Here is a 43169-nt window from a genome sequence, read left to right as displayed (position 1 = left end):
GACAGTTGCTGCCCCATGCCATGTCAAGGGGTATCGCCAACGTAAGCCATTTGTACAACGAGATGTGCCATGAGTCATTCTCCAGACATAAAAAAAGCGCCGACCAAAGGCCAGCGCGAGAAAGTGAATAAGCGGATCATTCGCCCCACACAGGGCGAACAACGATGGGCTAAGCGTTAGGTGCTAAAGGCGGATAGACGTCGCGGTAGGTGCAGCCGCAAGACAAGCATAACCATGGTGTCCCGCTACCTACTGGCAGCCACTGCTTAAACAATGAGGTGGCGATGCGCGAGCCGGTTTGGACCACCGGCCACGGCCCCCATCATGGCGGCAGGCAGTTTTGCCAATGGAAAGCGAGTCACAGTTGGCGGCGGTGGGCCGGTGATGGCTGTCGCTCTCCATGCGCCAATAGCACCGCCGATCAAGGTGCTGCCCACCACGCTCACGCGTTGGGCAGTCTCCAGGTTCAGCATGCGCGTTGATGCACAACGTTTACAGGGTGGGGGCATATTGAAGCTCCTATGCAGAGGAAAAAGTTTCCAGTGGGGTGGATGCATAGGAGTGATATAGGCCGAAATTTTTTGGCTTCTTCTTGGCACGTCAAATAGCTGCGGTATTTAATTAAGCGCAGTGCGACATTTTTTGTCGCATGGCAGATAGATAATCCTGTCCATTGTTTAAGCAGTTACTAGTTTCGGGCATGTGCCTACATCACAGGAGATTAGCACTTGTACAGTCGACTCTGTCTACTGATGAGAAATGTGTCGCCTTCATTTCAGGTTGAGCCCACATAGCCTAATAAACTTGAAATTTTCTTCAAGTATTGCTGAAATCGACCGACATTAAGTTATATTTGTCATATTGAGCAAGGAGATAAGTACAACCAGAGCAGCGGTTGAGCGCACAAGGGCAGTCTAATCACTTGGGCCGACTGTTTAGTTTTTTATATGGCACCTAGCTGAAAAAATAGGAACTGTATTGCAGTACACAGACTGCAATTTTCATAATTAATCATAAGGAAATTCTATGCCGCTTCCCTTCATTCTTGCTGGAGCAGCCTTGGCCAGCGCTGCCTATGGCGCAAAGAAAGGCTACGATGGTTATCAGAGTCACTCAGAAGCCGATAAGATCGTGACCGATGCCAAGCAGCGCTACGATGAAAAGCGAGAGGTGTTTGACGAGCACGAGCGCGCGACCACTATGGCACTTGAGGTGCTTGGCAAACAAGAGCTTGAGATTGGTCAGCGTATCGGTGAGTTCAAGGTTTTGGCTGATAAACTCCAGCAGCAAATAAATGCGGGCCGCGAGAAAAAGCTGAAGGTTAATATTCCCAAGCATAAGCTCCAAAGAAATTGAAGAGTACAGCTACACCGCTGTTGGTGTGCTGGGAACAGTTGGCAGGTGCAGGCTCCGCTGGTGTAGCAGCCGGATTTGCAGTCTACGGTGGAGTAATGGCTCTGGGGGCTGCTTCTACGGGCACCGCGATATGATCACTCGCTGGAGCCGCCGCGACAAACGCAACCTTGGCAGCCATAGGTGGTGGCTCTCTAGCCACAGGTGGGTTGGGCATGGCAGGTGGTACCGCCATTCTCGGAGCCGCTGTTGCTGGTCCGGTCTTGGCTATTGCAGGTTGGGCTTATAATAGCCATGGCGAAGAAGCTCTTAGGAATGCTCACAAAGCGAACAGAGAGGTCAATGAATCGATTGAGAAGTTAGAGCAGGCCGTTGCGCATCTTAGCCGCACAACGTTGTATGTAAGCAAGATCAGTGGCTCTTTGACTTCTATCAACAATCAGTTCAATTTATATTTCGATCAGCTCAAGGAAATTGACAGCCACCTTCAGGACATCAAAAACCAGAACCTCAATGTGTCTCAAGAGTTGGGCAAGCTCAATGACAATATTATGCGAACCATTGAAAATGGTTATGCGTTAGCAAGTATTCTGGTGGATCTTATTACCACACCGATATTCAAAGTGAAGGAAGTTGAAGGTGAGATGGTCATGGATGAGAACGGGGTGCCTGTGATGAAGACAGATGCAGAAGGTTCCATGATACTTAATGAAGGCGAATTGGATCATCAGCTTGAAAAAGCAACATCCAATGCGGGAGACATTTCAGCCGCTTAGTATATTACGATGGTGGGCGAGAGCTCCCCATCTTATATTTAAACTATCTTACATGAGCCTCCCTATGCATTCTTCATCGCAAGATTTTGACTGGACCAAAGAGCTTGAAAAAACTATTGTCAACAGTTTGGCGACAAGCTTCGGACTAGACTTTCTTCTTTTCGAGGACAAAGTCGGGGGAAACGTAGATACCATTAATAATGCTCGCCAGGGGATCTGGGCTACTGATGCAGAAAAGCAACGCTACGAGCAGCGCGAAAAATATGACTCACACCCCTACCATAAACATGAGAACTATATAAATACTGGTAAAAAAGATAAGTTATTACACCAGACTGGAAAACTTCACGACCCCTATCGCAACATTACCATGGGGGCAGCCGATGAACGCCATCTCGACCATGTAATCAGTGCCAAAGAAGTTCATAATGATGCAGGGCGTGTCTTGGCCGAGCTTGATGGCGTGAATTTAGCAAATCAGGACAGTAACCTCCAGTCTACACAAGGCACAATCAACAGATCCAAGAATGCAACATCTATTGATGCTTATCTAGAAAGACTTCCTGGAACAATAAATACCCACAAAAAAAATTTGGCTAGTAAACGCCATAAACTAGAAAACCACCCGCGCATCACTCCGCAGCAGCAGCATGAAGCGCGCAAGCTGGAAGATGAACTTCGAAATACTGAAAATAAGATTCAGCAGCTTAAAGACATCGATCCAGACAGCATGCGGAAGCGTGACAACGAGCCCAGAAAGCCCTATGAACAGCAGATTAATCACTCATACTACACCAGCAGTAAGTTCCTGAAACAGACTGGTAAGGCATCAGGCATAGCAGGCTTGAAGATGGGAACACGTCAGGTATTGGGGTTAATCATGGCTGAGGTCTGGTTCGAATTACGCGAGCAGATCCCTGAGTTGTTGGAAAAGAGCAAAGAGCAATTCGATTTTTCATCTTTTATCGACAGCATCAATAAGACGCTAAAAGGTATTTGGATACGAGTCAAGACACGTTTCCAGGATTTCCTTACGGCCTTCAAGGATGGTGTTTTTGGGGGAATATTTGCCAGTCTCACAACCACGCTTTTCAACATGTTTGCTACCACGCAGCGCATGGCGATCAAAATCATCCGCGAGGTCTGGGGTCAGTTGGTCCAAGGCGATCAAGCTGCTGATTTTTAACCCTGATCAGTTAGGTTTTGTCGATCTGTGTAAAGCCGTAGTTTCCGTGCTGTCCATTGGGGCCGCTACAACGGTGGGGACTATCGTCTATACCCAGCTATTGCCAATATTTAATTTTCCTTTGGGCGCCGAACTGGCAGCTTTTAGCAGTGCGTTAGTAACGGGCATTGTCACTTTAGGGCTAAACTATTTCATTCTCCATAGCAGCATAGCGAAAAAAATCTGGACATACACAGAATCTATTATGCCGCATGCTGAGACAGTGGCTAAATTCCAGGCGATCAACACAGAGCTTGACCGTTATCTTACTGAGCTAATTAAAATAGAGTTCGGTTTAAATCCGCAAGAACTTGAAGCGTTTTCGCAAGACCTAGTAGCTTGTAATAGCGAGATTCAACGCAGCATACACTTGCAGCGAGAAGTGGCGAAAAGGGGCATTGAGCTACCTTTTGAAATGGGAAACTCTGAGAGCACACGAAATTGGTTGGCATCATGCATCACCGGATAAAAGAATTCCCCTGTACTCAATGCGGGCTGTGTTGCCAAAATGTTAATTTGGCGGTTGAGACCAGTAGCCTTGACCGGTGAGACGGCACTTGTAAGCATTACAGAGATACTGATAAAAGCTGTACAATTTATACCGATAGACCTGACATTTGTCGGGTCGACCGGCAGTATGATTTGCACTATGCAGACAAATTTAGCTGGGATGAATTTATCGACTTGAATCTCAAAGTTTGTGATATTTTATTGCATGAATCCGAAACTCCATATCTAAATAAAGACAAACCCGGAGAAACGACACTGTTACCCGATAGAAATCTGTCAAAACCTGATCGCTGATAATCAAGCCACAAAAAGAAGCTCAGCATAACCTTTGAGCTTCAGTCTTCCACCTCATGAAAGCTGACTGCTAGGCAGAGTAAGAGTTGCCTGAAGACTACGCTTAGCCTTCTTTGAGGATTTTAGAGAACCCATACTTACTTTGTGTGTGCCGACCAACGTACCGGCAATGTTTCCAGGCTGGCAGACCGTATCGAGATTAAAGCTTAAAGACGCTCTGCAGTTCGCAGCGCAAGCAGGATAGGGACATATAGCCCCTCCAATAGATAGCCACTCATCAGCTTTCTTAACGTGTTTCGTAGTTTTCGTTGATAATCGGCTCAACCAGTTCTGTCACTCTACTCAAGGCACTTTTACGTTCCTCGTAATAGTCATATCGATCATAAACCCCTTCCACGCCTTTCAATTTGTGATTCAAGCAACGCTCAGCCAACATGGCCCGGTACACCTGCCCCAGCCAACAAGCTACGGCAGGTACGCCGCAAGTCATGCACCGTAAACTCGGGTAGATCACCCATTCTATTTTCAGGTTGCTGCTTCTTACCTGGCTCTTTACCAAATAGCTTGGCAATGGCTCGGTTCAGGGTATCCTTGCCCATATGGGGCTGCTTGCTGCTGCGACGGCTAGGAAATACGTAAGGCGAACCACAAGCACGAATGTGAAGCTCCTCTAACCAATCGACCGTCTGCGGTGGCAAAGGAATTGCAATCCCAACCCCTGACTTGCTGCGCTCTCCGGGTAAATTCCATTTCGCATTGTTCAAGTCAAATTCTGACCATGTGGCTTCTGTTAGCTCTGTTTTACGCACTCCAAGCACAACAAGCAGTGCGCATGCGAGATAGTTGTCACGCGTAAAGCTAGTGCGATTCTCTCTGAAAACCTCAAAGACAAACCTGAGCTCCTCAAGGCTAAGTGCTCTATCACGGCTTTTCTCAACCCCGCCCGCATCGTTGACGTTGAAAGCAGACGCAGGGTTATAGGTCAAAAGTCCTAGCTTGATGCCATGGTTAAATAGCTGCTTTAAATACATCAAAGCATCGTTTGCAATGGTTGGCCGACCGCTGCTCGTCACCTTTCTGACGATGGCACGTATATCCATAGGAGTAACGCTATCTAGCGATAACGAACCTATGGAGGGAGCAATATCCCTTTCAAATACACGCTTGGGGATATTGGGATGCTTGAGCCGCTTCTCTAGTTCCTGATACCAATCGTCGAACAAATCCTGCACCGTAGTACTGATGGTTATTTTTTCTTCACATCTGCGCTCTGTAAGAGGGTCCGTACCATTACGAATGGCTCTCTGAGTCTCAACCACCTGCTCACGAGCCTCAGCTAAGGAGAGGTGAGAGTATTTACCCAATGTCATGCCGCGACGCTTACCCGCGAAGGTATAGCGGCACATCCAATAGGCAGCGCCTGCCTTCGGAATCATCAAATACAATCCGTTGCCATCACCATAGCGCCCAGGCTTGGCTTCTCTGATCAATGATTGAATTTTCTTGGCGGTAAAGCTCCCCATCCCTCCCCCCTCTATTAACGCTTCAACACTTCCCCATTTTTCAAAATACTTTCAGTGAATTATGTAAAAATTGGGTAGTATTTTTAAAAATTCGGTCTAATTAGTGGGTAGCATGGCATTTCACTACCCACTTTACTACCCACTTAGCAGCGGCTTAAGCTGGGTACTGGAAGACAATCGTGTACAACGACTGATATAAAAATATAAAAAAAACAATGATTTATATAATCACCTAGACGAGAATGAATAATAATCAATATTCTGAATCTGCTCTCGCATCTGCTCAATCAGCACCTTCAGCTCCACCGCGCAGCGGGTTGTCTCTGCCACCACCGATTTTGACGAGAGCGTATTGGCTTCGCGGTTAAGCTCCTGCATTAGGAAATCCAGGCGGCGGCCTTTGGGGCCTTTTTGGGCGAGCGGGTGGCGCACTTCTTCAATGTGCGCCGTTAGGAGGTCTAGCTCTTCGTCTACGTCGGCTTGTTGGGCTGCCAGTACCAGCTCGGCTTCCAGGCGTTGGGGGTCGAGTTCGGTTTTGGCGATTTCTAAACGCTCTAGCAGCTGGGCGCGCTGGCGTTCCAGAATTTGCGGCAGCAGGCTGCGTACGGTGGCCACTTGCTCGCTCACTGCGTCTAGGCGGGTGGTGATCATCTCGGCCAGGTTTTCGCCTTCGCGGGCGCGGGCGTCGATCAGTTCATCCAGCGCTTGGTTAAACAGCGCTTTGGCGGCGGCTTTTAGGGCGTCTTGGGCGAGGTGCTGGGGTTCCATCACGCCGGGCTGGTTGAGCAGCGCCAGCGTGGTGGGCGGCACGGCGCTGCGCCCCTGCTGCTGAATGGCGGCCAGGGCGTCGGCAATCTCTTTTAGGCGCTGGGCGTTCACTGCCGGTGCTTGGGCGGTGTCGGCGCTCTCGAACCGCACGCTGCACTCTACTTTGCCACGGGCCAGGCGGGTACGCAGTGCTTCGCGCAGTGCCGGTTCTAAATCACGCAGGCTTTCGTGCAGGCGAAAATGTGGTTCTAGGTAGCGCTGGTTCACCGAGCGGATCTCAACTTGCAGGGTGCCAAACGGGGCGGCCTGCTCGGTGCGGGCGAAGGCGGTCATGCTGTGTACGCGGCGGGAAGCGGCCATAAGTCGATGCAACCTTTCCATCAATGTGATTCCGAACAGTCTAACCGATAGGCCCATCCGCGCACGCTCAGACGTGTACAATAGCGGGCTTTCCTACTTTAAACATGATGTGAGGTGCTATGCGTCCTGATGTAGTTCGCCCCAGCGGTCGCGAGGCCGACCAGCTCCGTGAAATTCGCTTAACCCGTGATTACACCCGCCATGCGGAAGGCTCCGTGCTGGTGGAGTTTGGCGATACCAAGGTGCTGTGCAACGCGAGCGTGGAAGCGGGCGTGCCGCGCTGGCTGCGCGGTAAAAATCAGGGCTGGATTACTGCCGAATACGGCATGCTGCCCCGCGCGACTCATACCCGCAGTGGCCGCGAAGCGACCCGTGGCAAACCGGGTGGCCGCACGCTGGAGATTCAGCGCCTGATTGGTCGCAGTCTGCGCGCAGCGGTGAATTTGAAGAAGCTGGGCGAGTTCACCATTACCGTGGATTGCGATGTTATCCAGGCCGATGGCGGCACGCGCACGACGGCCATTACCGGCGGCTGCGTGGCGCTGGTGGATGCGCTTCGCTACCTGCAGCGAGAAAAGAAGATCAAAGGAGACCCCTTCAAGCAGCTGGTCAGCGCGATCTCAGTCGGCATCTACAAAGGCGTGCCGGTGCTGGACCTGGCTTACCCCGAAGATAGCAAAGCCGACACCGACCTGAACGTGGTAATGACCGAAAGCGGCGAGCTGATTGAAGTACAGGGCACGGCGGAAGCGGGCGCGTTTAACCGTAAAGAGCTGAACGCGATGCTGGATTTGGCCGAGAAAGCCGGTGATGAATTGCGTGAGAAGCAGCGTGAAGCGCTGGGGATTCGCGGTTAAAGGAGCCCTGCGTTACGCGGGCCCTGAAACCCAACAGGCCAGCGGTAAGCTGGCCTGTTGGCGGTGCGACGCGGGAAGTAGCTAACGCTTAAAGCGCTAGATCATACTCAACGATCAGCGGTGCGAACTCTGAGAAGGTCGCATCGTAATCAATCCACGCGTCCACCACGTGACGACGGAAGTTGGGGCCGACCAGTTGGTAGTCGATCCGCCAGCCTTCTTGACGGGCACGGGGAACGTCTTGGTCAAGTCTGGGCGACCAGGTGTACTCGCCTGCATCGCGATTAATTTCGCGGAAGGTGTCGATAAAGCCGGTGGGGCCAAGCACCTGATCCATCCAGGCACGCTCTTCCGGGCGGAAACCGGAAGTGAGCTGGTTGTCCGACCAGTTGGCCAAATCGACGGTTTTGTGGGCAATGTGCCAAGTACCGCAGATGATGTATTCGCGGCGTTTGCGCGACATCTTCGTCAGGTACTCTTGGTACTGCTCCATAAATGCCTGTTTGGCTTTTTGGTCACTTCCATCAGGCATCAGGAAGGTGGCAATGCTGAAGCGGTCATAGTCCGCCTGCAGAAAGCGCCCTTCGTGGTCGCACTGAGGAAACCCCAGGCCGTACATAATGGCTTTGGGGATTTTGCGGCAATAGAGTGCCACACCGGAGAAACCATCCTCCTCGGCATCCAGGAAGTAGCCTTCGTAGCCTTCCGAATAGAGGATGTGGTCACCCAGTTCGAAACTTTTCGCCTTGATGTTCTGCACGCAGACCACGTCGGCATCCTGCTTAGCCAGCCAGTCCAGGAAGCCACGGTCGACGGCATCACGTATACCATTGACATTGATGCTGGCAATTTTCATAAATCGTCCCTTTTGCGTCGCTGCTGTATGATACCCGACGTTTAGACGTTTGGGTAAATAGACAAACCAAATCTTGCTATTTAGCCCCGTTTTATTGTTGCGTTTGACTTACATTCTTATCGACCACTCCTACCGACAAGAGAACACCGCCGTGGCCACCACTCTACAACCCTACCAACGCGATTTCATTGCCTTCGCTATTGAGCAAGGCGTGCTCAAGTTTGGCGAGTTCACGCTGAAGTCGGGGCGAGTAAGCCCTTACTGTTTTAACGCTGGGCTATTTCAGACGGGCCGTGCGCTGGCCAAGCTGGGCCGCTTTTACGCCCAGGCCATTGTCGATAGCGGCTTGAAGGCCGACGTGCTGTTTGGCCCTGCCTATAAGGGCATTCCACTGGCCGCCGACACCGCGGCGGCGCTGGCCGACCACCACGACCTGGATATGCCTTACTCCTTCAATCGCAAAGAGGCCAAAACCCACGGCGAAGGCGGCAACATTGTGGGCGCGCCGCTTTCAGGCGATATTTTGATCATCGATGACGTGATCACCGCAGGCACCGCGATCCGTGAAGTGATGAGCCTGATTGAGCAGAGCGGTGCTCGTGCTGGTGGGGTGATCATTGCCCTCGACCGTCAGGAGCGGGGCCAGGGCGAACAGAGCGCCATTCAAGAAGTACAGGCACAATACGGCATGCCGGTGGTTAGCATCGTCACCCTTGAGCAAGTGCTCACTTATCTTGAAGAGCACGCAGGCGGCGAGATGCTCGCCTACGCCGATGCGGTACGCGCTTACCGCGACCAATACGGCATTGCCGGGTAACTCTAAATCTCGAGGGGCAACAGCGAAATCCTGCTGGCGCCACGCTTCATAGCTCACCACCGCTACCGCGTTGGAGAGATTCAAACTACGGTTATTAGGTTGCATGGGGATGCGCAGTTTATGCTCAGCCGGGAGCATAGCGTGCACTTCTGGGGAGAGCCCGGCAGTTTCGGAGCCGAACAGCAGCACATCCCCCGGTGCGAAGTCGGCATCGCTGTGGGCGCGGGTGCCCTTGGTGGTAATCGCCCAGATGGTGCGCCCCTGCATGGCGGTGTAAAACGCCGTAAAATTCGCGTGGCGGGTCACGTTGGCAAGGTCGCGGTAGTCTAAACCAGCGCGGAGCAGCTTTTTCTCTTCGAGATCAAAGCCCAGCCGCCCAATCAAATGGAGACGGCAGCCGTTGTGCGCCACTAGGCGCATAATGTTGCCCGTATTGGGAGCCATGCGCGGCTCGAATAGCGCTACTTCAAACATCACCACCTGCCTATGAGTTACCTGCTGTATTTGCCTGCTGCGCCTTCGTCAGCGCCGCTGATTGTAATAGAAATTGCCCCGAAACACTTGTAGAGGTCACCCTTCGCCATGACGCCCCAACCGCCAAAGAGCATTCTTAGCCGTATCAAAGGGCTCAACCCACGCCAGCAGGAAGCGGTGCGCTACATCGATGGCCCCTGCCTGGTACTGGCGGGCGCGGGGTCGGGCAAAAACAGCGTGATCACCACCCAGATTGCCTCCCTCGTGCAAGAGTGTGGCATGAGCGCACGCAAAATTGCCGCAGTGACCTTTACCAAAAAGGCCGCCCGAGAGATGAAAGAGCGGGTGGGCCAAATGCTAAAGGGCAAAGAGGGCCACGGGCTGACAGTTTCGACGTTCCATAATTTGGGGCTCAATATCATTCGCGGCGAGCTGAAAACTCTGGGCTACAAGCCGGGGTTGTCGCTGTTCGACCCGGAGGATGCCAAGGCGCTGCTGCGGGACCTGATGAACAAGGATGCCCAGGTGGATGCCGAGCAGATCAACGCCGTGCAGGCCAAAATTTCGACCTGGAAAAACGACCTGGTGCTGCCAGGGGATGCGCTCTCGTTCGCGGCCGACGATGACGAGCACTTCGCCGCGCGCGTCTATGAAGCCTACGTTCGCCACCTGAAAGCCTACAACGCGGTGGATTTCGACGATCTGATTCTGCTGCCGGTGGTGCTCTTACAGCGCGACCCAGAGGCGCTGGCCCGCTGGCGGAGCAAAATCCACTACATGCTGGTGGATGAGTATCAGGACACCAACGTCTCCCAGTACCTGCTGGTAAAGCTGCTGATGGCGGAACGGGCCACCTTTACCGTGGTAGGCGACGACGACCAGTCGATTTACGCGTGGCGGGGCGCGCGGCCAGAAAACTTGGTTACGCTGGGGGAGGATTTCCCCCGTTTGAAAGTCATCAAGCTGGAGCAGAACTACCGCTCTACCGGCAACATCCTACGCGCCGCCAATACGCTGATTGCCAATAACCCCCACGTCTACGACAAAACTCTATGGTCGGATATGGGCGACGGTGCGCCGATTCGCGTGGTGGTGAATCGTCATGAAGGAGGCTGAAGCTGAACGGGTGGCGAGCGAAATGCTCACCCGGCGCATTAAAGAAAAAGCCGAATGGCGGGATTTTGCGGTGCTCTACCGGGGCAACTTCCAGGCGCGGCTGTTGGAGTTAAAGCTGCAAACACTACCAAATTCCGTACAAGCTCTCCGGCGGCACGTCGTTTTTCTCCCGTAACGAGATCAAAGACGCCATGGCGTACCTGCGCCTGCTGATTGATCCCGCCGACGACAACCCCTTTTTGCGCATCGTCAACGTGCCCCGCCGCGAAATTGGCCCCGGCACGCTGGAGAAGCTCGCCAACTATGCCACAGAGCGCTCGATATCGCTGTTCGCCGCCTGCCATGAATTAGGGCTCGAGCAAACCCTACCTACCCGCGCCGTGGAGCGGTTATCACGTTTTACCCACTTTATTGATGGCGTGCGCAAACGGATGGACCAGGGCGATGCCATTGCTGCGATACGCGACATGCTGCGGGATATGGATTACGAGGCGTGGCTCTACCAAAACGCCAGCGCCCCCACCATCGCCGAGCGCCGCATGGCCAACGTGTGGATTTTGATCGACGAGTTGGAGAAGTCGCTGAACCGCGACCCGGAAGACGCCACCGATTCCACCGCGACGGAAACCGACGGTGTGGAAGCGGCCATTTCACGCCTGGTGCTGCGGGATATTCTCGAACAGCAGGCGGAAGAGGATGACTCAGACCGAGTGCAGTTGCTCACCATGCACGCCTCCAAAGAGTTGGAGTTCCCCCATGTGTATCTGATGGGCCTGGAGGAGGATTTGCTGCCCCACCGCAACGCCATCGAGATGGATACCGTGGAGGGGGAGCGCCGCTTGGCTTATGTGCGCATTACCCGCGCACAGCGCACGCTAACGCTCACACTGGCCCGCCAGCGCAAGGCCTATGGCGAGCTGATGGACTGCCAACCCAGCCGCTTTTTGGATGAGCTGCCCGCTGATGATTTGGAGTGGGAGGGCCGCGCCGATAAAGAAGACCCGGAGAAAAAGCAGGCCGGCGGAAAAAAGGCGATGGCCGGGCTGCGCTCGCTGCGGGGATGAGGTCGTGAACGGTGTATCGCACAAAAAATATCCACGGGGGGTTTTGGGACCACCCGCCTGTGGATAGTTTATAACGCCTGGCTTACCCGCCCATGTGGGCGGGCCGCTCGCCTTTACTGTGCTTGCGAGACCATGTAATCCACCACGGCCATAATCTCTTCATCGGAAGCGCTGCTACCACCACGCGGCGGCATTACGCCCTTACCGTTGAAGACGCTTTGGTAGAGTGCGTCGGTACCCTGCTCAATACGCGGGCCCCAGGCTTCCGCATCGCCCAGCTTCGGTGCACCGGCAACACCAGCACCGTGGCACGCCGCACAGCCAACGCTGGCGTACAGCGCTTCACCGTCTAAACCGCTGTCGCCACCGGCAGCTTCTTCTTCATTAGCAGCAGCGGCTTCGCTCGCTGACTCTTCTGCTGCAGCGTCGTCGGCTGCTGCCATGTCGTCGCTCGCGCTCTCTTCAGAGGCTTCTGCTGCGGCTTCTTCTTCACCGCCACCTAGCTCAGGCACTTCCATGACGGGCTCAACCATATAGGCAACGGCCGCTTCCAGCTCTTCGTCAGAGAGGTTGGGGTTACCGCCACGGGCAGGCATCGCGCCAATACCGTTAATGGCGTGGTCTAGCAGTGTGGCAAAGCCTTGCTCGGTACGCTCGGCCCAAGCGGCTTCGTCACCGCGTACCGGTGCACCGGCCGCGCCGGTTTCGTGGCACGCCATACAGACGTTGTTGTAGATGCCCTCGCCATCTACTTCACCATCACCGCCACTGCTAGAAGCCGCGGGGGCTGCTGCCGTGCCGCAGTCTTGGCCTTGAAGGCAGAGTTGTCCTACCGGCGCTAGGCGCTCAGCGATTGCGTCACGCGCTGCATCTTGGGCATAAGCACCGGATGTGCCTGCCATGACGCCGAGGGCCGCCAGCCCGCTCATGATCAGCTTAGATTTCACTCTCACCACCTCTTAAGTTTTATTTAATAAAAGCTTAGTGCTTCAAAATTAGTGCTTATGCTTGATACCTAGCGCTTGGAGACGCCGCACTTGCCCCTGATGCGGCAGTACCACTATCTACTTTGGCAACCCAGACGCCAAGACATGCGTATGGAGTTAGTATACCGAGAACATAAAGGGTAAGAAAATGCTACTAAGCGCGGCAATTCAACCCATGACGTCCGTTATCTGAGTATTTCTCTGCTGATCGGCGTGGTTAGCACCATGCTAGCAATTGCTCCCGCCCTTCCCGTACCAACCCCGCTTGGGAATAAACCCGCTGTGCGGGGGTGTTTTGCGCATCCACCGTTAGGGCAAGGCACTGTGCCCCTGCCTGAGCTGCCAAGGCCTGGGCATGCTGAATGATGACTCCACCAAGCCTCTGACCGCGCCATTCAGGCACCAGCCCCATCAGCTGCAGGCTCCAGTGCTGAGCGGTGGTGGCGAGTAACAGTACCCCTATAGTGTCATCTTGATACTTCAGCCGATACCAGGGGGTGGGATTCGGCGCCTGAGCAGACACGGCCTGGGCGTAAAAACCCGCCAGCAGCGCTTCTACCGGCAGTACGTCACGAAGCGCTGGGCAATCCAGGGAGTCTTCACCCACCCGTTCAAGTAATGCTTGCTGTTCAGCCAACGCTAACTCCCCAAGAGGGCGCAGCGTCAGGGTATGCGGCGTATGAACTGCCTGGCACGGCCACACAAGATGCTCTAGGGTAGCCAATGTACGCATACCGCTCTTAACCAACGTTTCCTCCCAAGCTGCCCAAGGCGCGGGCAGGGCCACATGGCAAAGCACTATTGGCTGTTCGCTCACCCAAGCCTGCAATGCACACAGCAGTTGCCGGGCAACGGGGTTATTCCGCTTAGGCAGCCATAGCTGCGCCGTATGGTTTGCCAGCGGTTGCACCCAGGCGGCCGCGACTATTTGGTCGCCATCCATCGCCACCCACAGACCCTGCCAATCAAAGCTTGGCGTCGCTTGGGTCGCCGTTATGCATGTTGCAACGCAGGCTGCAGGGCAGGGTCGTGCACTGCAGCCAAGTGCAGCAGCGCCTCGCGTCGCCGGTTGGCGAGGCAAGGCATCATGCGGTGGTTCCGTTGCGATTCTGCTGTCACTGCGCGCTCCCGTGGCTTCCTATGCCTAATGGATGGACTGATTTTTTTAACGGCTTAAGTTTTCGTTAAGTAATGTCAACGAGAGTGTCGGGAAACACGATGGAGATCGCCCGATGGCTCACCTAACGTTCGTTGCCCTTAACACCTTTGCGCTGGCAGGAAGCTTATAGCCAGCATGACAGGATACAGCTTCAGCAGTTGATACAGGCGCGTTTCGCGCATCAACACAACGCCACGGTCTATCACTTTCTACCGCGTCTATTTGGCCTTTGGCAGGCAGAACAACCCTATGCCGCGGTTGGGCTCCGCGTGGCCGACAGCGAGCCGCTGTTTTTAGAACGCTACCTGGATACCCAAGCCGAACAGGTGCTCAACGAGCGCTTTGATCACTCCCTTCGCCGCCAGGATATCGCTGAAATTGGCAACTTAGCCACCCTTCGGCCCGGCTTGCAGCGCCAGCTATTCATCCATTTAGCCCACCAGCTAGCGTACGAAGGCATCGCCTGGCTGCTGTTTACGGCCACGCCAGAAGTTGCTAACGGGCTGCGCCGCTTAGGGCTTGAGCCTCAGCCGATCACTCCTGCCGACCCCAGCCGCCTGGGCGATGAACAGGCACTGTGGGGGCACTATTACGAGCATCGCCCGTGGGTAATGGCCGGAGACTTACGCAGCGCCATGCACACCCTGCAGGCCTCTGCTACGCCTGTCAGCCTCGTTAGCACAGAGGTGCTCCATGCGCGCTCAGCCTAATGCCTTATTGGCACGTATTGAGCGCTATGCCACCAGCGCTGCCCAGCATATTGCGCTGACTGACGGCAGCCGTTCCCTCTCCTATACCGACCTACTTGAACAGATTGCTCAGCGCCGCCAGCGGCTGCGCAACGCTCACGCTCGGCGGGTCGCGCTGGCGCTAGAGAACGGTTTGGAATGGGCGCTCTGGGACTTAGCGCTGATGATGGAAGCCTGCGTGGCCGTGCCTATTCCTGAGTTTTTCAGCGACCAGCAGCGCCGCCACATCGTTCAGCAAGCGGGGCTGGATAGTTGGATTGGCCACGGCAGCGAGACTTACGGCTTTCAGCCCACCGGTGATACGGCCATCACACAGCGTTGGGTTGAACAGCCGCCTGTACTACACGCAGGCACTACGCGCATCACCTTTACCTCTGGCACTAGCGGCGCGCCCAAAGGGGTGTGTTTGGATAATGCGGCGCTACTCACCGTGACCGAAAGCCTCGCCACCGTCGTCGCACCGCTCGATATACGCCGTCACCTTGCCCTGCTGCCGCTCTCCACGCTGTTGGAAAACATCGGTGGGCTGTATCTACCACTGTGGTTAGGCGCTTGTAGCGTGCTGCCAAGCATGGCGGCACTTGGCTGGCAGGGCGCCAGCGGCTTTCACGCGCCCCACGCTCTTGAAGCGATAGACCGCTATCAGCCCAACAGCCTGATTGTCGTACCGCAACTGCTTCAAACACTCGTCAATCACGCGCCCAATGCCCCCCGTAGCCTGCGCTTTGTGGCGGTGGGCGGGGCAACGGTGGCACCGACCCCGCTCGCCAACGCCCAGCAAAGCGGCTGGCCGGGGGATGAAGGCTACGGCTTATCAGAGTGCACCCCGGTGGTGGGTCTTAACCGCCCTGGCGAGCCAAGCGGCGGTGTGGGCCGCCCGCTGCCACACGCGCAAGTTCAGGTGGATGAAACCGGCCACCTGCGCGTATGCGGCGCGCTGATGCTGGGCTATCTCGGCGAAGCCCCAAGCGGCGAGTGGTATGCCACCGGCGATACCGGCCAGTGGCAAGGCGACGCGATCCGCCTCAACGGCCGCCAACGGGAGGTATTCATTACCGCCTATGGGCGCAATGTGAACCCACAGTGGGTAGAGGGTGAACTCTGCACGCAACCAGCCATTGCTCAAGCCATGGTCTACGGCGAAGCCCTGCACGCGAATAGAGCGCTGATTGTGCCCGCTTCTACCCACATCACCGATACCCAAATCGACGCGGCGATTGATGCCGTGAATCGCTCGCTGCCCGACTATGCCCGGCTGCACGCGTGGCAGCGCGCCGCCCCTTTTACCCCCCACAACCAACAGCTCACGGCCAATGGCCGCCTGCGCCGCGACACACTCCTGGCAGCCTATGGCCATGGGCTGCAGAGCGCGTCCCCCCACAACAGCAGGAGCAACATCATGACCGCTTACCAACAGCTACAAGACGCCACCCAAGAAGCACGTACCTGGCTACTGACAACGCCGATTGTTAACCGCGCTCTGGCAGGCAATGTCACCCTGGAAGAGTACCTTGCGTTCTCGGCCAGGCATATCACCACGTGCGTTTCACCGTGCCGCTCATGATGGCCTGCGGCGCGCGGCTGCCCGACCGGCTGAACTGGCTGCGTACCGCGCTGGTGGAGTACATCGAAGAGGAGCACGGCCACGAACAGTGGATTCTAGATGATATCCGTGCCGCAGGCGGTGACGCGGATGCCGCAGCGGCAGCCACGCCCGACACCGCCACCCGGCTGATGGTGGCCTGGATTCGAGATAGCGTAGAGCACGGCAACCCGGTGGCGTTTTTCGGCATGGTGCAAGTACTGGAAGGCACCAGCACGGCACTAGCGACCCAGGCCGCCGAGCGGCTACAGGCCAGCCTCTCGCTGCCCAATAGTGCCGTGCGTTATCTCACCTCCCACGGCAGCCTGGATATTGGCCATTTAGCCTTTTTCGAGCAGCAGATCAACCAACTTGGCGATGAAGACCTCGCCGTGGTGATTGATAGCGCCAATATGTTTTACCGCCTGTATGGCGCGATGTTCAGAGGCATTCAAGCGCGCAGTGCAGGACGCAGCGCGGTGGAGGAACTTAGCCATGCGTTGGCCTAGCAAGCAGGCACTGCCTGGCGGGTGGGCAGGCCAGCGGGTGCTCATCACTGGGGCGAGCGGCGGCATTGGCTATGCCCTAGCCGAAGCACTGGCCCAGCGTGGCGGACACCTCGTCATCAGTGGGCGAAAACCAGAGGTGCTCGCTCTGCTGGTTAACCGCTTTCCGGAGCAGATGGTGGCCGTTGCCGCAGACCTGACCCGTGCCGAGGAACGCCACCGTTTGGTCAGTGCGGCCCATCTGGCGGGCTGCAATATGCTGATCAATGCAGCTGGCAACACCCAGCAGGGATTTTTCGATCCCACCACGGATAGCGATATCGAGCAGTTGGTGGCGATTAATCTAACCGCCACGCTGCAGCTAACACAGGCACTGCTGCCTCTGCTGATGGCCTGCCCTCAGGCAACGATTATCACCATCGGCTCTACCTTTGGTCAGTTGGGCTATCCAGGCCAGGTGACCTACTGCGCGACCAAGTTTGCCCTGCGAGGTTTTAGCGAAGCACTACGGCGCGAGCTTGCCGACACCCGGGTACGCGTCATGTATATCGCCCCTCGCGCCACACGCACGGCCATGAACTCGCCGCAAACCGAAGCCCTCAACGCCGCGCTTGAAAACGCCGTTGACTCCCCCGGCGCTGTTGCCCTAGCCATTATCAACGCCGTGGAGCGGCAGCGCGAAGAGCTGCAAATTGGTCGGCCGGAACGCTTCTTCACTCGGCTGAATACGTTGTGGCGCGGTGCGGTAGATCGGGCGCTGTTACGCCAATTACCTATTATTCGTCGATTTGTGGCTACCAAGGAGTCAACACCATGAAAAGCGCTCTTAAAAGTACGGCTAAAGGTCGCCCCTCTCCTATGCTGCGTAGCGCGCTACTGACCAGTGCGTTAGGGCTATTCAGCCTGCAAGGCATGGCGAGCGAAGATGTCAGTGAGGAAGTGGCGGCATCGCTGGCTGAAGTACAGCAACGCTGGGCCGAGATTAAGTACTCCCTACCACAGGATCAGCAAGGCCCTGCCTTCAGCCAGTTGGGTGACCACGCAGAACAGTTGGTTGAGCGCCACCCTGAAGCCGCCGAGCTGCATATCTGGCGCGGGAATTATCCGGTCTACGGAAGCCGGGGTGGACGGTGGGCTTGGCGCGCTAGCGCTGGTGAAGGAGGCGAAACAGGAGCTTGAAACCGCCCTGGAACTTAACCCGCTGGCGCTGGAAGGCTCAGCCTATACCAGCTTAGGGGCGCTCTACTATCAGGTGCCGGGCTGGCCCATTGGCTTTGGCGATGAGGACAAGGCCGGATGGCATTTGCAGCGCGCCCTTGCGATTAATCCCGAAGGGATCGACAGTCTCTACTTCTGGGGCGACTATTTACATGAGCAGGGTCGTGATGACGAAGCGCGCCAAGCATTAGAAAACGCTCTACTGGCTCCACCCAGGGAAGGCCGCGAACTGGCAGACAGTGGCCGCCGTGGTGAAATACGTCAGCTACTCGCTGAGCTTGAGTAACGCAGCACAGACAGAACAAGGAGCCTTATGCGCATTTTGCTGGTAGAGGACGACCCCAGTTTAGCCTCGGGTATTCGGCTAGCTTTAAAGCCCGAACACTATACCGTGGATCATCTGAGTGACGGTGCTACCGCGCTCGATGCGCGCACCGAGGGCGAACCGTTTGACGCGGTGATTCTTGATTTAGGTTTACCGCGCCTGGATGGTATGGAAGTGTTGAATGCAGTCAGGCGACACGGCAGTCATGTACCCATTTTGGCACTCACCGCCCGCGATGCGGTGGATAACCGCATCGCGGGACTCGACGCTGGCGCTGACGACTACCTCACCAAACCTTTCGAGGTGGCCGAGCTAAAAGCCCGCCTGCGTGCCCTATTACGCCGTAGCCAGGGCCAAACCAGCAGCCTGCTTAGCTGTCGGGGCATTACCCTTGACCCGCCCACCCTCCACGTTCGCTATCAAGACGCGCCGGTAACGCTCTCCCGCCGCGAGCTAACGCTACTGCAGGAGTTTATGAGCCACCCCGGCCGAGTATTTACCCGGGATACCCTAACGCGGCTAGTTTACGGCTGGGAGGAGGATGTGGAGAGCAATGCCATTGAGGTGCACATCCACCACCTGCGACGAAAGCTGTTTTCCGATGTTATTCGTGCCGTACGCGGCATTGGCTACGTCATGGATAAACCCGCTAAGGAAGAGGCATGACATCGATTCGTCAACGCACTCTGGGGTTAACGCTCTTAGTATTTGGTGCCAGCATGTTCGTGATTGGCTTCATCAGCTACCGCTATGCGGCCCATGAGATCGAAGAGCTTTACGATGCCAGCTTGGCCCAGAATGCCCGCCTGCTAGAGGGTTTACTGCAAGCACCGCTGCCCGATGACGACCGCGATGTTCTACTAACCAGCTTGGAGAATGCGCTGCTACGCGCCGAGCAGTCGGACAAGCGCTTTGCAGGGCACCGCTATGAAAGCAAGCTGGCCTTTCAGCTATGGGAAGAGGACCGGTTGTTACTACACTCCGCCAGTGCCCCCGATGCTTCGCTAGCGCAGCAACCCGTTGGCTACTCCACGCTGACCGTTGGGGAGCACGACTGGCGAGTGTACGTGCTGGATGTGCCAGACTCCTTCAGCCGCGTGGTGGTCAGCGAACGCGAAGACGTGCGCGGCGAGCTAATCAGTGCCGTGGCGCTGCGCACCTTGCTGCCAGACCTAATCGGCTTACCCTTCTTAACGCTGCTGCTATGGTGGTCGATTGGTTGGCGGTTAGCCCTGCTATCCCGTATGGCAGCGCAGATCCGTAACCGCGACCCGCATAACCTAAAACCGTTACCACTCTACCCGCTACCTCAAGAGCTGGGCACCATTGCCGGGGCATTAAATCGACTATTAGAACGGCTACGCCAGCTGCGCGTACGCGAGAAGCGCTTTATTGCCGACGCTGCCCATGAACTGCGCACCCCGCTGGCCGTGCTGGACCTTCACGCCCAGAATGCCTTAACGGCTGATAACGCTGAGGACCGTGAAGAGTCGCTGCACCACCTGCGTAGCGGCGTTGCCCGCTCGACGCGGCTGGTCTCCCAACTACTAACCCTGGCTCGCCTGGACCCTGAAGAGGAGCCGCTGCCTGAGCTGCGCCATGTCAATGTTCTGCTGGAAACCCAAGAAACCCTAGCGAAGCTCTCATCGGTGGCGGCAGAGCGCCAGCAGCAGCTGTTCTTGAATGCCGATGATCAAGCCGACTGGACAATGGAAGAGGAACCCGGTGCGATTGAAACCCTGGTGCAAAATCTTGTCGGTAACGCAATCCAACACTCTCCCGAGCAGAGCACCATTACGATTACCCTTGAGGCTGCCGTGCTGAGCATTACGCGGATGGTGGATGACCAAGGGCCAGGCATACCGTTCACGAGCGCAGTCGGGTAGTAGAACGTTTTCAGCGCGCAGGCCCAGGGGCGGGAGCTGGGCTAGGGTTATCCATCGTCGAGCGCCTAGTAAAGCGCCATGAAGGCTTGCTACGACTCGAAGATGCCGCCGGTAATGGCCTACGCATCAGGGCAGTATTAGCAAGGGACGCGCTGACTCAGCGCCATGCAAAAGAATGAGAAAAAATGTAACACCGGCGGACTCTTAAGATTGTGATAAGAATTCCGTGCAAGTGTGAAGGTACAGAGCGGGCACGTTGTTAATGACCTGCTTCTTCACACCACGGAGGTACCCCTCGATGAACCAAACACTGCATTCTCATAAGCCGCTTGTTCAATTCGGTGCTACCCCGCTACTCACCACTCCGGCACCCAAGCAGCTCACCCCGGACGACCCGGCAATGCCAGTACTGACCGATTTTACCCAGGTCATGCCGCAGTCTATTGCCGGAGACACTCCGATTGATGACGCCCACCTTAAAATGCGTCACGGCGGTGTTCGTCTGCTGTTTTTCATGGACAAGCAGGCTCACTGCCTTTGCGTGCTCACCGCCAAAGAGGTGATTGGCACTCGGCGCATCAATTTGGCGATGCAGCAGCGCAATCTTGGGCGTTCGGAAGTCACCGCCGCGATGATCATGACGCCCTGGGAAAAACTCAGCGCCATGCCGCTGGCGCAGCTGGCATCGCTCACCATTGAAGATCTCGTGTTATCAATGGAAAGCTTTACCGAGCAGCACCTGTTAATTACCGAACGTAAGCCAAATCAGGAACTGAGCGTGCGCGGCATTATCTCTGCCACCGATATTCAAACGGTGATGGGTAGCCGCCTGAATACGCAACTTCCCGCCACGGTGGTTCCCATGGCGCGCAGCTTCGCGGACATTTGCCAGGTCATTACCGGACACGATTTATAAGCTTTTTTTACGCTTAAGGTAACGAGTTGGCTTTACCACGCTTATTAACCAAAGCGCCCCTTATCTTGAGATAAGGGGCGCTTTGTTTGCCTGCCCAGCAATAGAGTGCTAAGCAGGAAAGGACTCACCGGTGCAGGTTAGAACATGCCCGCATTTACCAACAAATGAGCCCCAATACTGGCCGCGTAGCCCAACAAAATGGCCGGAGCCCAACGCAGAGGAACCGCAAAGGTATAGATGCCACGAGCTTGGCCCATCAGCGCAACACCCGCTGCCGATCCCATAGATAGCAGGCTACCACCCACGCCAGCGGTGAGTGTAATCAGCAGCCAGTTACCTTCCGACATATCCGGCGCCATGGAGAGCACCGCAAACATTACCGGAATGTTATCCACCACCGCTGAAATCAAGCCCAAAACCACGTCGGCCCATACCGGGTCCCAGCCGCCGTAGAGTGTCTCGGAGAGCAGGCTCAGGTAGCCCATAAACCCAAGGCCACCCACACACATCACCACGCCGTAGAAAGAACAGCAGCGTATCCCACTCGGAGCGGGCAATTTTGCTGAAAATATCAAACGGCACCACGCTACCCAGTTGCTCCAGCTTTTGCCAATCGCCACGGCGAGAGTAGCGTTCACGCTTGCGCTCCAGAGAGCGGGGCAGGCTGCGGCGTAGGTAGTAGCCAAAAAACTGCAGTAAGCCCAGGCCAAACATCATGCCCATGGCGGGCGGTAGGTAAAGAATCGAGTGGCACAATACCGAAATGGCTACGGTAATTAAAAACAGCACAATGATCCGTTTAGCGCCACGCTTCATCCACACGTTCTCAGTGAGCGCAGCTGGCTGACGGTTAACCAGGAAGAAGTTCATGATCACCGCAGGCACCATGAAGTTTACTATCGCGGGGATTAATAACGCGAAGAAGCCTTCAAAGGGCACTTGCCCTGCCTGCCACACCATCAGCGTGGTGATATCACCAAACGGGCTAAACGCACCGCCTGCGTTAGACGCCACGACGACGTTAATGCAGCAAAGACAAATAAACTTGTTATCCCCTTCTGCCACCTTCAGTACGACCGCACACATCAACATGGCGGTGGTCATGTTATTGGCAATCGAGGAAATACCAAACGCCAGACAGCCGGTAATCCAGAACAGGCTGCGGTAGCTAAAGCCTTTACGTACCAACCAAGCCCGCAAGGCATCAAAAATACGCCGCTCTTCCATGGCATTGATATAGGTCATCGCCACCAGCAGGAATAACAGAAGCTCGGTGTACTCCAGTAGGGTTTCCTTGAAGGCACTTTCCGCCTCGTGGGGCATACCCGCTTGAACATAAACCCACGCCACAATTGCCCAGATAAGGCCAGCGGCCACCAGAACAGGTTTGGATTTACGCATGTGGATAATTTCTTCACTCATTACCAAGGCATAGGCAAGAATGAAAATGGTCACAGAGGCAATACCGGCAAGAGAGGCAGTGAGATCTAATGGGCCGGCAGCAGCATAGGAGAGCGAAGGAAAAGCAAAAAGGCAGAGCGCGGTCAACAACCAAGCAACACGGCAGGCTGGATGCCGAGTTGAAAGGGCGTTAGGTGGTTTCATAGCAGCGTGATCCTGGCAGGGTTAGAGAGTACCGCCACGATAATAAGCACACTAACTATGTGCTGCAACGCAGCGATTGCGCATAAGATGCGGCCTTTTGCCGCATCTTGTAAAGCGCTTTATGCTGACTAACTGTTATTAATTGTGACACGGCACTTATTCGACGGTCACACTCTTTGCAAGATTACGCGGTTGATCCACATCAGTGCCTTTTAATACCGCAACATGGTAGCTCAATAGCTGCAGCGGCAGAGTATAGAGCAACGGTGCCAGTGCTTCATGCACATAGGGCAGCTCCAGAACGCGGATGTCATCTTCGGGGCTAATGCCGACCTCCTTGTCGGCAAATACAAATAGCTGGCCGCCGCGGGCGCGGACTTCTTGGAGGTTGGATTTCAGTTTTTCGAGCAGATCATCATTCGGGGCAACTGAAATAACCGGCATCTCGCTATCCACCCAATGCCAGCGGGCCGTGCTTTAGCTCCCCGGCAGGATACGCTTCGGCATGAATGTAGGAGATTTCTTTTAACTTCAGCGCGCCTTCAAGGGCAATTGGATAGTGGGCACCACGGCCCAAAAAGAGCGCATGATTTTTTTCGGCAAACGCCTGGGAAAGCGTTTCGATTTGGCTGTCTAGCGCCAACACACGTTGGCATACATCAGGAAGCGTACGCAGTGCGGCGACGATATCTGGATAATCGGCCTGTCCTTTGGCTTTGCTCACAGCCAGCGTGAGCAGCATCAGCGCAATAAGCTGAGTGGTAAACGCTTTCGTCGAGGCCACGCCAATTTCGGGGCCTGCCCGGGTCATTAGCGACATATCCGACTCGCGCACCAGCGAGCTGCCAGGTACGTTACAAATAGCCAGCGAGCCAACATAGTTCAGCGTTTGTGCAAAGCGTAGCGCCGCTAGGGTGTCGGCGGTTTCCCCCGATTGGGAGAGCGTCACAAACAGCGTCCCTTCCGGTACGACCGGGTGGCGATAGCGGTACTCGGAGGCGACCTCTACCTGCACCGGTACCCCGGCGTAGCGCTCCAGCCAGTAGCGTGCCACCAAGCCCGCATGGTAGCTGGTGCCGCAGGCGATGATGTGCACTTGGCGTGTTTTCTGAAACAGCGCCTGGGCATCTGGCCCAAAGCTCTCTACCAACACGCTGCTGGCACTAAGCCGCCCCTCTAGTGCCGCCTCGATCACCTTAGGCTGCTCAAAGATCTCTTTGAGCATGTAGTGGCGGTACTCGCCTTTACTGGCCGCGCCATCGCCATGCTCAAAGGTATGGATGGGCCGCTCTACCCTGTTTCCTTTGCGATCGACAATACGGATATCGCCATGCTCCCGCAGCTCGACCAAATCCCCCTCTTCCAGGTAGATAAAGCGGTCGGTTACCTGCAGCAGCGCCAGCGGGTCGGAAGCTAAAAATGTCTCATCAATACCTACGCCTACCACAAGCGGGCTGCCCTGGCGTGCACCTACCACAACGCCGGGTTCAGCAGCGCTCATGACGCCAAGGGCATAGGCCCCTCCTAAACCACTGACAATCTCTTGAGTAGCATCAAACAGCGTAAGCCCAGCCGCCAGTTTTTCAGCCAGTAAGTGGGCGATCACTTCAGTATCGGTTTCTGACGTAATGGCATAGCCTCTGGCTTGCAGGGTCTCTTTAATCTTTTCGTAGTTTTCGATAATGCCGTTATGCACTACGGCAACGTTGTCGCTGCTGTGGTGTGGGTGAGCGTTAGCTTCGGAGGGTTTTCCATGGGTCGCCCAGCGGGTATGGGCAATTCCGCAGCTACCCGTTAGCGCCGCGGTCTCTAGCTGCGCTTCCAACGCAGCCACTTTCCCCAAAGCACGGCGCCGCGTGAGCGTTCCATCGTTAAGCACCGTCATGCCAGAGGAGTCATAACCGCGATATTCCAAGCGCTTAAGCCCTTCCAGCAAAATCCCCTGCACATTACGCTGCGCAACCGCCGCGACGATGCCAACACATAGTTCTTCTCCTAAGCTACTTAACCAGTCCGCGCAACGGTAAAACGGCGGCGCTGATAGATGAATACGGCTTTTTAATGATTCTTAGCACTAGGCTTTTTAACTTTACTATGGCGTGGCCAATCAACTTTTTCTAACTGGCGGCTACGATAGACGGCTAAGGCGTAATCGGTGACGTCTTTAGCAATCGTTGACCCCGCCCCGACAGTGGCCCCTTTACCAACCGAGACGGGCGCTACCAACGCCGTGTTAGAGCCGATAAAGGCATTATCACCAATCTCGGTATGGTGCTTGTTAGCGCCATCGTAATTACAGGTAATAGTGCCTGCGCCAACGTGGACATCGCGGCCATGGCGAGCATCGCCGACGTAGCTTAAGTGGTTAATCTTGCTGCCTTCACCAACGTCAGCATTTTTGGTTTCCACAAAGTTGCCCACTTTGGCTTTCACGGCTAAGCGCGTACCGGGGCGAAGCCGTGCAAAGGGTCCAATTTGGTTGAGGCCTGCCGCCACTGTCGTGTCGATAACACTATGGCTGTTAATTTCGCTCTCTGCGCCGATGGTGCTGTTTTTGATGACACAGTAAGGGCCTACCCGCACTCCTTCGCCAAGCTCTACATTGCCTTCAAATACGCAGCCCACATCGATGAATACATCATGGCCACAGGTAAGCTTACCGCGTACATCAATTCTTGTTGGGTCGGCCAAGGCAACACCTTGCGCCATCAATGTTTCAGCTATCTGCTGCTGGTAAGCGCGCTCTAAGCGGGCCATTTGCAAGCGGTTATTAACCCCTTCCACTTCAGTGGCGTTATGGGGCTGCGCCGTTGCTACCTTGACGCCTTCACTGGCCGCCATGGCGATCACATCGGTCAGGTATCACTCGCCCTGGGCGTTTTCTGCGGAAAGCTGGGGCAGCCAGCCCTTCAGTTGAGCACTGGTCATGGCCATAATGCCAGTGTTGCACTCAGTAATCGCTAACTGCTCGTCGTTGGCATCCTTCTGCTAACAATCGCCACGGCCTGACCATCACTGTCACGCACAATACGGCCGTAGCCGCTAGGGTCATCTAACGTGACGGTCAACAGGCCCATATGCTGTTCATCGACATGGGCCAGCAAGTTGGCCAGCGTATCGCGACGAATGAGAGGGACGTCGCCGTACAGCACCAATACGATGCCGCTACCTAACTGCGCCTGGGCTTGTGCTACTGCATGGCCGGTGCCCTTCTGCTCTTCCTGCAGCGCAAACGACACCTCGTGCTCTATCAACGCTTCTCGCAGTTGTTCCGCCCCATGGCCAATTACCACATGGGTTCGGCTGGGGTTCAGGCCGCTGGCCGTTTCCAGCACGTGCTGCACCATGGGTTTGCCCGCCAGCGTATGCAGCACTTTGGGCAGCTGTGAACGCATTCGTGTGCCTTTACCCGCCGCAAGAATGACGATATCGAGGTCGTGCATGTTATTCACCTGTCTCCGTTTGGCGATTCGCAGTGGACGTCGCCCAAGGCTCAATTCCCAGTTCATTCACCAGCGCTTCACCAAAATAGTTGACGAATGCCGGACTGGCGAGGCTGCGCCAGCTCTCCCCATCTTTCACTAGCATTAAAATATTCAGGTTATTCTCTACCGCGAGCTGCATACCTTTTTCACTGCCTACTACGGTGAGCGCCGTCGCCCAGGCATCTGCCCAGGCATTTGAGGGATGAAACACAGAGACCGAGGCGAGCTGGTGCTTAATGGGCCGGCCGGTGCGCGGGTCCAGAAGATGGGAAAAGCGCTCACCGTCGACTTCAAAGTAGTTACGGTAATCACCGGAGGTACCCACCGACATGCCCTCCAACGCAATCACATGTTGCGCTTCCGGTACCCCGCTTTGTGGTACTTCAATACCAATGCGCCAGGGTGTTTGCGCTTCAATGTCGCGGTAGCCACGGGCAACCAGCCCACCGCCAATATTGACCAAATAGTTTTCAATTTGTTGCTGGTCCAGGTAGGCGGCAACGCGGTCGGTAGCGCGGGGCCTTTGGCTACCCCAGAAAGATCAGCAAATACATCCCGGAGGCGCCGCGCCTGCGTCCGCTGGGTATCCACCTCGACTGCATCGAACCCAATCGTGGCCATGCGCTCGCTTAACTCGGCCTCGCTGGGCACCTCTTCTGGCCGCGCTTCAGGACCAAAGCTCCATAAATTCACTACGTCGCCAATGGTGATATCAAACGCCCCCTCGCTGGCTTCCGCCACCGAGCGGCTTATCGCCAGCACTTCGATCAGCTCGTTAGAGACCGGCTGCCACTCGTTGAGCGGCGCGTCGTTAAAGGCGACTAGTTCTGAATCGTCACGGTAGGTCGACATCGCTTGGTCAACGTCTTCCATCTCGGCCAATATGCCCTCTTCCAAAGCTTTGGCTTCGCCATGCGTCAGCGGGTCGACCAGAGTAATTTGATAATAGGTGCCAAAAATACCGCATTCAAAGCGCCCCGGTGACTCCAGCGGCCGATCATTTTCTGAACAGCCCGCCAGCAAAACGCCCACCAGCGCCACGACTCCCACACGCCCAAGCGCGGTTTGATAGACCTTCATCCAATTTCCTTAAATAAAACGCGCCGGGTTAAAAGTGAAAAAACCCACAGTAGCCAAGCACCAAACAGCACCCGATACGCCACGAACGGCTGCATCCCCAGCTTTTTAATTACCACTAAGAAGTAATGAATACATACATATGCGCTGATTCCTGATAACAGCGCCCCTACTAGCATAGCGGGTACATCAATTAAGTGAGGCGCTTTCAATAGTTTCACCGCCTCAAGCCCGCCCGCCAGAACAATCACCGGATTTTAAAGTAAACACGAGAAGCGCGCCGCCCCTTCACGGTTCATACCCACCATCAGGGCAGCGGTCATGTTGATGCCCGAGCGCGACGTACCTGGAATCAGCGCCAGCACCTGAGCGCCGCCGATGATCAGTACATCTTTTAGGGTCAGTTGATACTCGCTGCGGGTGCCGCGCATTTTCCAATCGGCATAGCCCAGCAGTAGCCCGAAGGCAATCAGGCTAATGCCGATAATTAAAGTGGAGCGCATATAGCCGGAAATAAGATCATGGAGTAAAAAGCCGACGACACATACTGGTAGCGTGGCAATGGTGACCCAAAAAGCTAGCCGCGCGTCTTCATCGACACCCTTTCCTTTCACCGCGGTTAGGCTGCTGACAACCATTTTCCAAATTTCCTGGCGAAAATAGATCACGACAGCGCTAAAACTGCCCAAATGCAGGGCGACATCGAAGCAAAGACCTTGATCTTCCCAGGTGGTCAGCACCGGCACCAAAATGAGGTGGGCAGAGCTAGAAAAAGGAAGGAATTCAGTGAGCCCTTGCACCACCGCCAATACCACCACTTGGAGCCAATCCATAGGTCATCCTGTCTGTATTACGTCATTAAATGATGTGTAAGCACCTGCAGCGGCGCTTAGGATACACATCCAGCCATTCATTGTCCGCACCGGTGAAGCGCGCAAATTCATAAGAAGGTATAGAGCTTATGCAACGGTAAGCTACAATAGGCGCCTATTAGAAGTGTGCGTCCCTGCAAGGTACCTCATGACTCAGACCGTAGAAACGCCAGTGGTTCCCAATCGCGAGTTAGATAGCCAAGAGGCTAAGCGCGTAACCTATATCGGCGCTTGGCTGGACGGTTTGCTGAGCATAATCAAAGTCGCCGTCGGTTTTTTTGTCGGCTCTGCTGCGCTGATTGCCGATGGTATTCACTCGCTCTCTGATCTTGTCACCGATGGTTTTGTACTGGCTGCCATCCACTATGGCCGCCAGGAGCCAGATAACGATCACCACTACGGCCACGGCCGAATCGAAACTCTCACGACCCTGCTATTGGGCAGCGTGCTGATCTTCGTGGCCGGGGGCATCGCCTGGTCGAGCCTGGATCGCCTGTTTAGCGGTGCCGAAGTCAACGCTCCCGGCATGATAGCCATTGGCATCACCGTGCTCGCGCTACTCAGCAAAGAGTGGATTTTCCGCTATACCATGCGAGTGGCTAAACGGGTGAAGTCCAAACTGCTGGAGGCCAATGCCTGGCACTCGCGCAGCGATGCGCTTTCAACAGCGGTAGTGCTGGTCGCCTTGGTGGGTGCCCAGTTTGGCTTAGGCTGGCTAGATGCCGTGGCCGCTATCATCGTAGGGCTGCTGGTCGGTAAAGTGGGCTGGGATTTGCTGTGGGAGTCGGCCCGAGAACTGGTGGATACTGCCCTTCCAGAAGACATTCAGCAGCAGATGCACGATGTCGCCCGCAGCGTACCTGGGGTGGATAGCGTACACGATCTGCGCACACGCCAATCTGCAGGCTGGGTGATGGTCGACCTGCATGTGGTGGTGGGACCGAAGATCACCGTGTCGGAAGCCCATGAAATCGGAAACGAAGTGAGCCGTCGCCTGCGTCACGAATTTCCTTTATTGACCGACGTGATCTTCCACGTCGACCCGGAAGATGACGCCGGCGAAGGCGACCCCAGCCGCTTGCCCGGCCTGCCGCTGCGTCCAGAAGTGGAAGCGGCGCTGAACGAGCGCTGGTACAAACATCCGGTATGGCGCACGCTGAACGAGCTACAGCTCCACTACTTAGAAGATAAGGTATCGGTAATCGCTGATTATTGGCGATGCGGTTCACCAACCGCCTCAATGCTTGGCCAGCCAGCTAAAAGCGCTGGCTAGCGATATTGAGTGGCTTGGTCATGTGGAAGTACTATTTATTACCCGCGCGGCCAGCAGCGCCATGCGTTAAGCCTCTCCTAAACGCCTGACAATATGGCCGTGGCGATACTGAAGTAAATCAGTACCCCAGAAGCATCAATCAGTGTGGTGACCAGCGGCGCCGAGGCGGTGGCGGGGTCCACCTTAAAACGCTCCAGTACGAACGGTAAGCACATGCCGATCATGCTGCCAAACAGCACGATGGTGACCATGCTCAGCGCGACGATGATGGCCACCGCTTCGCCTCCGCGAAAAATACCGATGGGGGCCCCCGACAACCGCCATAGTCAACCCTAATGAGCCAGCTACAAACAGCTCGCGCCCGAGCATCTTGCTCCAGTCTTTCACGCCGATATCGCCAGTGGCCATGCCGCGCACCATCAGCGTGGCGGCCTGCGCACCCGCGTTACCCCCGCTGCCAATCAGTAAGGGTAAAAAGAACACTAGCGCTACCTGTGCCGCAATAGTGTCCTCAAAATATGCAATGCCCGCTCCCGAAAAGAGGTTGGCAAATACTAACAGCACCAGCCAGAACACCCGCTTGCGATAAAGGCTCCACAACCGCACCCGGCTAACGCCATCTTCCAACTGCCCGATGGACATCCCTTTGTGGATATCTTCGGTGGCCTCTGACTCAGCAACATCCATGGCATCATCGTGAGTCACGATGCCTACCATAAGGCCATCGGCATCAACCACGGGCAGCGCCAGCAAGTCGTACCGAGCCACAATTCTCGCCACCTCCTCCTGCGCTTTATCCACAGGGGTTTTGATGACATCTTTGATCATGATGTCATCCACCAACGCCCCAGGGCGCGCGACCATCAGTTGGCGCAGCGACATGGTACCGATCAGTTGGCCGTCATTATCCAGCACGTAAAGCTGGTAGACCGTTTCTGCATCAGGGGCGGTTTGGCGCACGCGCATCATAGCTTGCGACACCGCCATGCCACTGGCTATGGCTACATAGTCGAAGGTCATGATGGCGCCGGCCGTACCTTCCTCATAGCGGGCGAGGCGCTTTAAATCTTCTCGCTCTTGGTGCGCCATACGACGCAACAGCGCTTCACGGCGATCTTCCCCTAGCAGGTTGAACAAGTCCGCCCGCTCATCGGAGCCCATCTCTTCCAGCAGTTTGAGCACTTGGGTATCGGATGACTTCCCGACCACCTCAAGCTGGCTTTCTCCCGGCAGGTAGCCCAACCCGTTGGCCCGCCCGCTCGGCGGAGAGAATCGCCAGCAAGGCAAGCGCGGCGTCAAGTTCGTCATCCTCCTCAATTAGCTCTTCTAAGACATCGCCAATATCTGCTGATCGAATTTCCGCTAGCCGTTCGGCCAGCTGTGTTTTATTCGGCGCTTCCTGGGTAAGCTCTTTCAGCAGCTCACTTTTTAATGCCTGTAGGGCTTCTTCGTTTAGTGCCATCGCCATCTCCTTGTGTGCAGGCAAGCGCCATACTGCCTAATCGTATGCTTTAATATCGGACAAAAAAAACGCCCCTTAAACCCTATTACGGGCTCAAGGAGCGTTTTGTTCACGCGCAGCGTGTTGTTAGCCTTTACCCGCCTTTTTGCGCAGCTGCTGAATCGTTCGCAGCTGGGCAACGGCTTCGGCAAGTTCAGCGGCAGCGCGGGTATAATCCAGCTCCGATGACTTGTCGTTAAAGGCTTTCAGCGCCTGCTGACGCGCTTCTTCCGCCGCGGCCTCATCAAGGTCGCTGGCACGGGTCGCTGCGTCGGCAAGGATCGTGACAACGGTAGGCTGGACTTCCATGAAGCCGCCAGAGACAAAGAAGTTTTCTTCCTTGCCATCATCGTGGATCACGCGAACCGGGCCTGGCTGAAGCTCGGTCAGCAGCGGGGTGTGCCCCGGCAAAATGCCGAGGTCACCCATAATCCCTGCAGCTACCACCATCTCGACAGTACCTGAGAAGATGGAATCTTCAGCGCTGACGATATTGCAAGTGAAGCTATTCGCCATAGCGAATCCCCCTAATGGACGGGATTACTTCTTCATCTGGTTGGCTTTCTCGACAGCTTCGTCGATGGAGCCGACCATGTAGAAGGCCTGTTCCGGCAGGTTGTCGTACTCGCCTGCAAGGATGCCCTGGAAGCCACGGATAGTGTCTTTCAGCGACACATATTTACCGGGCGAACCAGTGAAGACCTCGGCTACGAAGAACGGCTGCGACAGGAAGCGCTGGATTTTACGCGCGCGGGCAACGGCCAGCTTGTCTTCATCAGACAGCTCGTCCATACCCAGAATCGCGATGATGTCCTTCAGTTCCTTGTAACGCTGCAGAACGTTCTGAACGCCACGAGCAACATCATAGTGCTCTTCGCCTACGACCAGCGGATCCAACTGACGTGAAGTGGAGTCCAGCGGGTCAATCGCGGGGTAGATACCCAGCTCAGCGATTGAACGCGCCAGTACCACGGTCGCATCAAGGTGGGAGAAGGTGGTCGCCGGCGACGGGTCGGTCAAGTCATCCGCAGGAACGTAAACGGCCTGTACGGAAGTGATAGAACCGGTTTTCGTAGAGGTGATACGTTCCTGCAGAACGCCCATCTCTTCGGCCAGTGTCGGCTGATAACCTACCGCAGACGGCATACGACCCAACAGGGCAGATACTTCGGTACCGGCCAGGGTGTAACGGTAGATGTTATCGACGAACAGCAGAACGTCACGGCCTTCATCACGGAATTTCTCAGCGATGGTTAGACCGGTCAGCGCCACGCGCAGACGGTTGCCGGGCGGCTCGTTCATCTGACCATAGACCAGCGCTACCTTATCGATAACGTTGGATTCGGTCATTTCATGATAGAAGTCGTTACCCTCACGCGTACGCTCACCTACACCGGCGAATACAGAGTAGCCGCTGTGCTCGGTAGCGATGTTGCGGATAAGCTCCATCATGTTAACGGTTTTACCAACACCCGCACCGCCGAACAGACCGACTTTACCGCCTTTCGCGAAGGGGCAAACCAGATCGATTACTTTGATACCGGTTTCCAGCAGCTCGTTAGAGGCTGCTTGGTCGGCATAGCTCGGTGCTTTACGGTGGATCGGCATGCGCTCTTGCTCGCCGATCGGGCCAGCTTCATCAATCGGCTCGCCGAGCACGTTCATGATGCGACCTAGCGTTTCCTTACCCACTGGTACGGAAATCGCAGCACCTGTGCTGGTCACGTCCATGCCACGCTTTAAGCCCTCAGTGGAGCCCATGGCAATGGCGCGTACTACGCCGTCGCCCAGCTGCTGCTGTACTTAGGATGGTCTCAACATCGGAGACCTTCAGCGCGTCGTAGACCTTGGGCACAGAGTCCCGCGGAAACTCTACGTCAATCACCGCGCCGATGATTTGTACGATACGTCCGCTCATCTTGGTTCCTCTCAAAAACCTGCAAATGAAACCTGTCTGCCGGGAGCCACCTAAGCGATGGCAGGCTCCCTAGGCGTTATACGGCTGAAGCGCCGCCGACGATCTCGGAAATTTCCTGGGTGATGGCGGCCTGACGGGCCTTGTTATAAACCATCTCCAGATCGTCGATCAGGTTGCCCGCGTTATCAGTGGCACTCTTCATAGCGATCATTCGGGCGGCCTGTTCACACGCACCGTTCTCGACTACCGCCTGATACACCTGCGATTCGATGAATCGAACCAACAGGCTGTCTAGCAACGCCTTGGCATCCGGTTCATACAGGTAGTCCCAGCTTCCGGGACGGGCGTTTTCTTTGTCATGCTTAGCGTCTGCGCCCATATCGGACGACAGAGGAAGAAGCTGACGCACTACTGGCCGCTGCGTCATGGTGTTAACAAATTCGTTATACACCACGTACAGGCGGTCTAGGCGTCCTTCATCGTACGCTTCGAGCATCACCTTAATGCTACCGATCAGACCCTCAACGGTTGGTGCTTCCCCAATCCGCTTTTTGCAGCAATTAGATTGCCACCATAATTGCGGAAGAAGGCACCAGCCTTCGAGCCGAGGGCGCAGAAGTCCAGCTCAGCGCCTTGCTGTTTCCAGGCAACAGCGTCTTTCACCACTGCCTTGAACAGGTTGACGTTTAAGCCGCCACACAGGCCACGGTCGGTGGAAACCACGATATAACCAACGCGCTTTACCTCGCTACGCTCGACCATATAGTCGTGCTTGTACTCGGGGTTTGCGTCAGCAATGTGGCCTACCACGTTACGAATCTGCTTGGCGTACGGCTGGCCAGCCTTCATCAGATCTTGCGCTTTACGCATTTTCGATGCAGCTACCATTTCCATGGCACTGGTAATCTTCTGCGTATTTTTAATGCTCCCGATCTGGGTGCGTATCTCTTTTGCAGCTGCCATAGCGATCTACCTTTCGTTCGTGGCTCTCAGAAAGCATGCAAGCCCGCCCGCAGGCGGGCCGGACATTACCAGCTCTGAGTCGCCTTGAACTTCTCGAGACCTGACTTCAAGCCGTCCTGAATCTCGCCGTTGTAGTCGCCGGTCTGGTTGATCTTATCGAGCAGTTCGCTGTGCTCAGACTTCATGTAATCGTGCAGAGCACGTTCGAAGTCCAGCACCTTATCGACGCTCACGTCATCCAGGTAACCTTCGTTAGCGGCGTACAGAGACAGCGCCATTTCTGCAACTGACATCGGCGAGTACTGCTTCTGCTTCATCAGTTCGGTAACACGTTGACCGTGCTCAAGCTGCTTACGCGTGGCTTCATCAAGGTCAGAGGCAAACTGCGAGAACGCCGCCAGTTCGCGGTACTGAGCCAGGGCCAGACGAACACCGCCACCCAGCTTCTTGATGACTTTGGTCTGCGCAGCACCACCTACACGAGAAACCGAGAGACCTGCGTTAATCGCCGGACGAATACCGGAGTTAAACAGGTTGGTTTCCAGGAAGATCTGACCATCGGTGATAGAGATAACGTTGGTCGGTACGAATGCCGATACGTCACCACCTTGTGTTTCGATGATCGGCAGTGCGGTCAAGGAACCGGTTTTGCCTGTCACTTCACCGTTGGTGAACTTCTCAACGTAGTCAGCGTTAACGCGCGCAGCGCGCTCCAGCAGACGTGAGTGGAGATAGAAAACGTCACCCGGGTAAGCTTCACGGCCCGGCGGACGACGCAGCAGCAGCGATACCTGGCGGTAGGCAACAGCCTGCTTGGAAAGATCGTCATAGACAATCAGTGCGTCTTCACCGCGATCGCGGAAATATTCACCCATGGTGCAGCCAGAGTAGGCGGCCAGGAACTGCATCGGTGCCGGATCGGCAGCGCCTGCAGCTACAACGATGGTGTGATCCATCGCGCCGTGCTCTTCTAGCTTGCGCACCACGTTAGCAATGGTCGACTGCTTCTGACCGATCGCGACGTAGACACAGGTCACGCCTTTGCCTTTCTGGTTGATGATCGCATCGATGGCAATGGCGGATTTACCAATCTGACGGTCACCGATGATCAGCTCACGCTGACCACGACCGATTGGCACCATGGCGTCGATGGATTTCAGACCAGTTTGGATCGGCTCGTCAACGGACTGACGGGTAATAACGCCAGGCGCTACTTTTTCTACCGCGTCGGTCAGTTTAGCGTTGATATCGCCTTTGCCGTCGATGGGGTTACCCAGCGCGGCGACAACGCGACCAATCAGCTCAGGGCCTACCGGAACTTCCAGAATGCGACCGGTACACTGAGCGGTCATGCCTTCTTCAAGCTGTAGGTAGTCACCCAGGACAACAGCACCGACGGAGTCACGCTCCAGGTTCAGTACCATGCCGAAGATGCTGTTCGGGAATTCGATCATTTCACCAAACATCGCGTCTTCGAGGCCGTGAATTTTCACGATACCGTCGGAAACGCTGACGATGGTGCCCTGATTACGGGCTTCGGATGCGACGTCAAGCTTCTCAATTCGCTGCTTGAGGATGTCGCTGATCTCGGAAGGATTCAGTTGCTGCATGCCATGTCCCTCAGACTCAAGCGGTCAGTGCTTCAGAAAGGCGGTTCAATCGACCACGCACCGAACCGTCAATGACGGTATCGCCGGCACGCAGGATGACACCGCCAATAAGCGACTTGTCCACCTGAGTAGTAATGGAGATTTCGCGATTCAAACGTTTCTTGAGCGCGTCTGCTAGCTTGGTCTGCTGTTCGCCGTCCAGCTCATAGGCGGACGTAACGGTCACTTCAACACGCTGTTCATGTTCGGCACGCAGGTACTCGAACTGTTCAGCGATAAAGGGCAGTGCCGTCAGGCGACCTTGGTCGGCCAAGGTATCCAAAAAGCGTGACAAATCATCGTTCTGCTGTTCCGGCAACATATCGGAAAGCAGCTCTACTTTTTTGTCATTCTCAAGTTTTGGACTGCCCATCAAGCGACGAAAGTCGCTGTTAGCAACCGCAGCGCTTAAAAAACTAAGCGCCTGAGACCAGCTATCAATCGCCTCATGATCACGCGCGTATTCAAACGCCGCCTTAGCGTAAGGACGAGCGACGGTAAGTAATTCCGCCATGGGTCACCTCGTTACAGTTCAGCAGCAAGCTCATCAAGTAACTTGCGATGTGCTTTCTCGTCGACCGAAGCTTCTAATACACGCTCGGCACCAAGGATGGCGAGGTGAGAAACCTGGGCACGAAGCTCGTCTTTTGCACGATTCACTTCTTGCTCAATTTCGGAACGAGCGCTTGCCATCAGGCGTTCGCCTTCAGCGCGAGCCTGTTCGCGTGCTTCTTCGATCATTTGAGCAGAGCGCTTGTTGGCTTGCTCGAGAATTTGAGAAGCCTGGGCCTTGCTTTCACGCAGCGTTTGCTCAGCGCGCTCTTGAGCTAGCTCAAGGTCGCGAGTCGCACGGCTGGCTGCGTCCAAGCCATCAGCAATCTTTTTCTGACGCTCATGAAGCGCGTTGCTGATCGGAGGCCACACATACTTTATGCAAAACCAGACAAAGATCGCGAAGGCGATCGTCTGCCCGATAAGCGTCATGTTGATATTCACAGGGATGTACCTCTGACAATTTCGTGGCGACCGGAGTGAAACAAAACCGAGCGGGTTAGCCGCCCGGCGATGCAATCATTAACCGGCAACACCGAAGATCAGGTACATCGCGATACCAACACCGATCATCGGAACGGCGTCCAGCAGACCGGCCATCAGGAAGGTTTTGGTCTGAAGTTGGTCGCCCAGCTCAGGTTGACGAGCAGTAGACTCGATCAGTTTGCCACCGAGGATAGCGAATCCGCTACCGGTGCCCAAAGCGCCCAAGCCGATCATGATGGAGGCAGCAATGTAGCTAAGTTCCATGGTAATGCTCCTAGTTTTTCAAGTTTAAGTGCAAGGTTGAGGGTTAAGGTTAAGGGTTAATCTCACGCAAGCGGTGCGCTTAGTGATGCTCGTGAGCAGCACTGAGGTACACCACGGACAGAACAGTAAAAATGAATGCCTGTAGGACAACGATCAGGATATGGAAAATGGCCCACGGCACATCCAACAACCAAATTGCCCAGAACGGCAGCATGGCAATCAGAATGAAGATAACTTCACCCGCAAACATGTTGCAGAATAGACGCATTGCCAAGCTGAACGGCTTCACCAACAGAGCGACAATTTCAAGCAACAGGTTGAAAGGAATCAGCGCCCAATGGTTGAACGGCGTCAACGACAGCTCCTTGGCAAATCCACCTACGCCTTTCACTTTGAAGCTGTAGCAGAGAATGAGGCCAAAGACGCCCAACGCTAAGCCTAGGGTGGCGTTAACGTCTGTTGTCGGCACGATTTTCATATAATCGACGCCTAACTTGCTGAACAACACCGGAAAGTAATCGACCGGAATGATTTTCAGCGTGTTCATGAAGAGAATCCACACGAACAGCGTCCGCGCTAGAGGGGCAATAATAGGATTGTGCCCCTTGAACGCGCCCTTAATCATGTCTTCTACGAACTCGAAGACCATCTCAACGGCGTTTTGCAAACCGCCAGGCACCCCAGTAGTCGCCATTTTACCGGCTTTACGGAATAGGAAAATGAACAGCAAGCCCATGGCAATCGACCAGCCCATGGTATCCACGTGGATCGCCCAAAAGCCCATTTCACTTGCTTCTTCAGCAGAGTGCGCCAACGACCAGCCATTCTCTGGGTGCTTACCAAAGGTTAAATTCTGCAAGTGGTGCTGGATATAGTAAGTCGTTGAGACTTCGTTACCTGCGGCCATAGACATGTCACCTCAATTAGTTGCGCGGTGCCTTAGCATCAGCAATGGAGCCAGCCAATGTGTCAGAACAATCGCGACATAAGCGCTAAAAAAGAAGCTGGGTTTGAGGGGGGCACGGCAACAAATACGGCTGTAAAGAGTGCCACCGTCAAACCAAACTTACCTGCCTCGGCGCGCAGCAGCATCGCTGACCGCTGAGAAACGTTCGTATGTAAAAACCCCATCCGATAGACAAAAAAGGCATGTGGCAACAATGCGACAAGAGCGCCTTTCAGTACTGAGGTCACGCCCGCTAGCTGTGTCGATGAATACGCAAGCAGCATAGCCATCAGCGTCACTAGCAGTTGAATAATGGCCAACCGTATGATGTACGCTTTACGTCGCTGGGTCTCAATTCGCTGCATATTTCCCCAGTACGTCAAATGAACGGCCATTATTGCTTTGGCAGGTAGGTGACTTAATACCAACCTGCACAAATCTTGCGCGATTATAGGGAAGCGCTATCACACCTTCAACCGAAGTTGCACGGAATTCGCGCGTTTCAGCATCGACTTGCGACCAAAGGGCTAAAAATAGGCCGTATCTTTCATTAGCGTGCTATTTAATATGCGCTAGAATTCCATCCAGCTCTTCAAGGCTTGTATAACGAATAGTGACTCGGCCTTTGCCTTTTTGACCATGATCAATCGAAACAGGCGCGCCGAGAAGCTCACCCAGATGGGTTTCTAAGCGGGCCACATCGGGTGTTTTGGCTGACTGCTTGGCAGAAGATACAGGCGCCTGATGGGTTTGCACCTTTTTCACCAGCGCTTCGGTATCGCGCACGGTAAGGTCTTTATTGACCACTTCGTGGGCGACTTGGCGCTGCTGTGCACTATTTAACGAGAGCGTGCGCGAGCGTGACCCATATCTAAATCGCCCCGCTCTAGCAGGGTTTGCACCTCTGGGTCGAGGGCCAGCAGACGAAGCAAGTTGGCAACCTGGGTACGAGACTTACCCACTGCATCGGCAATCTGTTGCTGAGTGAGTTCAAATTCATCACCCAAACGCTTCAGCGCAATCGCTTCTTCAATGGCGTTGAGATTTTCCCGCTGGATGTTTTCAATCAGCGCTAAGGCCAGCGCGACTTCATCACTCACATGGCGTATGACCGCCGGAATAACGTCCAGCTCGGCCAGTTGCGCGGCGCGCCAGCGGCGCTCACCGGCAATAATTTCATAGCGGTCTTTACCTACCGGACGCACTACGATGGGCTGCATCACGCCTTGGGCACGGATCGAGTCGGCAAGCTCTTCCAGGGCTTCAGCTGGATGTCTCGGCGGGGCTGTTACTTTCCGCGCATCAGTTGCCCAAGTGGCAGACGCTCCAGGCGTTCAGCCATTGCGTCATCTACCGCCACGTCTGGCACCGGGGCGTCGGCGCTCTCAAGCGTTGCGCCACCGGTCAGGTCTAAACTGTCACGACGACGTGCGCCCGCACCAATCAGGGCATCCAGGCCACGTCCTAGCACGCGTTTACGCGTCATTCGCTTTCCCTCGTACTTTTAACGTTACGTGCTTTGAACGCTACAGCGGAACCGTTACAACGACAGACGCCGAATCATCTCTTTGGCCAGCACGCGATAGGCTTGGCTACCCCGCGAAAAACGCGCGTATTGGGTGACCGGTACGCCGTGGCTTGGCGCTTCAGCGACTTTCACGTTGCGCGGAATCGTCGTTTTCAAAAGCGCATCGCCGAAAAAGTCGCGTAGCTGCTTATCCACTTCGCGGGTGAGACTGGTGCGCTTATCGTACATGGTGCGCAGAATCCCGGAGACGGCAAGCTCAGGATTCACGCTTTGTTTGATCTGCTCCACCGTATCCAGCAACGCGGAGAGCCCCTCTAGGGCGTAAAACTCACACTGTAGCGGAATCAGTACGCCATGGGCGGCGGTGAGTGCGTTCACCGTCAGCATATTCAGCGACGGCGGGCAGTCGATCAGCACCACGTCGTAATCGTCCGCGACGCTGGCGAGCGCGAGCGATAGGCGGCTTTGGCGCTGGTCGCTATCCAGTAATTCGACTTCTGCTGCAGTGAGGTCGCCGTTACCGGGTAGAACGTCGTAGTGAACCGGCAGCCCGCGAACGATAACCTCGCCTGCAGTGGCTTCACCAAGCAACACGTCCAGCACGCTTTTCTCAAGATCGTACTTGTCGATCCCGCTGCCCATGCTGGCATGGCCCTGTGGGTCCAAATCCACCAGCAGTACGCGGCGATCAAGAGCAGCCAGGCTGGCGGCCAGGTTAACGGCTGAAGTGGTCTTGCCCACGCCGCCTTTTTGGTTGGTCAGGGCAATGATCTGGCTCACTACTCAACTCCTTTTGGGGTCAGGGATCAACAGCTGCCGCTCGGCCGTTTCAAAGGGTACATTCAACAGGTGGCGCTCGCTGAGTTCAATGCCTTCCGGCAGGTCACGCAGCTCGTCATCGGCACCAGGGCCTTTCATTGCTAGCCACTGACCATTTGCAGATGGCAGGGGGCGCGTTAGTGTCACGAAATCCACCAAACTGGCAAACGCACGTGAGATCACCTGATCAAAGTGCTGGCCGGCGAACTGCTCTACCCGTGCCTGAGTAGGCGTCACGTTCGTCAGCGCCAACTCCATCACCGCTTGGCGCTGGAAGCGGACTTTCTTGCCATTGCTATCCAGCAGCGTCACCTGAAGTTCGGGCTTCATAATCGCTAGTACTAAGCCGGGTAACCCAGGCCCTGCCCCCACATCCAGCAGCGTTGGGCCGTGAACGTAGGGAGCAACGGCGGCGTATCCAGTACGTGACGCGAGACCATTTCTTCAGCATCACGGACTGCGGTGAGATTATAAGCCCGGTTCCACTTGTGCAACAGCGCCAGTAAACCAAGCAGCTGCTCTCTCTGTTCAGCGCTAATCACAACCCCTAGCGCTGATAGGCCTTGATCAAGTCGTGGTGCAACGCCATTGGGTAAGCTGTTGACCAGCGGCTGGAGTCGACTCATCCGTTGGCCACCTCGGCGTTGGTAATCAGGCGGCGTTTTTTCAGATGCACGAGCAGAATCGATATAGCTGCGGGCGTTACCCCAGAAATCCTGGCTGCATGTGCAAGGGTTTCAGGACGGGTGTCGCTGAGTTTTTGGCGAATCTCGTTGGAGAGACCTTCCACCCGGTGATAATCAAGTTCCGCAGGCAGCGGCGTAGCTTCATGACGCTTAAGCTTATCGATCTCATCCTGCTGACGATCAATATAGCCCTGATATTTGGCTTGAATTTGCACCTGTTCGGCCACGGCTTCGTCATGCACATCACCGCTTTCCATACCGGGGAGCGAGGTAATATCGGCATACGTCAGCTCAGGGCGTTTCAACAAATCGCTTAAGCAGTACTCTCGGGGTAGCGGCCTGCCGGTTTTTTCAGCGATTTTTTCCGCTGCCGGGCTATTGGGCTGTACCCAAGCGGTGGCCAAGCGTGCAGTTTCCCGCTCGATGGCTTCGCGCTTTTGACTAAACGCTGCCCAGCGCGTGTCGTCGACTAAGCCTAGCTTGCGGCCTTTTTCGGTCAGGCGCAGATCGGCATTATCTTCACGCAGCAGCAGGCGGTATTCCGCCCGCGAATAAACATGCGGTAGGGCTCTTTGGGTGCCCATGGTGATTAAGTCGTCTACCAAAACGCCGAGGTAGGCTTCATCACGGCGGGGGGACCCAGCGTCGAGCTGTTTAGCGCGGCGAGCGGCGTTTAAGCCCGCCAGTAGCCCCTGGGCACCCGCTTCTTCATAACCGGTTGTGCCGTTGATTTGTCCGGCAAAAAACAGGTTGTGGATAAATTTGGTTTTCAGCGAGTGTTTCAAATCCCGCGGATCAAAGAAATCGTACTCAATGGCATAGCCAGGACGCGTGATGTGTGCGTTTTCTAACCCTTTGATCGAGCGCACCACCTGCAGCTGCACATCAAACGGCAGCGAGGTCGAGATGCCGTTGGGATAGAGCTCGTGGGTATCCAGGCCTTCAGGCTCGATGAACACCTGATGGCTCGATTTGTCGGCAAAGCGGTGCACTTTATCTTCAATCGAGGGGCAGTAGCGCGGGCCGATCCCTTCAATCACGCCAGAGTACATTGGCGAGCGATCCAAGTTACCCAGAATAATCTCGTGGGTGCGCTCGTTGGTGTGCGCGATATGGCAGCTCACCTGCTGGGGATGCATCTCCCGCGAGCCGAGGTAAGACATCACCGGCGTTGGGGTATCGCCCGGCTGCTCTTCCAACTGCGAAAAATCGACGGTTTTGGCATCGATACGCGGCGGCGTGCCGGTTTTGAGCCGGTCAACGTGAAACGGCAACGCACGCAGTCGTTCTGCCAGCGCGTTGGAGGGCGGATCACCCGCGCGGCCTCCGCGGCTTTGATCCAACCCGATGTGGATAACGCCACCCAGGAAGGTACCGGTTGAGAGCACAACGGATTCCGCGTGAAAGTGAATGCCGGTTTCAGTCACGACGCCGCGTACGGTGTTGTTATCCAACAATGAGATCACCTGCCGCCTGCTGAAAAATCGTCAGGTTGGGCTGGTTTTCCAGCATGCCGCGAATGGCGGCTTTGTAGCGGATGCGGTCGGCCTGGGCACGGGTTGCACGTACCGCTGGCCCTTTGCGTGCGTTGAGCACGCGAAACTGGATGCCGCCTAAATCCGTGGCTAGCCCCATTGCACCGCCGAGCGCATCAATTTCTTTCACCAAATGGCTTTTGCCGATGCCGCCAATGGCGGGATTGCACGACATTTGGCCAAGCGTCTCGATGTTGTGAGTTAGCAATAGGGTTTGACAGCCCATACGAGCAGAGGCCAGTGCGGCTTCAGTTCCCGCATGGCCACCGCCGATGACAATCACGTCAAAGCGGTCGGGGTAGTTCAAGAGACACCTCGTCTTGCGCCTGTTGGCACGGATGATGTGGTCAGCGATTCAGCGCTGTTGGAATAAGCCCGCCAGTATAAACCTCCTGTGGGTAACCGTCAGGTTTTTCCACACCCCAACCTAAGGGTTCAGTCTTTATTAATAACAAAATAAAAATAAATAAGAGAAGTTCTGTTGATGTAGTAACTACTGGTGTGGACAAAATCTGTTGATAAGTCTATTAAACCTATTTTTATCAATATTTTAAATTGTTGACCTTTAGGTGATTAAGCAGCGGAGTGCCTGCGTAGAAGCGGTGTTAGAGCTGTGGATGAAAGTGCGACTTACCCACAAGACTGACTGACAACGGGTTATCCACCGCTGGGTACCTGGCTTGTTACCGC

General features: G+C 55.4%; 29 protein-coding genes and 16 pseudogenes. 19 read left to right on the top strand and 26 right to left on the bottom strand.

Annotation, left to right across the window (positions count from 1 at the left end; all coding sequences use genetic code 11):
• Positions 1 to 266: 266 nt before the first annotated feature.
• On the bottom strand, positions 267 to 509 hold the full coding sequence (locus B4967_RS00375; protein ID WP_083022935.1) for a hypothetical protein: 243 nt from the start codon (positions 507 to 509) through the stop codon (positions 267 to 269).
• A 550-nt stretch (positions 510 to 1059) separates the two neighbouring features.
• Here B4967_RS00375 and B4967_RS18185 point away from each other — a divergent pair.
• The 5 genes and pseudogenes from B4967_RS18185 to B4967_RS21140 form a co-directional block, all read left to right on the top strand.
• The gene (locus B4967_RS18185) at positions 1060 to 1356 is read left to right on the top strand and encodes a hypothetical protein (RefSeq protein ID WP_207953559.1); all 297 of its coding nucleotides are present in this window, start codon (positions 1060 to 1062) and stop codon (positions 1354 to 1356) included.
• Positions 1357 to 1568: 212 nt separating this feature from the next.
• Complete coding sequence (locus B4967_RS18180) at positions 1569 to 2129, top strand: hypothetical protein (RefSeq protein ID WP_207953558.1); 561 nt, start codon at positions 1569 to 1571, stop codon at positions 2127 to 2129.
• A 64-nt stretch (positions 2130 to 2193) separates the two neighbouring features.
• Positions 2194 to 3315: a hypothetical protein gene (locus tag B4967_RS00365; RefSeq protein ID WP_207953557.1), complete on the top strand. Its 1122-nt coding sequence runs from the start codon at positions 2194 to 2196 to the stop codon at positions 3313 to 3315.
• A 46-nt stretch (positions 3316 to 3361) separates the two neighbouring features.
• Positions 3362 to 3823 (top strand): hypothetical protein, encoded by a 462-nt coding sequence (locus B4967_RS18175; RefSeq protein ID WP_207953556.1) that lies wholly within the window; start codon positions 3362 to 3364, stop codon positions 3821 to 3823.
• A gap of 92 nt (positions 3824 to 3915) precedes the next feature.
• A pseudogene (locus B4967_RS21140) lies at positions 3916 to 4158 on the top strand (hypothetical protein); the annotation flags it as partial.
• A gap of 425 nt (positions 4159 to 4583) precedes the next feature.
• Here B4967_RS21140 and B4967_RS00355 read toward each other — a convergent pair.
• Both B4967_RS00355 and B4967_RS00350 read right to left on the bottom strand, forming a co-directional pair.
• The gene (locus B4967_RS00355; RefSeq protein ID WP_243470234.1) at positions 4584 to 5681 is read right to left on the bottom strand and encodes a tyrosine-type recombinase/integrase; all 1098 of its coding nucleotides are present in this window, start codon (positions 5679 to 5681) and stop codon (positions 4584 to 4586) included.
• A gap of 228 nt (positions 5682 to 5909) precedes the next feature.
• Positions 5910 to 6809, bottom strand: a complete 900-nt coding sequence (locus B4967_RS00350) for a YicC/YloC family endoribonuclease (RefSeq protein WP_083022934.1) — start codon at positions 6807 to 6809, stop codon at positions 5910 to 5912.
• Between the two features lie 119 nt (positions 6810 to 6928).
• Here B4967_RS00350 and rph point away from each other — a divergent pair, with 119 nt between their 5' ends.
• Complete coding sequence (gene rph, locus B4967_RS00345) at positions 6929 to 7666, top strand: ribonuclease PH (RefSeq protein WP_083022932.1); 738 nt, start codon at positions 6929 to 6931, stop codon at positions 7664 to 7666.
• 88 nt (positions 7667 to 7754) lie between these two features.
• Here rph and B4967_RS00340 read toward each other — a convergent pair whose 3' ends face one another.
• On the bottom strand, positions 7755 to 8522 hold the full coding sequence (locus tag B4967_RS00340; protein ID WP_083022930.1) for an exodeoxyribonuclease III: 768 nt from the start codon (positions 8520 to 8522) through the stop codon (positions 7755 to 7757).
• Positions 8523 to 8673: 151 nt separating this feature from the next.
• On the opposite strand from B4967_RS00340, the gene pyrE reads away from it, so the two are divergent.
• Positions 8674 to 9339, top strand: coding sequence for an orotate phosphoribosyltransferase (pyrE, locus tag B4967_RS00335; protein WP_083022928.1), 666 nt, complete (start codon positions 8674 to 8676; stop codon positions 9337 to 9339).
• 15 nt (positions 9340 to 9354) lie between these two features.
• On the opposite strand, the pseudogene B4967_RS00330 reads toward pyrE, so the two are convergent.
• Positions 9355 to 9813, bottom strand: a pseudogene (locus B4967_RS00330) (tRNA (cytidine(34)-2'-O)-methyltransferase); the annotation flags it as partial.
• 108 nt (positions 9814 to 9921) lie between these two features.
• Here B4967_RS00330 and rep point away from each other — a divergent pair.
• Positions 9922 to 11993: pseudogene (gene rep, locus B4967_RS00325) on the top strand (DNA helicase Rep).
• 113 nt (positions 11994 to 12106) lie between these two features.
• Here the strand turns inward: rep and B4967_RS00320 are convergent.
• A complete protein-coding gene (locus B4967_RS00320) occupies positions 12107 to 12940 on the bottom strand; it encodes a c-type cytochrome (RefSeq protein ID WP_083022926.1) in 834 nt (277 codons plus the stop codon).
• Between the two features lie 256 nt (positions 12941 to 13196).
• On the bottom strand, positions 13197 to 13922 hold the full coding sequence (locus tag B4967_RS00315) for a GNAT family N-acetyltransferase (protein WP_243470235.1): 726 nt from the start codon (positions 13920 to 13922) through the stop codon (positions 13197 to 13199).
• A gap of 308 nt (positions 13923 to 14230) precedes the next feature.
• Between B4967_RS00315 and B4967_RS00310 the strand changes: the two genes are divergently transcribed.
• The 10 genes and pseudogenes from B4967_RS00310 to B4967_RS00275 all read left to right on the top strand — a co-directional run bounded on the left by B4967_RS00310 (position 14231) and on the right by B4967_RS00275 (position 21320).
• Positions 14231 to 14848 carry a thermostable hemolysin gene (locus B4967_RS00310; protein WP_083022925.1) on the top strand — a complete coding sequence of 206 codons (618 nt, stop codon included), beginning with the start codon at positions 14231 to 14233 and terminating at the stop codon, positions 14846 to 14848.
• Positions 14832 to 16451 (top strand): AMP-binding protein, encoded by a 1620-nt coding sequence (locus B4967_RS00305; protein ID WP_340638657.1) that lies wholly within the window; start codon positions 14832 to 14834, stop codon positions 16449 to 16451. The genes B4967_RS00310 and B4967_RS00305 overlap by 17 nt, the downstream gene beginning before the upstream one ends.
• The gene (locus B4967_RS00300) at positions 16427 to 16978 is read left to right on the top strand and encodes an iron-containing redox enzyme family protein (protein ID WP_340638656.1); all 552 of its coding nucleotides are present in this window, start codon (positions 16427 to 16429) and stop codon (positions 16976 to 16978) included. Before B4967_RS00305 ends, B4967_RS00300 begins: the two co-directional genes overlap by 25 nt.
• On the top strand, positions 16965 to 17792 hold the full coding sequence (locus tag B4967_RS00295; protein ID WP_083022922.1) for an SDR family oxidoreductase: 828 nt from the start codon (positions 16965 to 16967) through the stop codon (positions 17790 to 17792). Before B4967_RS00300 ends, B4967_RS00295 begins: the two co-directional genes overlap by 14 nt.
• Positions 17789 to 18154, top strand: a complete 366-nt coding sequence (locus tag B4967_RS18450) for a hypothetical protein (RefSeq protein ID WP_243470233.1) — start codon at positions 17789 to 17791, stop codon at positions 18152 to 18154. Before B4967_RS00295 ends, B4967_RS18450 begins: the two co-directional genes overlap by 4 nt.
• On the top strand, positions 18129 to 18479 hold the full coding sequence (locus B4967_RS18445; protein ID WP_243470232.1) for a hypothetical protein: 351 nt from the start codon (positions 18129 to 18131) through the stop codon (positions 18477 to 18479). The genes B4967_RS18450 and B4967_RS18445 overlap by 26 nt, the downstream gene beginning before the upstream one ends.
• 27 nt (positions 18480 to 18506) lie before the next feature.
• Positions 18507 to 19184 carry a response regulator transcription factor gene (locus tag B4967_RS00285; RefSeq protein ID WP_083022921.1) on the top strand — a complete coding sequence of 226 codons (678 nt, stop codon included), beginning with the start codon at positions 18507 to 18509 and terminating at the stop codon, positions 19182 to 19184.
• Complete coding sequence (locus B4967_RS00280; protein WP_340638655.1) at positions 19181 to 20404, top strand: histidine kinase dimerization/phospho-acceptor domain-containing protein; 1224 nt, start codon at positions 19181 to 19183, stop codon at positions 20402 to 20404. The genes B4967_RS00285 and B4967_RS00280 overlap by 4 nt, the downstream gene beginning before the upstream one ends.
• Before the next feature lie 44 nt (positions 20405 to 20448).
• Positions 20449 to 20583, top strand: a pseudogene (locus B4967_RS20580) (hypothetical protein); the annotation flags it as partial.
• Between the two features lie 119 nt (positions 20584 to 20702).
• A complete protein-coding gene (locus B4967_RS00275) occupies positions 20703 to 21320 on the top strand; it encodes a CBS domain-containing protein (RefSeq protein ID WP_083022919.1) in 618 nt (205 codons plus the stop codon).
• A 137-nt stretch (positions 21321 to 21457) separates the two neighbouring features.
• Here B4967_RS00275 and nhaD read toward each other — a convergent pair.
• From nhaD to B4967_RS00250, 5 pseudogenes are all read right to left on the bottom strand, one after another.
• Positions 21458 to 22925 (bottom strand): annotated as a pseudogene (gene nhaD, locus B4967_RS00270) (sodium:proton antiporter NhaD).
• A gap of 156 nt (positions 22926 to 23081) precedes the next feature.
• Positions 23082 to 24900: pseudogene (gene glmS / locus B4967_RS00265) on the bottom strand (glutamine--fructose-6-phosphate transaminase (isomerizing)).
• An 83-nt stretch (positions 24901 to 24983) separates the two neighbouring features.
• Positions 24984 to 26368: pseudogene (glmU, locus tag B4967_RS00260) on the bottom strand (bifunctional UDP-N-acetylglucosamine diphosphorylase/glucosamine-1-phosphate N-acetyltransferase GlmU).
• Between the two features lies 1 nt (position 26369).
• Positions 26370 to 27490: pseudogene (locus tag B4967_RS00255) on the bottom strand (FAD:protein FMN transferase).
• A pseudogene (locus tag B4967_RS00250) lies at positions 27487 to 28320 on the bottom strand (undecaprenyl-diphosphate phosphatase). Before B4967_RS00250 ends, B4967_RS00255 begins: the two co-directional pseudogenes overlap by 4 nt.
• A gap of 187 nt (positions 28321 to 28507) precedes the next feature.
• Between B4967_RS00250 and B4967_RS00245 the strand changes: the two are divergent.
• Positions 28508 to 29702 (top strand): annotated as a pseudogene (locus tag B4967_RS00245) (cation diffusion facilitator family transporter).
• A 7-nt stretch (positions 29703 to 29709) separates the two neighbouring features.
• Here the strand turns inward: B4967_RS00245 and mgtE are convergent.
• The 14 genes and pseudogenes from mgtE to mnmG form a co-directional block, all read right to left on the bottom strand.
• A pseudogene (gene mgtE, locus B4967_RS00240) lies at positions 29710 to 31094 on the bottom strand (magnesium transporter).
• 126 nt (positions 31095 to 31220) lie between these two features.
• Positions 31221 to 31649 (bottom strand): F0F1 ATP synthase subunit epsilon, encoded by a 429-nt coding sequence (locus tag B4967_RS00235; RefSeq protein WP_083022917.1) that lies wholly within the window; start codon positions 31647 to 31649, stop codon positions 31221 to 31223.
• A 24-nt stretch (positions 31650 to 31673) separates the two neighbouring features.
• A pseudogene (atpD, locus tag B4967_RS00230) lies at positions 31674 to 33051 on the bottom strand (F0F1 ATP synthase subunit beta).
• Between the two features lie 76 nt (positions 33052 to 33127).
• Positions 33128 to 34014 (bottom strand): annotated as a pseudogene (gene atpG, locus B4967_RS00225) (F0F1 ATP synthase subunit gamma).
• A gap of 65 nt (positions 34015 to 34079) precedes the next feature.
• Positions 34080 to 35624: a F0F1 ATP synthase subunit alpha gene (gene atpA, locus B4967_RS00220; protein WP_083022916.1), complete on the bottom strand. Its 1545-nt coding sequence runs from the start codon at positions 35622 to 35624 to the stop codon at positions 34080 to 34082.
• A gap of 16 nt (positions 35625 to 35640) precedes the next feature.
• A complete protein-coding gene (locus tag B4967_RS00215) occupies positions 35641 to 36177 on the bottom strand; it encodes a F0F1 ATP synthase subunit delta (RefSeq protein ID WP_083022914.1) in 537 nt (178 codons plus the stop codon).
• A gap of 11 nt (positions 36178 to 36188) precedes the next feature.
• Entirely contained in the window at positions 36189 to 36659 is a 471-nt protein-coding gene (locus B4967_RS00210; RefSeq protein WP_083022912.1) for a F0F1 ATP synthase subunit B, read from the bottom strand.
• Between the two features lie 78 nt (positions 36660 to 36737).
• Positions 36738 to 36965 carry a F0F1 ATP synthase subunit C gene (atpE, locus tag B4967_RS00205; protein WP_083022910.1) on the bottom strand — a complete coding sequence of 76 codons (228 nt, stop codon included), beginning with the start codon at positions 36963 to 36965 and terminating at the stop codon, positions 36738 to 36740.
• 79 nt (positions 36966 to 37044) lie between these two features.
• A complete protein-coding gene (atpB, locus tag B4967_RS00200; protein ID WP_083022937.1) occupies positions 37045 to 37872 on the bottom strand; it encodes a F0F1 ATP synthase subunit A in 828 nt (275 codons plus the stop codon).
• Positions 37873 to 37934: 62 nt separating this feature from the next.
• Positions 37935 to 38276 (bottom strand): ATP synthase subunit I, encoded by a 342-nt coding sequence (locus B4967_RS00195; protein WP_243470230.1) that lies wholly within the window; start codon positions 38274 to 38276, stop codon positions 37935 to 37937.
• 193 nt (positions 38277 to 38469) lie between these two features.
• Positions 38470 to 39397 (bottom strand): annotated as a pseudogene (locus B4967_RS00190) (ParB/RepB/Spo0J family partition protein).
• 54 nt (positions 39398 to 39451) lie between these two features.
• Positions 39452 to 40219 carry a ParA family protein gene (locus B4967_RS00185; RefSeq protein ID WP_054640719.1) on the bottom strand — a complete coding sequence of 256 codons (768 nt, stop codon included), beginning with the start codon at positions 40217 to 40219 and terminating at the stop codon, positions 39452 to 39454.
• A pseudogene (gene rsmG, locus B4967_RS00180) lies at positions 40219 to 40884 on the bottom strand (16S rRNA (guanine(527)-N(7))-methyltransferase RsmG). The gene B4967_RS00185 and the pseudogene rsmG overlap by 1 nt, the downstream one beginning before the upstream one ends.
• A pseudogene (mnmG, locus tag B4967_RS00175) lies at positions 40881 to 42786 on the bottom strand (tRNA uridine-5-carboxymethylaminomethyl(34) synthesis enzyme MnmG). The pseudogenes rsmG and mnmG overlap by 4 nt, the downstream one beginning before the upstream one ends.
• Positions 42787 to 43169: the final 383 nt, after the last annotated feature.

It is taken from the genome of Vreelandella lionensis (assembly GCF_002087295.1).
In the GTDB taxonomy this organism is placed as follows: Bacteria; Pseudomonadota; Gammaproteobacteria; order Pseudomonadales; family Halomonadaceae; genus Vreelandella; species Vreelandella lionensis.
Note: the sequence above shows the minus strand (reverse complement) of the source record. Positions and strands in the feature narration are given on the sequence as shown.

Coding starts and splice junctions, on each gene's coding strand:
- B4967_RS00375 (WP_083022935.1), bottom strand. CDS start 509: ATGCCCCCACCCTGTAAACGTTGTGCATCAACGCGCATGCTGAACCTG.
- B4967_RS18180 (WP_207953558.1), top strand. CDS start 1,569: ATGGCAGGTGGTACCGCCATTCTCGGAGCCGCTGTTGCTGGTCCGGTC.
- B4967_RS00365 (WP_207953557.1), top strand. CDS start 2,194: ATGCATTCTTCATCGCAAGATTTTGACTGGACCAAAGAGCTTGAAAAA.
- B4967_RS00355 (WP_243470234.1), bottom strand. CDS start 5,681: ATGGGGAGCTTTACCGCCAAGAAAATTCAATCATTGATCAGAGAAGCC.
- B4967_RS00350 (WP_083022934.1), bottom strand. CDS start 6,809: ATGGCCGCTTCCCGCCGCGTACACAGCATGACCGCCTTCGCCCGCACC.
- rph (WP_083022932.1), top strand. CDS start 6,929: ATGCGTCCTGATGTAGTTCGCCCCAGCGGTCGCGAGGCCGACCAGCTC.
- B4967_RS00340 (WP_083022930.1), bottom strand. CDS start 8,522: ATGAAAATTGCCAGCATCAATGTCAATGGTATACGTGATGCCGTCGAC.
- B4967_RS00315 (WP_243470235.1), bottom strand. CDS start 13,922: ATGGATGGCGACCAAATAGTCGCGGCCGCCTGGGTGCAACCGCTGGCA.
- B4967_RS00305 (WP_340638657.1), top strand. CDS start 14,832: ATGCGCGCTCAGCCTAATGCCTTATTGGCACGTATTGAGCGCTATGCC.
- B4967_RS00295 (WP_083022922.1), top strand. CDS start 16,965: ATGCGTTGGCCTAGCAAGCAGGCACTGCCTGGCGGGTGGGCAGGCCAG.
- B4967_RS18450 (WP_243470233.1), top strand. CDS start 17,789: ATGAAAAGCGCTCTTAAAAGTACGGCTAAAGGTCGCCCCTCTCCTATG.
- B4967_RS00285 (WP_083022921.1), top strand. CDS start 18,507: ATGCGCATTTTGCTGGTAGAGGACGACCCCAGTTTAGCCTCGGGTATT.
- B4967_RS00280 (WP_340638655.1), top strand. CDS start 19,181: ATGACATCGATTCGTCAACGCACTCTGGGGTTAACGCTCTTAGTATTT.
- B4967_RS00275 (WP_083022919.1), top strand. CDS start 20,703: ATGAACCAAACACTGCATTCTCATAAGCCGCTTGTTCAATTCGGTGCT.
- B4967_RS00235 (WP_083022917.1), bottom strand. CDS start 31,649: ATGGCGAATAGCTTCACTTGCAATATCGTCAGCGCTGAAGATTCCATC.
- atpA (WP_083022916.1), bottom strand. CDS start 35,624: ATGCAGCAACTGAATCCTTCCGAGATCAGCGACATCCTCAAGCAGCGA.
- B4967_RS00215 (WP_083022914.1), bottom strand. CDS start 36,177: ATGGCGGAATTACTTACCGTCGCTCGTCCTTACGCTAAGGCGGCGTTT.
- atpE (WP_083022910.1), bottom strand. CDS start 36,965: ATGGAACTTAGCTACATTGCTGCCTCCATCATGATCGGCTTGGGCGCT.
- atpB (WP_083022937.1), bottom strand. CDS start 37,872: ATGGCCGCAGGTAACGAAGTCTCAACGACTTACTATATCCAGCACCAC.
- B4967_RS00195 (WP_243470230.1), bottom strand. CDS start 38,276: ATGCAGCGAATTGAGACCCAGCGACGTAAAGCGTACATCATACGGTTG.